At 66.8% G+C, this 56,021-nt stretch carries 55 protein-coding genes, 1 tRNA gene, 1 other RNA gene, 1 pseudogene and 1 riboswitch (2 of these 59 cut by a window edge); of the genes and pseudogenes, 32 read left to right on the forward strand and 26 right to left on the reverse strand.

Annotated elements, in window-relative coordinates:
- Positions 1–330: the final stretch of a hypothetical protein gene (locus AK36_RS16975; RefSeq protein ID WP_045578853.1), read on the forward strand. The gene continues 1,011 nt to the left of window position 1, outside the view; the window shows 330 of its 1,341 coding nt (coding positions 1,012–1,341); its start codon lies off the left edge, out of view; the stop codon is at positions 328–330.
- A 51-nt stretch (positions 331–381) separates the two neighbouring features.
- Entirely contained in the window at positions 382–1,002 is a 621-nt protein-coding gene (locus tag AK36_RS16980; protein WP_045578854.1) for a c-type cytochrome, read from the forward strand.
- A 418-nt stretch (positions 1,003–1,420) separates the two neighbouring features.
- Here AK36_RS16980 and AK36_RS16985 read toward each other — a convergent pair whose 3' ends face one another.
- Positions 1,421–2,506 (reverse strand): NAD(P)/FAD-dependent oxidoreductase, encoded by a 1,086-nt coding sequence (locus AK36_RS16985; RefSeq protein WP_045578855.1) that lies wholly within the window; start codon positions 2,504–2,506, stop codon positions 1,421–1,423.
- Between the two features lie 409 nt (positions 2,507–2,915).
- Here AK36_RS16985 and AK36_RS16990 point away from each other — a divergent pair, with 409 nt between their 5' ends.
- Together AK36_RS16990 and AK36_RS16995 are read left to right on the forward strand one after the other, a co-directional pair.
- The gene (locus AK36_RS16990) at positions 2,916–3,623 is read left to right on the forward strand and encodes a succinate dehydrogenase iron-sulfur subunit (RefSeq protein ID WP_080938682.1); all 708 of its coding nucleotides are present in this window, start codon (positions 2,916–2,918) and stop codon (positions 3,621–3,623) included.
- 377 nt (positions 3,624–4,000) lie between these two features.
- A complete protein-coding gene (locus AK36_RS16995; RefSeq protein ID WP_052691559.1) occupies positions 4,001–4,525 on the forward strand; it encodes a hypothetical protein in 525 nt (174 codons plus the stop codon).
- 231 nt (positions 4,526–4,756) lie between these two features.
- Here the strand turns inward: AK36_RS16995 and AK36_RS17000 are convergent, their stop codons facing one another.
- The 4 genes from AK36_RS17000 to AK36_RS33010 form a co-directional block, all read right to left on the reverse strand.
- Positions 4,757–5,332, reverse strand: coding sequence for a recombinase family protein (locus tag AK36_RS17000; RefSeq protein ID WP_045578857.1), 576 nt, complete (start codon positions 5,330–5,332; stop codon positions 4,757–4,759).
- Positions 5,333–5,739: 407 nt separating this feature from the next.
- Positions 5,740–6,627, reverse strand: coding sequence for a hypothetical protein (locus AK36_RS17005; protein ID WP_045578858.1), 888 nt, complete (start codon positions 6,625–6,627; stop codon positions 5,740–5,742).
- Between the two features lie 298 nt (positions 6,628–6,925).
- Entirely contained in the window at positions 6,926–7,942 is a 1,017-nt protein-coding gene (locus AK36_RS17010; protein ID WP_045578859.1) for a hypothetical protein, read from the reverse strand.
- Positions 7,943–8,299: 357 nt separating this feature from the next.
- Positions 8,300–9,517: a hypothetical protein gene (locus tag AK36_RS33010; protein WP_126220412.1), complete on the reverse strand. Its 1,218-nt coding sequence runs from the start codon at positions 9,515–9,517 to the stop codon at positions 8,300–8,302.
- A gap of 529 nt (positions 9,518–10,046) precedes the next feature.
- On the opposite strand from AK36_RS33010, the gene AK36_RS31240 reads away from it, so the two are divergent.
- From AK36_RS31240 to AK36_RS17045, 7 genes are all read left to right on the forward strand, one after another.
- A complete protein-coding gene (locus tag AK36_RS31240; protein ID WP_224383365.1) occupies positions 10,047–10,322 on the forward strand; it encodes a helix-turn-helix transcriptional regulator in 276 nt (91 codons plus the stop codon).
- On the forward strand, positions 10,319–10,843 hold the full coding sequence (locus AK36_RS17020; protein ID WP_045578860.1) for a hypothetical protein: 525 nt from the start codon (positions 10,319–10,321) through the stop codon (positions 10,841–10,843). The genes AK36_RS31240 and AK36_RS17020 overlap by 4 nt, the downstream gene beginning before the upstream one ends.
- Before the next feature lie 496 nt (positions 10,844–11,339).
- On the forward strand, positions 11,340–11,642 hold the full coding sequence (locus AK36_RS17025; protein ID WP_045578861.1) for a hypothetical protein: 303 nt from the start codon (positions 11,340–11,342) through the stop codon (positions 11,640–11,642).
- A complete protein-coding gene (locus AK36_RS17030) occupies positions 11,635–11,847 on the forward strand; it encodes a hypothetical protein (RefSeq protein WP_045578862.1) in 213 nt (70 codons plus the stop codon). Before AK36_RS17025 ends, AK36_RS17030 begins: the two co-directional genes overlap by 8 nt.
- Positions 11,840–12,187: a hypothetical protein gene (locus AK36_RS17035; protein ID WP_014722320.1), complete on the forward strand. Its 348-nt coding sequence runs from the start codon at positions 11,840–11,842 to the stop codon at positions 12,185–12,187. Before AK36_RS17030 ends, AK36_RS17035 begins: the two co-directional genes overlap by 8 nt.
- A 9-nt stretch (positions 12,188–12,196) precedes the next feature.
- Positions 12,197–12,523, forward strand: coding sequence for a hypothetical protein (locus AK36_RS17040; protein WP_004556769.1), 327 nt, complete (start codon positions 12,197–12,199; stop codon positions 12,521–12,523).
- A gap of 126 nt (positions 12,524–12,649) precedes the next feature.
- Positions 12,650–15,514 carry a DUF927 domain-containing protein gene (locus AK36_RS17045; RefSeq protein ID WP_045578863.1) on the forward strand — a complete coding sequence of 955 codons (2,865 nt, stop codon included), beginning with the start codon at positions 12,650–12,652 and terminating at the stop codon, positions 15,512–15,514.
- A 621-nt stretch (positions 15,515–16,135) separates the two neighbouring features.
- On the opposite strand, the gene AK36_RS17050 is transcribed toward AK36_RS17045, so the two are convergent.
- The 4 genes from AK36_RS17050 to AK36_RS17065 all read right to left on the reverse strand — a co-directional run bounded on the left by AK36_RS17050 (position 16,136) and on the right by AK36_RS17065 (position 19,881).
- Entirely contained in the window at positions 16,136–17,350 is a 1,215-nt protein-coding gene (locus AK36_RS17050; RefSeq protein ID WP_045578864.1) for a tyrosine-type recombinase/integrase, read from the reverse strand.
- Positions 17,351–17,522: 172 nt separating this feature from the next.
- Positions 17,523–17,607: transfer RNA gene (locus AK36_RS17055), tRNA-Leu, on the reverse strand.
- A 97-nt stretch (positions 17,608–17,704) separates the two neighbouring features.
- Complete coding sequence (locus AK36_RS17060; RefSeq protein ID WP_045578865.1) at positions 17,705–18,862, reverse strand: ABC transporter substrate-binding protein; 1,158 nt, start codon at positions 18,860–18,862, stop codon at positions 17,705–17,707.
- Positions 18,863–18,939: 77 nt separating this feature from the next.
- On the reverse strand, positions 18,940–19,881 hold the full coding sequence (locus tag AK36_RS17065; protein WP_014723479.1) for a CysB family HTH-type transcriptional regulator: 942 nt from the start codon (positions 19,879–19,881) through the stop codon (positions 18,940–18,942).
- A 216-nt stretch (positions 19,882–20,097) separates the two neighbouring features.
- Between AK36_RS17065 and AK36_RS17070 the strand changes: the two genes are divergently transcribed.
- The 6 genes from AK36_RS17070 to cobA all read left to right on the forward strand — a co-directional run bounded on the left by AK36_RS17070 (position 20,098) and on the right by cobA (position 26,291).
- A complete protein-coding gene (locus tag AK36_RS17070; protein WP_011885745.1) occupies positions 20,098–21,777 on the forward strand; it encodes a nitrite/sulfite reductase in 1,680 nt (559 codons plus the stop codon).
- A 25-nt stretch (positions 21,778–21,802) separates the two neighbouring features.
- Entirely contained in the window at positions 21,803–22,345 is a 543-nt protein-coding gene (locus AK36_RS17075) for a DUF934 domain-containing protein (RefSeq protein WP_011885744.1), read from the forward strand.
- Entirely contained in the window at positions 22,342–23,088 is a 747-nt protein-coding gene (locus AK36_RS17080; protein WP_011885743.1) for a phosphoadenylyl-sulfate reductase, read from the forward strand. Before AK36_RS17075 ends, AK36_RS17080 begins: the two co-directional genes overlap by 4 nt.
- Positions 23,089–23,163: 75 nt before the next feature.
- A complete protein-coding gene (cysD, locus tag AK36_RS17085) occupies positions 23,164–24,126 on the forward strand; it encodes a sulfate adenylyltransferase subunit CysD (RefSeq protein ID WP_011885742.1) in 963 nt (320 codons plus the stop codon).
- Between the two features lie 22 nt (positions 24,127–24,148).
- The gene (locus AK36_RS17090; protein WP_045578866.1) at positions 24,149–25,465 is read left to right on the forward strand and encodes a sulfate adenylyltransferase subunit 1; all 1,317 of its coding nucleotides are present in this window, start codon (positions 24,149–24,151) and stop codon (positions 25,463–25,465) included.
- 76 nt (positions 25,466–25,541) lie between these two features.
- The gene (cobA, locus tag AK36_RS17095; protein ID WP_045578867.1) at positions 25,542–26,291 is read left to right on the forward strand and encodes a uroporphyrinogen-III C-methyltransferase; all 750 of its coding nucleotides are present in this window, start codon (positions 25,542–25,544) and stop codon (positions 26,289–26,291) included.
- A 79-nt stretch (positions 26,292–26,370) separates the two neighbouring features.
- On the opposite strand, the gene AK36_RS17100 is transcribed toward cobA, so the two are convergent.
- From AK36_RS17100 to lptF, 3 genes are read right to left on the reverse strand one after another with little or no spacing between them, the layout of a single operon-like run.
- Entirely contained in the window at positions 26,371–26,754 is a 384-nt protein-coding gene (locus AK36_RS17100; protein ID WP_011885739.1) for a sirohydrochlorin chelatase, read from the reverse strand.
- A 25-nt stretch (positions 26,755–26,779) separates the two neighbouring features.
- Entirely contained in the window at positions 26,780–27,928 is a 1,149-nt protein-coding gene (lptG, locus tag AK36_RS17105) for an LPS export ABC transporter permease LptG (protein WP_045578868.1), read from the reverse strand.
- Positions 27,929–27,931: 3 nt separating this feature from the next.
- On the reverse strand, positions 27,932–29,023 hold the full coding sequence (gene lptF, locus AK36_RS17110; RefSeq protein WP_011885737.1) for an LPS export ABC transporter permease LptF: 1,092 nt from the start codon (positions 29,021–29,023) through the stop codon (positions 27,932–27,934).
- Positions 29,024–29,145: 122 nt separating this feature from the next.
- Between lptF and AK36_RS17115 the strand changes: the two genes are divergently transcribed.
- From AK36_RS17115 to AK36_RS17125, 3 genes are read left to right on the forward strand one after another with little or no spacing between them, the layout of a single operon-like run.
- Positions 29,146–30,657 carry a leucyl aminopeptidase gene (locus AK36_RS17115; RefSeq protein ID WP_011885736.1) on the forward strand — a complete coding sequence of 504 codons (1,512 nt, stop codon included), beginning with the start codon at positions 29,146–29,148 and terminating at the stop codon, positions 30,655–30,657.
- A 34-nt stretch (positions 30,658–30,691) separates the two neighbouring features.
- Entirely contained in the window at positions 30,692–31,108 is a 417-nt protein-coding gene (locus AK36_RS17120; RefSeq protein WP_011885735.1) for a DNA polymerase III subunit chi, read from the forward strand.
- Positions 31,109–31,133: 25 nt separating this feature from the next.
- Entirely contained in the window at positions 31,134–31,883 is a 750-nt protein-coding gene (locus AK36_RS17125; protein ID WP_045578869.1) for a DUF2486 family protein, read from the forward strand.
- Between the two features lie 145 nt (positions 31,884–32,028).
- Here the strand turns inward: AK36_RS17125 and AK36_RS17130 are convergent, their stop codons facing one another.
- On the reverse strand, positions 32,029–32,358 hold the full coding sequence (locus AK36_RS17130) for a c-type cytochrome (RefSeq protein WP_011885733.1): 330 nt from the start codon (positions 32,356–32,358) through the stop codon (positions 32,029–32,031).
- A 158-nt stretch (positions 32,359–32,516) separates the two neighbouring features.
- Here AK36_RS17130 and AK36_RS34320 point away from each other — a divergent pair.
- Both AK36_RS34320 and lgt read left to right on the forward strand, forming a co-directional pair.
- Positions 32,517–32,917, forward strand: a pseudogene (locus AK36_RS34320) (type 2 periplasmic-binding domain-containing protein); the annotation flags it as partial.
- 88 nt (positions 32,918–33,005) lie between these two features.
- Positions 33,006–33,896, forward strand: coding sequence for a prolipoprotein diacylglyceryl transferase (gene lgt / locus AK36_RS17135; RefSeq protein ID WP_034192612.1), 891 nt, complete (start codon positions 33,006–33,008; stop codon positions 33,894–33,896).
- Positions 33,897–34,034: 138 nt separating this feature from the next.
- On the opposite strand, the gene AK36_RS17140 is transcribed toward lgt, so the two are convergent.
- The 5 genes from AK36_RS17140 to AK36_RS17155 all read right to left on the reverse strand — a co-directional run bounded on the left by AK36_RS17140 (position 34,035) and on the right by AK36_RS17155 (position 36,423).
- Positions 34,035–34,775 (reverse strand): SIMPL domain-containing protein, encoded by a 741-nt coding sequence (locus tag AK36_RS17140; protein ID WP_011885732.1) that lies wholly within the window; start codon positions 34,773–34,775, stop codon positions 34,035–34,037.
- Between the two features lie 180 nt (positions 34,776–34,955).
- On the reverse strand, positions 34,956–35,417 hold the full coding sequence (locus AK36_RS17145; RefSeq protein WP_011885731.1) for an EVE domain-containing protein: 462 nt from the start codon (positions 35,415–35,417) through the stop codon (positions 34,956–34,958).
- A gap of 70 nt (positions 35,418–35,487) precedes the next feature.
- A non-coding RNA gene (gene ssrS, locus AK36_RS31260) (6S RNA) lies at positions 35,488–35,669 on the reverse strand.
- A gap of 92 nt (positions 35,670–35,761) precedes the next feature.
- A complete protein-coding gene (locus AK36_RS17150) occupies positions 35,762–36,076 on the reverse strand; it encodes a cell division protein ZapA (protein ID WP_011885730.1) in 315 nt (104 codons plus the stop codon).
- Positions 36,073–36,423 carry a hypothetical protein gene (locus AK36_RS17155; protein WP_011885729.1) on the reverse strand — a complete coding sequence of 117 codons (351 nt, stop codon included), beginning with the start codon at positions 36,421–36,423 and terminating at the stop codon, positions 36,073–36,075. Before AK36_RS17155 ends, AK36_RS17150 begins: the two co-directional genes overlap by 4 nt.
- Positions 36,424–36,588: 165 nt before the next feature.
- A riboswitch (cobalamin riboswitch) is annotated at positions 36,589–36,843 on the forward strand.
- 471 nt (positions 36,844–37,314) lie between these two features.
- Between AK36_RS17155 and AK36_RS17160 the strand changes: the two genes are divergently transcribed.
- The 5 genes from AK36_RS17160 to cobC are packed head-to-tail and all read left to right on the forward strand — an operon-like array spanning position 37,315 to position 41,562.
- A complete protein-coding gene (locus AK36_RS17160) occupies positions 37,315–38,322 on the forward strand; it encodes a FecCD family ABC transporter permease (protein WP_224383364.1) in 1,008 nt (335 codons plus the stop codon).
- The gene (locus AK36_RS17165; protein WP_011885727.1) at positions 38,319–39,116 is read left to right on the forward strand and encodes an ABC transporter ATP-binding protein; all 798 of its coding nucleotides are present in this window, start codon (positions 38,319–38,321) and stop codon (positions 39,114–39,116) included. The genes AK36_RS17160 and AK36_RS17165 overlap by 4 nt, the downstream gene beginning before the upstream one ends.
- A gap of 55 nt (positions 39,117–39,171) precedes the next feature.
- Positions 39,172–40,227 (forward strand): nicotinate-nucleotide--dimethylbenzimidazole phosphoribosyltransferase, encoded by a 1,056-nt coding sequence (gene cobT, locus AK36_RS17170; protein WP_011885726.1) that lies wholly within the window; start codon positions 39,172–39,174, stop codon positions 40,225–40,227.
- Positions 40,220–40,993 carry an adenosylcobinamide-GDP ribazoletransferase gene (locus AK36_RS17175; protein ID WP_045578870.1) on the forward strand — a complete coding sequence of 258 codons (774 nt, stop codon included), beginning with the start codon at positions 40,220–40,222 and terminating at the stop codon, positions 40,991–40,993. The genes cobT and AK36_RS17175 overlap by 8 nt, the downstream gene beginning before the upstream one ends.
- Positions 40,978–41,562, forward strand: a complete 585-nt coding sequence (cobC, locus tag AK36_RS17180; protein ID WP_045578871.1) for an alpha-ribazole phosphatase — start codon at positions 40,978–40,980, stop codon at positions 41,560–41,562. The genes AK36_RS17175 and cobC overlap by 16 nt, the downstream gene beginning before the upstream one ends.
- A gap of 45 nt (positions 41,563–41,607) precedes the next feature.
- On the opposite strand, the gene AK36_RS17185 is transcribed toward cobC, so the two are convergent.
- Genes AK36_RS17185 through cobU form a run of 4 tightly spaced genes read right to left on the reverse strand, consistent with a single transcriptional unit; the run spans position 41,608 to position 45,026 of the window.
- On the reverse strand, positions 41,608–42,519 hold the full coding sequence (locus AK36_RS17185; protein WP_011885723.1) for a cobalamin-binding protein: 912 nt from the start codon (positions 42,517–42,519) through the stop codon (positions 41,608–41,610).
- A complete protein-coding gene (gene cobD, locus AK36_RS17190; protein ID WP_011885722.1) occupies positions 42,516–43,535 on the reverse strand; it encodes a threonine-phosphate decarboxylase CobD in 1,020 nt (339 codons plus the stop codon). The genes AK36_RS17185 and cobD overlap by 4 nt, the downstream gene beginning before the upstream one ends.
- On the reverse strand, positions 43,528–44,472 hold the full coding sequence (gene cbiB, locus AK36_RS17195; protein ID WP_045578872.1) for an adenosylcobinamide-phosphate synthase CbiB: 945 nt from the start codon (positions 44,470–44,472) through the stop codon (positions 43,528–43,530). Before cbiB ends, cobD begins: the two co-directional genes overlap by 8 nt.
- On the reverse strand, positions 44,466–45,026 hold the full coding sequence (gene cobU, locus AK36_RS17200; protein ID WP_045578873.1) for a bifunctional adenosylcobinamide kinase/adenosylcobinamide-phosphate guanylyltransferase: 561 nt from the start codon (positions 45,024–45,026) through the stop codon (positions 44,466–44,468). The genes cbiB and cobU overlap by 7 nt, the downstream gene beginning before the upstream one ends.
- Before the next feature lie 94 nt (positions 45,027–45,120).
- Here cobU and AK36_RS17205 point away from each other — a divergent pair, with 94 nt between their 5' ends.
- The 3 genes from AK36_RS17205 to AK36_RS17215 all read left to right on the forward strand — a co-directional run bounded on the left by AK36_RS17205 (position 45,121) and on the right by AK36_RS17215 (position 48,110).
- Positions 45,121–46,620, forward strand: a complete 1,500-nt coding sequence (locus AK36_RS17205) for a cobyric acid synthase (protein ID WP_045578874.1) — start codon at positions 45,121–45,123, stop codon at positions 46,618–46,620.
- A gap of 282 nt (positions 46,621–46,902) precedes the next feature.
- Complete coding sequence (locus AK36_RS17210; RefSeq protein WP_014723466.1) at positions 46,903–47,304, forward strand: DoxX family protein; 402 nt, start codon at positions 46,903–46,905, stop codon at positions 47,302–47,304.
- A 146-nt stretch (positions 47,305–47,450) separates the two neighbouring features.
- Positions 47,451–48,110, forward strand: a complete 660-nt coding sequence (locus AK36_RS17215; RefSeq protein WP_011885717.1) for a ParA family protein — start codon at positions 47,451–47,453, stop codon at positions 48,108–48,110.
- 192 nt (positions 48,111–48,302) lie between these two features.
- On the opposite strand, the gene panD is transcribed toward AK36_RS17215, so the two are convergent.
- From panD to AK36_RS17235, 4 genes are all read right to left on the reverse strand, one after another.
- Positions 48,303–48,689 carry an aspartate 1-decarboxylase gene (panD, locus tag AK36_RS17220; RefSeq protein WP_011885716.1) on the reverse strand — a complete coding sequence of 129 codons (387 nt, stop codon included), beginning with the start codon at positions 48,687–48,689 and terminating at the stop codon, positions 48,303–48,305.
- A 39-nt stretch (positions 48,690–48,728) separates the two neighbouring features.
- On the reverse strand, positions 48,729–49,568 hold the full coding sequence (gene panC, locus AK36_RS17225) for a pantoate--beta-alanine ligase (protein ID WP_011885715.1): 840 nt from the start codon (positions 49,566–49,568) through the stop codon (positions 48,729–48,731).
- A gap of 252 nt (positions 49,569–49,820) precedes the next feature.
- A complete protein-coding gene (locus AK36_RS17230; protein WP_011885714.1) occupies positions 49,821–50,693 on the reverse strand; it encodes a segregation and condensation protein A in 873 nt (290 codons plus the stop codon).
- 4 nt (positions 50,694–50,697) lie between these two features.
- Positions 50,698–50,886, reverse strand: a complete 189-nt coding sequence (locus AK36_RS17235; protein WP_011885713.1) for a DUF3460 family protein — start codon at positions 50,884–50,886, stop codon at positions 50,698–50,700.
- Positions 50,887–51,155: 269 nt separating this feature from the next.
- Between AK36_RS17235 and AK36_RS17240 the strand changes: the two genes are divergently transcribed.
- Together AK36_RS17240 and AK36_RS17245 are read left to right on the forward strand one after the other, a co-directional pair.
- On the forward strand, positions 51,156–52,985 hold the full coding sequence (locus tag AK36_RS17240; RefSeq protein WP_045578875.1) for an autotransporter assembly complex protein TamA: 1,830 nt from the start codon (positions 51,156–51,158) through the stop codon (positions 52,983–52,985).
- A gap of 28 nt (positions 52,986–53,013) precedes the next feature.
- Positions 53,014–56,021, forward strand: the 5' portion of a protein-coding gene (locus AK36_RS17245; RefSeq protein ID WP_045578876.1) for a translocation/assembly module TamB domain-containing protein. 1,048 nt of this gene lie beyond the right edge of the window; 3,008 of the gene's 4,056 nt are visible here — the first part of the coding sequence; its start codon is at positions 53,014–53,016; its stop codon lies beyond the right edge, outside the window.

Below are 56,021 nucleotides of genomic sequence, written 5' to 3' on the forward strand. Positions count from 1 at the left end.
AATCCGACTGACCACCTGAATACCCTCAAGCTCAAGGCATCGTATTACTACCAGCGCAAGTACGGCGCTTCGCTGGGGTACTTCTCGACGACAGGAAATGCAGATGCGGGACTGTATGGGGCCGTTCCAGTGACAGGCAGTGCAAATGGCCTGCCCGACACGCGGGGCATCATCCTCGAACTCGACTACCTGCCGCTGCCGCAAGTGAAGCTGTCCGTGCAGTACACGTGGTTCCTCAAGTTCAATGGCGCACGCTTCAACTACGACGGAAGTGGACGGAACGCCAGCGATAACAACACGTTGTACCTGCTCGCCTGGTTTGTCTTCTGACCCGCGAGGTAACTCATGCGCACTATTTCCTGCCGGTCCGGAGCAGCCCTGATGAAGTTGCTTCGCTTGCCGATGCCGCTGGCTCCGGTCGTTGGCGTCCTGGCGACTCTTGTCGGAATGCCATCAACCACGCGCGCCGAAGATGGCGCGCGCCTCGCGGCCCAGCTTTGCGCTGCTTGCCACGGCGTACACGGGCATAGCGAATCGCCGATATTTCCGCGTCTGAGCGCTCAGACGCCGGAGTACCTGACCGCGCAGCTCAAGGGATTCCGTGAACATGCGCGCGGCGAAACGGATGCCCGGTCTTACATGTGGGCAATCGCGTCGCAACTCGACGATGCCACGATCGCTTCGCTCGCCGACTATTACTCGCACCAGGAGCCGGTGCGCGGCGCACCGGGCGATGCTGCGTTGATGTCGAAGGGACAGGAAATCTTCGAACATGGCGTGCCGGATCGCGGAACCCCGGCTTGCTCGTCATGCCACGGTGCAGAGGGCCAGGGAGCCGGCCCGTTCCCGCGCCTTGCCGGCCAGCACAAGGAGTATCTGCTTCGCCAGATCGAAGTCTTCAGGAACGGGACGCGCGCAAATGCGCCAGTCATGAGTACTGTCGCGCACACTCTGGACGCCGATGGGGCGAAAGCCGTTGCCGAGTGGCTCGAGTCCCGCTAGCCGTCGAGGCTCGTCGTTGTCGGGCAAAAGTGCACGGACAGCCAAAGCAACTTTTCCCGGTCACATGAGCACGCAACCCGCAGCAGCACCTGCAACCGTCACCCCAATGATGCAGCAGTACCTGCGTCTTGTCTGAAACGGCTCGGCGAACAAACCTACGCCAAGACCTACGCTCAAACTTTTCAGGATCGGCCGCTGACGACCCATTTCAGCCCCTCGACCCGGCGAAACCTCAACGGCAGCTTCCAAGGTACTCCGGCCTCTCGCTCAACCAAGCAAAATAGCTGCGGCGGCTTCGCACTGTTGTTGTCATTCGAGGCCTATCGTCCTGCATTGGACGAGTGACGACGCGTTTAACACCGCCGACACGATGCTTTATTCGTCGCCTTCCCCGTCGCGCCTAGGTCGATCCATGTCTCTAAAGCGCGGTGAAATCCCGGGCGCCCCGCGAGGGATGAACGGCGGCCACACGCTCGGCGAGCTTTACATCGTAACTCGAGTGCACATGCACACGCTTCTTGTCGGGAAACGCATAGACGTATGCTTTGCGCAGCGCGAGCGATGCCTCATGAAACCCGGACAGGATCAACTTCTGCTTGTTCGGGTAGCTCGCGATGTCGCCTGCCGCGAAGATGCCTGGCCGTGAGCTTTCGTAGTACGACGTATCAACGACGATCCGTCCGGCCTGTACGGCGATCCCCCAGTTCGCGATCGGACCGAGATCCGCGACAAGTCCGTAGAGCACGAGCAATTGATCTGCGTCGAGGCACACCGAGCCACCAATCTTGCGAACCTCGATCGATTCGAGTGTCCCCCCTGGCGCATTCAGCCCAGCAATCGTGCCAACCACGAAATCCATCTCGCCCGCCGCGACCGCCTGCTGTAACCGGGCGATGCTCGAGTCCGTCGCGCTGAAGCCGTTCCGTCGATGAACGAGCGTGACGCGCCGCGCGACCGAGCGCAGCGCCAGCGCCCAGTCGAGCGCCGAGTCGCCACCGCCCGCGACCACGACGGTTTTTCCGGCAAAGCCGTTCACGTCGGAAACGCTGTAATGGATGTACCGGCCTTCAAGGAACACCGCCTCAGCGAGTGCCAACCGTTGCGGCACAAACGCTCCGTTGCCTGCAGCGATCAAGATCGCCGCGGTGTCAAACGCATCCCCTTTGTCGGTGCGAGCAAGCCATCGACCGCCCTCGAGCGGATCCAGCGTCTCAATACGCTGACCGAGATGCATCGGAGGATCGAAGGGCCGGCATTGCTCGACGAGGCGATCGACAAGATCGCGTGCAGTGCACGATGGTATGCCGGGAATATCGTAGATCGGCTTGTCCGGATATAGTGCGATGCACTGGCCACCGGGGCGCTCGATCCCGTCAACGATCCGGCACGTGAGGCCGATCACGCCTGCCTCGAACGCGGCGAAAAGGCCCACGGGACCTGCACCGACAATCAGCACGTCGGTTCTTAAAGGACTCGCAAGCGAGGAATTTTCCGGTGATGTCACGTGTCCTCCTCGTGAATGTCATGCGGGACGGCACTGCCGGCTCCAAGCCATCATCGCAAGTATCTATTTATATCATGACGTGATATATAGAAGTATGTCGACGTGGAGCAAACCCCTCCGATTTCCTCTCGATACAGCGAGAGCGAATGATCTATGACGCGATGTGACTGCCGCAGCACCTCCGGCGAAACAGATCCGACCCGTTTTCCACATTGCGCCCAATTTTTCGCAGAACGGCCATGGTTGCTAGTGTTGGGGGCGCCCGACCACGACGAACAATGAATGGGGCGCGCGGGTGACCGGATGCTCCGTCTGGAATGCCGTAGGTCTTCAATCGACAGGAACGAAGTGACGGGGAGATAGCGAGCGCGCGCCGGATACGCGATCCGTTCCACAAAGGAGGAACATCGTGAGTGAAACAAGGACGTTTGAAATATTCCGCTACGATCCAGACCGGGATCCCAAGCCGTACATGCAAACGTACGAGATCGAGGTGCCCTCTACTGACAAGATGTTGCTGGATGTCCTTGTCCGGCTCAAGGCACGGGACGAGACGCTCAGCTTTCGGCGTTCGTGCCGTGAAGGCGTGTGCGGCTCGGATGCAATGAACATTAACCGCAAGAACGGGCTCGCCTGCATCGCCAATCTCAACGACCTTCCCCGTCACACGGTCCTGCGTCCGCTGCCCGGGTTGCCGGTCGTTCGCGACCTGATCGTGGACATGACCGCGTTCTTCAAGCAATACCACTCGATCAAGCCCTACCTGATCAACGACACGCCCCCGCCGGAGCGGGAAAGGCGCCAGACGCACGAGGAACGCGATCAGTTGGACGGTCTGTACGAGTGCATCTTGTGCGCGTGCTGTTCCAGCGCATGTCCCTCGTACTGGTGGAATCCCGATAAATATGTCGGTCCTGCCGGGCTCCTGCAGGCCTATCGCTTTCTGGTCGATTCCCGCGACGAGGGTACGGGTGAGCGGCTGGACAATCTTGACGATCCGTATCGCCTCTTCCGGTGTCGGACGATACTGAACTGTACGGACGTCTGCCCCAAAGGACTGAATCCGGCCAAGGCAATCGGGGAGATTCGCACCATGCTCGCGCGCCGGATGATCTGAGTGACGCAACCTGACACTGGAATACAGTTATGGCACTGCCACGGGCGACACCGGGGGAATTGATCGACGTTCGACTGCATTCCATCACGCTGTTGCGTTGACCGGTTGAATCTGCAGCCAGACTCGGCAAGCCACGGTCCCTGCGGCCCGTGACCGGCTCAACCCGACCCACTATGGTCCTTTACCCATCGACTACCGATATTGCAGATCATGGGGCGGAGCAGACGTTCCAGCGTCTGTGTGCGAATGAGCAACGATCGCAGACTATGGGTTTCGATCCGGGAGCCTCTGGACATACGAATTGACCAGGGTGATCCACCCACTGACGTACGGGAAACTTGCGTCAGCTTTCACGGTTTCCAGGGAGGCGCGAAGCAATGAAAAAAATCATGACAGCGGCGGCAGGCGCGCTGATCGGTGTATCGATCGCGGTTGCTGGGGAGCCGGAGCAGACCACGTCGCACGAGGACATGATGTCGAACCACGACATGACGTCGCGCCAAGCTGAGGTGGCCCGCAAGGGTGCGGTTGTGATGCCATTTGATCTGGCACGGACCAGCCATTTTTTCGACGATACCGGAAGCGGCGGGATTGAGACAATCACGGCGAACGACAAACACGACACCAAACAGGTCGCGCTTATTCGTTCTCATCTGACAATCGAAGCTCAACGTTTCCGCCGCGGCGACTTCGCCGATCCTGCGGCGATTCACGGTCACGATATGGCAGGGCTCGCCACCCTGACAAGGGCGGGTAAGAAGCTTCACGTTGAATACAGGAGCCTGCCCTCCGGAGCAAGCCTGACATATGCAAGCAGCGACCCGGACGTGATTGCCGCTGTTCATGCGTGGTTCGCGGCCCAGCGTTCCGACCACGCCGCGCACTCCCATCTTCCCAAATAGCTCGGGCGCACTGTAGGCAACGAGCGTCGGCTGCGCGGGGACGTCGGTAACGCGAACGACATGCGCCAAGGACAAAGGTCCGTTGTCTGGGCGAAGCCGACGTTCGAACGTCCACGTGAAGGTGTGAGCCAACGTCTGTTGCTGGCCGAACTGAGCCAGACAACCTGACACTGTCTGCTTGGTCCGGTGAGCCGGGCTCTAGCAGGGCGTGAGTTGAACGGCGCGCGCAGCTTAGACTGCGTCGCGTACCCGCATGATCGTCTGGCGGCTCGTGCCAAATTGCCGAGCAAGCGCGGCCACGCTTGCCCCCGCGTCCAACTCGCGCAGCACGTCCGCCCGCTGCTCGTCCGACAGGGCGGACGGCCGCCCCATCACCTTGCCTTCCGCCTTCGCGCGAGCGATACCAGCGTGTGTGCGCTCAATCAACAGATCCCGCTCGAATTCGGCCACCGCGTTCAACACCTGCATCGTCATCCGGCCGGCCGCGCTCGTTAGATCTACGCCGCCCAGGGCGAGACAATGAACCCGGATACCGCGTTCGGCCAATCCCTCGACCGTGGCCCGCACGTCCATCGCATTGCGGCCGAGTCGATCGAGCTTCGTCACGATCAACACGTCGCCTTCTTCCATCTTGACGAGCAACTGCGCAAACCCCGGCCGCTGATCGGCGCTTACGCTCCCCGAAATGCTTTCCGACACAACGCGGCGCTTGTCGACCGAGAAGCCGGCCGCCTCGATCTCTCGTAACTGGTTCGCGGTGGTCTGGTCGGACGTACTGACGCGGGCATAGGCAAAGGTTCGGGACATATCGGGCACTCAATCTGTACGAAATAGATGTCCGAATGTAAGGCAATGTCCAAAACATTTCAACCCTTATTTGCGGACAGGGCAAAATGCCCCTGCCCGTAAGGGATCGGTTTTGGACAGGCGCATTTGATTGGAGGCCGATTGCCTTCTGGTCGGTCGCTGGGACAAACAGGACGGTGCCACTATTCGAATGCCCAAAGCGGTCAAGCTATCACGCAGTGCGGACTCTGAGCTGAGGCGCTTACACTTCTCGCTGGGTGGTGCCCCGGCCTCGGGAACTGACGTGGCGGGGGAAAATTTGCCCATCGCCGTGTTTTCAGCTTGGAGGCTAGGCATGTAGTCGCAGACCAGTTCATCAGTTGCTGCGCCGCGTTATGCGGTCGACATATCGAGCTACGCCCGGCTGGTCAGACCCTAGGCAAGCTCTGTACCAGCGCTCCGGCCAACGTCCGCAAATGTGCCACCAAGGTTCGCACATCAGCGTCGGTGATCGAGACCTTTCGGCCAAGCAGAGACTGGGCGCTGCCAGTCTTCCTGATGTATTCGGCATCGATGATGCCCAGCTTATGCGCCAGCAGGTGTCGCTTCTGGAACTGCGTGGTTACAAAATTCCAGGCAGCCGCGTCGAGCAAGGCGGCCAGGTCGAAGCCGGTTTCGCGGAGCAGCTTGTCCTTGGCGGCGTCGATGCTTTGAAATGAGATATTGAAGGGCTGCGCGGCACAATGTTCGCGGCCGAAGCCATCGAAGCAGGAGATGGCATCCTCCAGAGCGTTGTCGATCAGTTTTGTCGCGAGATCCGCCGGTGCGACCTGCGCCAAGTCGAGCGACTTTAGCACCAGGTCAAAGTTCGCATTGGCGATTTGCAGGGAGTTATGGGCCCCGCAGTCGGGACAGAAGCCGAACGCGCCATAGATCGTATACTCCATTGTGCAGGCGCAGCAGGTCACCCGTTCTTCCAGCTCTTCTTCCCGGTAATACACAATCGGTGTCGGGCTACCCTTGACCGAGATGCCAATCGACACGAAGGCGCGCGGATCGGGCCGGCGCTCGAGCTTCTTTAACTCCGTCAGGAGTTGCCCGGACAGCTGATTCATGGCGACCGACTGCGCGTATTCGATCTGCTGCTTGGTCCAGAATTCCTTCTGCGGACCAGTGTGGTTGCAGTACGGGCAATGGCAGTCAGGATCGCCCGGCAGGCCAGTGCCAAACTTGATTTTGAAGTACTTCTCGCACGCTGGACACTCGCGTCCGGTGTAGCCGTCAGCGTCGGGGGCGATCTTCACAGAGATTTCCATGTCGGCATCTTACGGATGTGGACTTAGACAAAAAACAGTTCGTCGGCCCTGGCTTCAAAGTGCCCGGCGATTGCGAGCTAAGATCGCAATCGCAATCGCAATCGCAATCGCAGTCGTCCCAGGCCCGTTGTTCGCTCAGGCACGCGAACTCAGTGTTAGCCGTCTCCTTGCCACGCGCATTCAATTCCGCGAAGACCGCGATGATTTCGTTTTCGATGGACGCCACGTAGGTCGCGATGTAAATGTCAGCGCTTGAAACGGCGGACGAGATAGCGTCCAGGCCCCGGCATCGCGTCGCCTACACTTGTCCGCTAGCCTGCGGTGTTTCGACCGGTGGTGCGTCGCGCCACCATGAACACTCACGAAGAATCCGCTCGTTCGCCAACAGAGGTTCGACAAAGTCGCTGCGCACGAAGAACCTGAGCCCCGGGCATATTGGCGGCGGAAACCCGATGATCTGCTGAATCGTCGTCGCGTAGTCCTCGCAGGCGCGCAGCGTCTCGGTGACAAGATAGGCTAAGGCCGGGCGCAGCGAGCAAAGGTCATTGGGCAGCCGGTGTTCCTGACTCCACACGTTAAAACTGTTGAACGGCGCGGCAGCGCCGCGCACCGCGAAGCCGCGCGCGGTCACGAAGACCAGATCAGGCGAGTTGCCGCCATGCACGTACTTGTCACGGAAAGTCCGCAGCATCAGGAAAAATGCGCCCGCGCGACCATAAAACTCTGCTAGCGACTGCGGAATGCGGAACTTACTGGCGATCTCTTCGACGGGACGCAGTTGATTGGCGGTCAGAACCATGTCACCGAAACTCTGCGGCAGCTCGCGCTTCTTCGTCGCGGCGTCGAGAAGTTGAACACTGTTCCACTGCGCCGCGATCACCTCTTGAAGCAGGTCGAACACGCTGCGGCATAGACTGAACAGGTACTCAAGTTCGGTCAGTACCAGACGGCTCGCGCCACTCCGCCCGCCCTCCGCGTAGTCCAACAGGATGTCAAACTTCTTCAGGCAGGCACCAAGGTTGAAGACATCGTCCATGATCCCTTCGAGCGGTCGCGCCACGCCGCGTAAGTTGCCACGCTGGGCGATGAAATCCAGGAAGCGCAGGTAGCCATCGCGATCAGACTGCGGCTCGGCAGCGAAGTAGAAGCCTTCGCCCGGCCACGCTTTGATGCGGAGCAGGCCAGCCTCGGTCTTCAGCCACAGATGCCAGTCCCCGTCAGCGAAAAAGCTTAGCGACGCAATGGCCCGCCCTGCGAGGTTGGGCACATCGAGATAAGGGATCTTGGCGAGTTCGGAGAGCGGGATCTGGTCCATAATTTACTCTGCCAGCATGGGTGCAAATACACAAGCCACTTTCGGTGCTGCATACCACCAATTTTACAGTCGAATTGTCAACTCACCTGGCTCCGGTCGGCACGGATCGCACGATCTTACGGTGGGCTCTATGTGTGCGAGATATGAAGGTATCTTGACGTGGCTTGCCCAAAGCGGACAGTGACGAGTGACCGCTTCTGGTCGAACGCGGCCGGTCGCTGCCCTGTCACGCTCGACCGGCGCAGATCAACCCTGAGCAGCAGCTCGTGCTGCTGCTTCGTCAATGGCGGCTTCCAAAGCCACTATGGCCGATCACGTCACCGCATTGCATAACGAGCGGAATCGGGGCACCAAGGCTCATGCCTTTGCTTCTGCCGCATTCGACAACATCCAATTCACTATTGCCTGCCTCGTTAATTCGAAGCATCTGTACCGTTGCTGACGGCGAATTTCAGTCTGAGGTGTTGACACAATGTCCATGTGACGCTGTACAGAGAATTCGCCTAGATCAAATTTCCCTGAGTGAAAGTGGGACGATCGGATATCTCCGTAGAGATATTCCAATAGTTGCTCATCACTCGACTCGAGTGACAAATGTTTCCGCATGAATGCACTGAAGCTGCGTGCTTCACTATCGGTAGCGCTGAGAGCTTCAATTGCGCCGACGCGGTAAGCTAGTTCGGCCGACGGAAATCTTCGCCCCAGTGAAAGGCCAATTTGATACATTCTTGCCGCACCGTCAAACGCGTCCTTCACTGGCTCCGGTAAAGCGTCAACACCCCGCAGAATTCGCCGAGCCTCTGGAGGCATCTTCAATGTTCCGGCCACTCGACCATAGTGGCGGATGCCCTTACTAAATGCGCCTGCGGCGCAGATCTCGCCTTTCTTGGGCATGAAATTGCCACCGGTCAACTGACCGATACCGCGTCCAAGGCGTTCAGCCACCGGGGGCGTGCCTGCCATAACCCACACCTGCTCAAACGAATGTTCATATAGATCTATGTCTAGCAATACGGAGAGGCGCGCAGCAAATCGGCGCGAGAACTCTGCAGCAAGGTAGCTCGCGTCGAACATGTCAACAGCTTCGACTTCAAACTCAAGGACCACTGCGCGTTCCGCGTTTATTAGCATCGGAGAATCTATGTCAAGAATTGCCGGCGCAACTCGGACTCCGCGGAACCAATATTCCCCGTCCAACTGCGGTCCGACGTAGAAGAAAACCTGACGTCGATGCTCGGTTCGTCTCGACTCTATGAAAGCGTGTGTCAGGGCGGAATCAATAATTTCCCTCGCGAGTTCTTCCCACGCTTCATTACCTGCTTCGTCGTTCGTCGATGCCGGACAGACTTCCAACTCAGCTAGCGTTCCGTCGGCCGACGTCCGCAGCGACCAGATGAGTTCCGCTTGGCTAACCGCCCCCCCAAACGTGGTCCTGACCACGCTTAGAATGGAGTCAGGTTTCACATTTTCGAAATGTGCCTGCGCTCTATGTGTCCGTTTCGCGAATTCCGCGTTCAGATAGGTGAGGAACAGTTGCTGCTTCGGACCTTTAGGGATCGACAGTCGGCGCTTCATGTGGCATCGGTTCGTGGATTTGTGCAAATTGCGACATTACCATCAATGCAGAATCAAGCTCCGCAACATGAACGGATGGCAGCGTGTGGGATATCCAGCCATCGCGAACGACTGATTATGCGCGCGACAGAATGGCCGATCGAGGCCGAACAGTGACACCATGTATTGCGGTCTTAGATAATCCGAGACAAATCTTTTACGGGGGCAGACCTTTCGATATAATTGCGGTACTTGTTGGTACCTAATCGAACACGGCTCTAGGAATCTGTGGGCGATGCAAGGGAAAAAGGCGGGGAGTGCTCAATCATTGAGCATATTTCGTCGAGCTGACGAGAGGGTGCCGGGGGTGTGCTACCAACACATCCCACCGGCGATTTTTGGCTTGGCTGCCTGTTCCATAATTGGAGGAACCACAAGAGCCACCGCGCCTAGGAAACGCTTAGCTCTTGTTAGGACGGATGATACCGCGCGCGGCGCGCCGTGCAAAGTAACTTTGCAAAGTTACTTTGTGCGTCTCCCGCGAACTTCATTGCGCCCGTACTTTGATAGTACGGCGCGGCTTATTGCCGCCGCTATCCTCCTTCTTGCTGAACAGGCCATTTCTGAACAGAAAATGGCTCTTAAGATTCTTCGACTTATTGGTGTGCTGGATTGTGTCGGCGTCAAGAAAACAACGCTGTATCGCTGGATTCGTGAAGGCAAGTTTCCAGCGCCGGTCCAGTTAGGGGCTCGTAGCGTCGGCTGGCGCGCGACCGACGTCCAGCAATGGGTCGAATCCCGTCAGTCCACACGGGGGCAAGCATGAGCGCGCATGCCCCGCTGATCAGTCGCGGCGGCCCGTATGGTCGCGCGATGGGCGCGGCCGTCACGGCGCGCGACGCCGCGTTCGTGCGTTGCCGCGACGCCCGACTCCGCAAGCTCGCAGGAATCCTCGATGACGTCGAGGGCTGCTTCTGGAACCGTGGCGACGACACCGGGAAGCTCGTAGCGATCGCCGTCACGCTCGCCTCGACGCTCGCGCTCGAAGCCCCGCGCCTGACGACAAAGCAACTTGGCACCGCCTGCGAGAAGTTCGTCCAGGCGATTGCCGCTGCTGAACAGGATTCGGCGAACTATCGTCGTCGGCAGTATCGACAGCTGCGGAAAGCCTATCGTGCGCTTTACAACGACATCGATGCGCAGTGCACGGACGGGACGCGCCGCTTGCAAGTTAGCGCCCTGCTGCGGGGCGTCGCGCTCGGCCAATCACTGGCGCAGGGCAGCTCGCGACTGGACATCGAACAGCTCAAGCTGGCGACCGCCGTGCTCAAGGGGGAGACCGCCTGATGCTCCCCCAAAGTCGCTTTGCACTAGGTAATACACGGCGAGGGGTGTCGCGATTTGCGTCGTCCAGCATCGCGCGGTATTCTGTGCGTGTCGCTGAGACAACAGCGACCCGGTTTGGCGACTGGAGTTTGCAAAAGGCGGACAACCGCCGCTGCGCGGTTTTTTTACGTCCGCACGCTAAGCGCCTTCAATGGTCGGGCCTTGGCGGGGGTGCCTTCGGGCACGCCGGTTTCCTTTTGCGCCGGTTCGCCAACCCTGTCATGTGCCCGGCCACCCCATTTGGCGATGGGGCCGGGTCCCGAACCCAGCAAAAGGAGGTCGCACCCAATGCGCCAGCCCTCGCACGCCCGTACCGGGCAGCAATCCCACCTCATTCAATCCATCGTCCGCGCAGCACTGCGCGACGCAGCAACCGCCAGCACATACCAAGACGCACTCGATGCGACTGGCGCGGCACTCGCCGCAATCGCAGCGCTCGTCCGTGCGGAGGTGCGTCATGGCTGAGCTGCGCTGCAAGATCGGCGATTTGGCGATCGTCACGAGGTGCGATGCGCGCTCGCGTATCGGCATGCTGGTTGAGGTGGCATCGGCTCGGCCGACGCCCGACCACGATTGGCGCGTGCGGATCTTGGGCGGCCCCGTCTCGGGGCGTAGCGTCTGCGGTCGCCGGTCTGGCGACTTCACGCACGCGGCCGTCTACGACTGGAACCTCACGCCGATTCGCGGTGAAGCGGAGCTGGATTGCACGATCGATGTCCGGCAACTCCTCGCGTCGATTCTGGAGGTGCGCCATGTCTAAATACCGCCTGCCGAACGAAGTCACGATGATCGCCATGTGTGCGGCCCATCAGTTCGCCCAGCTCGAAGCCCTGTTCGATGCTGTCCGGTCGCATCTTGCGGAGGGCACCTACGAGCGAGCGCTCGTCGACATGGGGCAAAGCGTCGCGAGCCGGTATTCGGCCGACATGCGTCGCACTGCGCAGCCGGAGGTGTGCCATGACTGATCAGCGCATCCGAACCGCGGTTATCAATGGCTTCGACAACGCACCGCCACTCGATACAGGCGCTCCGATCGAGCTGCAATTCGCCGTCGACCTGGGCGCGATCTGCGCCGACGCATGGCTTGACCTGAAAGGCGACGTGCGGCTGCACGACTACGCGGCACATCAAGCCGCCGCGTTCGCACGCGGCATGGAAGCCGCCATGCAGGACGCTGGCGACGTCGACGCGCACCGCGTGACGATCAGCCGCCAAGCGTTTGCAGCCGGCCTCATGGGGCGCGTGCAGCAGCACCTGTTTGCGGCGCTCGGCCTCGTCACGCGCGAACCGCGCACGACGCACTGAGGGGCGGCCATGGCAAAGACGAACAAGAATGCCGTGCAACCGCTCGCGTCGCACTTCGTGGCCGAGGTGAACCGCCCCGACCGTAACCGCATCGGCACGCGGATCAGTGACGCCATGGAGCTGCTGGACAGCCTGCATTGGGCGGCCGACAAGGCCATGTCGGATGACGACTACTGGCTTGTGCTGAGCCTGTTCCGCGCGTCCCTGCCGTCGATCGGCGCGGCGCTGGAGGCGGCCAACGACGCCCTTGGCGAGTCGCGGCTCGGCCGCTACGTCTACAGCAACGACGTCACGGCCGGCGGGGCCGTTCTGTCGGTGCCTCGCGCGGCCGGCTAACACCCGCCGCTAGGCATCGTCGCTTCAATCAATTCTTCGCGCGTCGGGTAGCTGCTTGCCCGATATGGACTACTAATCGGAAGCCGACCGACGCGCGTCCAGTGGGAACCTATGAGTAACGCACCCATGTCCGAATTCGAGCGGGCGAGAGTCGCGCTCGGCTATGTTCCGCCCGACGACCGCGACACGTGGAGTCAGGTGGGGATGGCGCTCAAGGCCGAGTTTGGCGAGGAGGGCTTCGCCCTCTGGAACGAATGGAGCCAAGGCGCGCAGAACTACAACGGCAAGGACGCGCGCGATGTGTGGAAGTCGTTCAAGGGCGGCAAGATCACCATCAACACGCTGTTTCATCTCGCCAAGCAAGGCGGCTTCGATCCGCGTGCGCATCGGGCGAAGCCGGTCGATCCAGCGGAGCGCGAGCGGCAGAAAGCCGAGCGCGCGGCCCGCGAAGCGGCCGAGCTGGCCGAACTGACCGAGAAGCAGCAAGCCGCGTCGGCCCTCGCTGAATCGATCTGGTCGGTGGCCGAGCCTGCGCCGGCCGATCACCCGTATCTCGTTCGCAAGCGCATCCCGGTCGACGCGCTGCGCGTCTATCGCGGCGGCTTGTGCATCGGCACGGCCGCATGCGACGGCGCACTCGTCATTCCGGCGCGTGACGCGAACGGCAAGCTGTGGACGCTGGAATTCATCCTGACGGATGGCCAGAAACGTTATCTGCCGAACGGCCGCAAGGCGGGCTGCTTCTCGCTGATCGGCGGTCCGCTATCTTCCGCGCCGTCCACGCTGCTGATTGGCGAGGGCTACGCGACGTGCGCGACGCTCGCGGCCGCGACCGGCTATCCGGCCGCCGTCGCGTTCGATGCCGGCAACCTGCACGCGGTCGCGACAGGACTGCGCGGCCAGTATCCGGACGCGCGCATCGTCGTATGCGCCGATGACGATCACACGACGAAGGGCAATCCGGGCGTGACGAAGGCCCGCGCGGCGGCCGAGGCCGTTGCCGGCATCGTCGCCGTGCCCGACTTCGGTTCGAACCGACCGGCGAATGGGACCGACTTCAACGACCTGGCTGCGCACCTCGGCCCGGATGCGGTGGCCGCCGCCGTGCGCGCTGCGCTTGCGTCGGCCGGCTCGGCGGATGCCGGCAAGGCCAAGGCTGCACCGCCCGCCGCGAAGCCCGCCAAGCGCCCCAAAACGGCCCGCGCGCAGGACGGCAAGTCGCGGTTCGTCGTCGACGATAAGGGCGTGTGGTTTCACGGCTTCAACAATCAGGGCGATCCGCTGCCGCCGCATTGGGTCAGCACGCGAATCGATGTGATCGCGGAGACGCGAAACGAGATGAACAGCGAGTGGGGTTACCTGCTCGAATTCACGGACCGCGACGGCATCCTGAAACGGTGGGCGGTGCCGGCCGGCTTGTTTGCCGGCGACGGTACGGAGCTGCGGCGCATGCTGCTCGATATGGGCGTAAAGCTTGGCGTGACGCAGATCGCCCGCACGCAGATCGCGAACTATGTGCAGATGGCGCAGCCGGACGAGCGCGTGCGCTGCGTGCCGCGCGTCGGCTGGCATCACGGTGCGTTCGTGCTGCCCGATCGCGTCATCGGCACCGGCAAAGAGGCGTTGATCTATCAGGCCGACACGCCCATCCAGAGCCAGTTCAAGGAACGCGGCACGCTGGTCGACTGGCAACGCGAGGTTGCGGCCTACTGCGTCGGCAATAGCCGGTTGCTGTTCTGCGTCGCTACCGCCTTCGCTGGTCCGCTGCTGCACTTCTCCGGGCTCCAGTCGGGCGGCTTTCACCTGCTCGGCACAACGTCCAAGGGTAAGTCGACGGGCGGCGTCATCGCCGCGTCCGTGTTCGGCTCGCCGGACTATGTGCGGAGCTGGAAGGCGACCGACAACGCGCTCGAAGCCGTCGCCACGCAGCATAGCGACGCGCTGCTGATCCTCGATGAAATCGGGCAGGTCGAGCCGCGCTTGGTCGGCGATGTGATCTATATGCTTGCGAACGAGTCGGGCAAGGCCCGCGCGTCGCGTAGCGGCTCAGCAAAGCCCGTACTCACGTGGCGGCTGCTGTTCCTGTCGAACGGTGAGAAGAGCGTGTCCGCGCTGATGGCCGAGGGCAACAAGCCCATGAAAGGCGGTATCGAGGTGCGCTTGCCCGCGATCCCGGCTGAGGTCGGCGAAATGGGCGTCGTGGAGAAGCTGCACGGCTTCCCGACGCCGGCCGCACTGATCGAGCATCTAGAGCGGCACGCCGGCAGGCACTACGGCACGGCGGGGCCGGCCTTTATCGAATGGGCATCGTCGCAGGCCGATGAGCTGGCCGAGCATCTGCGCATGCGCGTCGACGAGCTGGTCGGGCAATGGGTGCCGGACGGATCGCATTCGCAGGTTGCCCGCGTCGCCAAGCGGTTCTGCCTCGTTGCGGTGGCCGGCGAGCTGGCCACGGCGCACGGGCTGACCGGCTGGCCGCAGGGCGAAGCGGTCGAGGCCGCGCGTCGTTGCTTCGAAGGCTGGCTCGAACTACGCGGCGGCACCGGCAATTCGGACGAAGCGGATGCGGTGCGACAGGTGCTGCACTTCCTCGTCGCACACGGCGACAACCGTTTCGTGTGGATGAACCGGGCGCAGGACGACCATCGACCGAACGCGCCGCACCGTGCGGGCTGGAAACGACTCGTGAAACACGACAAGAGCAGCATCGCCATCGAGTCGGATCAAGCGTATTACGCTGAGTTCGGCGAGAAGATGAGCGCCGAAGACGCGGAAAGCGTCGAGACGGAATACCTGATCGAGTCAACCGTGTTTCGCAAGGAAGTATGCGCCGGCTACGACCATAGGATCGTCGAAAAGGCTTTGATGAAGCGGGGTGTGCTGATGCTGCGTAGCGATGGGCGTCCGTATCGACAAGAACATATTCCCGGCATGACAAAGAAACTCATGGTCTATCGCGTCCTGCCGTCCATCTTCTCACTCGAAATCTAAGCTGCACCGCCGCCGTCCGGGAGGGCGGTGGCGGGCATCCCTTTGCGCGGCACTTTTGGCCCGTGCGTCAAAGTTACTTTGAGCGATACGCTCCAGATGGAACCGGGTCGGCGGTTGCCTCGACTCTTGCTGAGGATGTAACAATCCAGCCTGGTTTATCTCCAGTATCTCCAGCGTTCTCCAAATCGTTTGGAGACACACGAAGCCTTACCCCACAAGGCTTTGCGGCCGATTCGGGCGTTTATCTCCAACTCTCCAACTCGTTTTGCACTGAGCGGGCAGACGTCGACCGTCTGCGTCTACCGCGAAGCTAGATGGGGCGCGGCTTTCCGGGATTCGACGGGCATCAGAAGCGCGTTTTCGAGGGGGGTGTCCGAGATACGCCCCGATCGGGCATTGTTGCGCCGGCCGCAAGTGTCGGGGCGGCCAGAAAGCGGGGGACCCTGCGTCTAGGGCAAAGACGCGGGGGCTCACACCCGCGTCTTTTCTCTACTGACGGCAAACATAGGGGGGGCACATAATAATAAGGGGCCAAATCATCGGTTTACCCTATGCCTACGCCGTTTCCGTTTTGCTGGTGGGAAACGCCCGAGAGGGGGTCATACGCGTCGCGGCACGGGTCTATCTTGCCGCCGCGATCGGGATGATTTCCGCCCCGGCTTTGAGCTTGTCGAGGTAGTCCGCCCACTGTTGCATCATCGAGCGTCGTGCCTTGATGAACTTTGTTCGGTTGTACGCCCGCCCAAGGCTGTCAGGGACCGTATGCGCTAGTTGGTGCTCGATCACTTCCGGCTTTTCCTCCAACTCTTCATGCAGGATCGTCCGTGCCATTGCCCGGAAGCCGTGACCGGTAATCTCGGTGCGAGTGTCGTAGCCGAGCCGACGAAGGGCTGCATTGATAGCGGCCTCGCTCATCGGCCGATTTCGGTCGCGAGCACCGGGGAACACGTAGACGCCTTCGCCAGTCAGGGCGTGAAGCTCGCGCAAAATCGTGACAGCCTGCGCGGCCAGCGGAACAAGGTGATCCGTTTTCGTTTTGTTGACGAAATAGCGCCATTCGCCTTTGTCGAGGTCGAATTGCGCCCATTCTGCCTTCCGCAACTCGCCCGGCCTAACGAACAGCATGGGGGCTAGCTTGAGCGCGCAGAGAACCGGGAACGTGCCTGTGAAGCCGTCGAACGCGCGAAGCATCTCGCCCACTTTCTCCGGCTCAGTGATTGAGGCAAAGTGTGTTGTCTGCGCGGGCGGGATTGCATCTACCAGATCGCGGGCCGGATCGGCCTTGCAGTGCCCCTCTTTGATGCCGTAGCGGAATACCCGGCTAATCTCGCTGCGGATGCGATGGGCGGTAAATCTGGCTCCACGCCCGTCTACGCGCTTCAGCACGACCAGTATCTCCGGGGCGTCGATTTCAGCGATAGGGCGCTTGCCGAGCCATGGGAATACATCGTTCTCCATGCGGGCGAGCGTCTTGGCATGCTGCGCTGGCTCCACGGTCGTCTTGCGCTCGGCCATCCAGCCACGGGCGACAACCTCAAACGAATGGGCGGCCGCGAGCAGGCTGGCTCTTTTTTCCGCCTTCTTCGCTTCACTCGGATCGATGCCGGCAGCGAGCTTTTCACGGGCTTCGTCGCGCTTCTTCCGTGCGGTCGCCAATGTAACTTCCGGGTAGACGCCGAGCGAGTAGCGCTTTTCCTTGCCCCCAAATCGGTATTTGAGGCGCCACCACTTGCCCCCGCTCGGGGCGATTTCCAGATAGAGGCCGCCTCCGTCGAACAGGCGCACGGGCTTGTCGGCAGGCTTGGCGTTCCGGATGGCTGTATCGGTTAATGGCACGGGGGCAACTCCTGACAGGTAAGGCAATTTCGGATGGGTTGCCCCCAATGTTGCCCCCGCTTGCCCCCGGCTGTCTACGCACCACACGGCACTTTGCCGGAATGAAAAAACCCGCGAAGCCTTGTGCTGTCGCGGGTTTTGGGACTTCCGGGAATCTCCCGGAACTATGTCATGGTGCCCAGGGCCGGAATCGAACCGGCACGCCTTGCGGCGGGGGATTTTGAGTCCCCTGCGTCTACCAATTTCACCACCTGGGCTTGTGACCGTTGCCGCACCAGCGATGCTGCGCGGCGAAACGCGGATTATGGCGGAAAATGGGGCGCCGGGCAAGCCATCGGCGCGCCGCGCCGCCCGTTACCGGCTCAGGTAGACGAACCGGCCCTGTTTCACGATCCCCATCACGCTCGCGCGCTGATCGAGTCCGACGTGGTCCTTGTCGCTCGTGTTGACGACGCCGTTCGGCACGACCAGCTCGTGCGCCCGTTCGAGTTCGCGCCGCAGCGCCGTCCGGAACGCCGGCGTGCCCGGCTGCGCCGCCTTCAGCGCGCGGCCGACCGCGTCCGCGAGGCGCGGATACACGCCGGCCGCGTCGCCCGCGAACTGCGTGACCGTGCCCGCGCCGTAGCGCGCTTCATATGCATCGACGAACGCCAGCGCCGCCTTGCGCGCCGGGTCGTCGGCCGGCAACGTGCGGGCGACGACGACCGGCTGCGTCGGGAACAGCGTGCCTTCCACGTCCTTGCCGCCGAGCCGGATGAATTCCGGCGTCGCGATTCCGTGCGTCTGGTAGATCGCGCCCTTGTAGCCGCGCTCGATCAGCGTGCGCTGCGGCAGCACGGCCGGCGTGCCCGAGCCCGCGATCAGGACGGCATCGGGCTTCGCCGCGATCAGCTTCAGCGCCTGCCCGGTCACGCTCGCGTCGGTCCGGTTGAAGCGCTCGGTCGCGATCACGCGGATCTTGCGGATCTCGGCGAAGCGCGTGAACTCGTTCAGCCAGCTGTCGCCATAGCTGTCCGCGAAGCCGATGAAGCCGACCGTCTTCACGCCGTGATTGGCCATGTAGCGCGTCATCACGTCGGCCATCGCGCTGTCGCTCTGCGCCATCTTGAACGCCCAGGTGCGCGCGCCTTCCTGCGGCTCGACGACCGCGCCCGAGCCGACCAGCGTGATCATCGGCGTTTGCGACGCGGCCACCGCGTCCAGCGCCGCAAGCGCGGCCGGTGTGATGTTCGGCCCGACCACGACGTCGACGTGATCCTCGTCGACCAGCTTGCGAATATTGCGCACGGCCGCGCCCGGATCGGACGCATCGTCGAGCACCGTCAGCTGCACCGGCTGGCCGGCGATCGTCTTCGGCCACATCAGGATCGCGTTCTTGCTGGTGATGCCGATCGCGGCGGCCGGGCCGGTCGACGACAGGTCGACGCCGACCTTCAGGTCGGCATGCGCGGCCGCGCAGCCGAGCAACAGGGCGCCGGCAGCGGCGCGGCGCAACAGGGCGGGAAGCGTCATGCGGAAGTCTCCATCTGCATCGGGCAACCAAAAGGGGCGCGATATCGAACCGCGCCCCCGCGTTCATACCTCGTGCGTCAAAGCTCGTACGATTCGGCTTCGCCCTTGAGCGCCTGCTCGATCAGCTTGCGGTTCAGCGTCGGCGACAGCAGCTCGACGAGCGTATACACATAGCTGCGCAGGTACGCGCCCTGCTTGAGCGCGACGCGCGTCACGTTGCTGCCGAACAGATGGCCGACCGGAATCAGCCGCAGGTTGCGGTCGCGCTCCGGATTGAACGCGATGTCGGCCATGATCCCGACGCCCAGCCCGAGCTCGACGTAGGTCTTGATCACGTCGGCGTCGATCGCCTCGAGCACGATGTCCGGCGATAGCCCGCGCAGCGCGAACGCATGGTTGATCTTCTTGCGGCCGGCGAACGCGTTGTCATACGTGATCAGCGGATACTGCGCGAGGTCGTCGAGCGTGATCGGCTTGCGCTCGAGCAGCGGATGGTCGGCCGGCACCACGGCCGCGTGATGCCACTGGAAGCACGGCAGCGACACGAGCTCCTTGTAGTCGGAGATCGCCTCGGTCGCGATCGCGAGGTCGGCCTGGTCGTGGATGACCATCTCGGCGACCTGCGTCGGGCTGCCCTGCAGGATCGACAGATGCACCTTCGGGAAGCGCTTCTTGAATTCGGCGATCGCGGCCGGCAGCGAATAGCGCGCCTGCGTGTGCGTGGCGGCGATGGTCAGGTTGCCCTGGTCCTGCGCGGCGTAGTCCTTTCCGACCCTTTTGAGGCTCTCGACTTCCTGCAGGATCCGCTCGACCGACGCGAGTATGATTCTGCCCGGCTCGGTGAGCGAGCGAACCCGCTTGCCGTGGCGGGTGAAGATCTCGACGCCGAGCTCGTCCTCCAGCTCGATGATCGCCTTCGACACCCCCGGCTGCGACGTATAGAGCGCCTTGGCGGCCTCGGTGAGGTTGAAATTCTGCCGGACGGCCTCGCGCACGAAGCGAAATTGGTGCAGGTTCATTTATAACCCTTCCGCATATCAACAGAATTTTTTAGTCGTTTGAAATATAAGGCGAGTTTATTACGATTCACCGGAGTTTTTCAAATATGGATATCTGTTTTCGTCATTAGCAATCCAGCCGGGCAGCGGAAGGCCGGCCGGAGCGGCGAAACAGAGATTCGGGCGCGACGTGGCTAGGACGTCGCGCGGTCACCACGAACACCCTGGGGTCCCCGAATGTATCAGTACGACCAGTACGACCAGACGATCGTCGACGAGCGTGTCGCACAGTACCGCGATCAGGTGCGCCGCCGCCTGTCGGGCGAGTTGAGCGAAGACGAGTTCCGTCCGCTGCGCCTGCAGAACGGCCTGTACATGCAGCGCCACGCGTACATGCACCGCATCGCTATTCCGTACGGCAACCTGCGCAGCAACCAGCTCCGCATGCTGGCGCGCATCGCCCGCGAGCACGACCGCGGCTACGGTCACTTCTCGACCCGCTCGAACATCCAGTTCAACTGGGTCGAGCTCGAAGACACGCCCGAGATCCTCGCGAAGCTCGCCTCGGTGCAGATGCACGCGATCCAGACGTCGGGCAACTGCATCCGCAACATCACGGCCGACCAGTTCGCCGGCGTCGCGCAGGACGAGGAGATCGATCCGCGTCCGTGGGCCGAGATCCTGCGTCAGTGGTCGACGTTCCATCCCGAATTCGCGTGGTTGCCGCGCAAGTTCAAGATCGCGGTGTCCGGCTCGCACGACGACCGCGCGGCCGTGCAGATCCACGACCTCGGCGTCTATCTGAAGAAGAACGCGCAGGGCGAGGTGGTCGCGAGCATCCTCGCGGGCGGCGGCCTCGGCCGCACGCCGATCGTCGGCGCGGTGATCAAGGAAGATCTGCCGTGGCAGCATCTGCTGACGTACTGCGAAGCCGTGCTGCGCGTGTACAACCGCTACGGCCGCCGCGACAACCTGTACAAGGCGCGGATCAAGATCCTCGTGAAGGCGCTGTCACCGGCGAAGTTCGCGCAGCAGGTCGAAGAAGAGTGGCAGCACCTGAAGGACGGCCCGTCCACGCTGACGCAGGCCGAACTCGACCGCGTGTCGCAGTATTTCGCGCCGCCCGTCTACGAGAAGCTGGCCGACACCGACGCGTCGTTCGAACAGCATCTGCTCGAGAACAAGGCGTTCGCGCGCTGGGTCGAGCGCAACGTCGCGCCGCACAAGGTGGCCGGCTACGCGGCGGTCACGCTGTCGCTGAAGGATCACCGCGTCGCGCCGGGCGACGCGAGCGCCGAGCAGATGGATCAAGTGGCCGAATGGGCCGACGCGTACTCGTTCGGCGAAGTGCGCGTATCGCACGAGCAGAACCTGATTCTGGCCAACGTGAAGAAGCGCGACCTGTTCGCGCTGTGGGAAAAGGCGAAGGCGGCCGGCTTCGCGACGCCGAACATCGGGCTGCTGACCGACATCATCGCGTGCCCGGGCGGCGACTTCTGCTCGCTCGCGAACGCGAAGTCGATCCCGATCGCGCTGGCGATCCAGCAGCGTTTCGACGATCTCGACTACGTGTACGACCTCGGCGACCTGTCGCTGAACATCTCCGGTTGCATGAACTCGTGCGGTCACCATCACGTCGGCAACATCGGCATCCTCGGCGTCGACAAGGACGGCGCCGAGTGGTACCAGGTGTCGCTCGGCGGCGAGCAGGGCACGGGCCAGAACGGCGCGCGCCTCGGCCGCGTGATCGGGCCGTCGTTCTCCGCCGACGAAGTGCCCGACGTGATCGCGAAGCTGATCGACACGTTCGTCGATGCGCGCGCCGACGGCGAGCGCTTCATCGATACGTACGACCGCATCGGCATCGCGCCGTTCAAGGAGCGCGTCTATGCGGCGCGCCAGGCAGTGAACGCCTAACCCACCGGCTAGAAGGAATTTGCAGATGGCTTCGATTATCAAGAACCGCGCAGTGATCGACGACGCATGGCAGGTCGTGCGCGCGGCGGAAGACGGCGCGCTGCCCGCGGTCGACGCACTGCCGGCCGGCAAGGTGCTGGTGCCGTTCGCGTTGTGGCAAGCGGAGCGCGCGGCGCTCGTCGCGGCGAAGACGAAGGACGAACTCGGCGTATGGCTCGCGCCGGACAGCGAGCCGGCCGAGCTGGCGGCCGACTTCGGCGCGATCTCGCTGATCGCGGTCGACTTCCCGCGGTTCGCGGACGGCCGCGGCTACAGCATCGCGCGGCTGCTGCGCGAGCGCTACGGCTGGACCGGCGAGCTGCGCGCGATCGGCGACGTGCTGCGCGATCAGTTGCTGTACATGTCGCGCTGCGGCTTCGACGCGTTCGCGGTGCGTGCCGACAAGGACATCCACGACGCGCTCAACGCGTTCGGCGAATTCACGCAGCGTTACCAGGGCGCGTTCGACGAGCCGGCGCCGCTGTTCCGCCGCCGCGCGGCTGCATCCGACGCGAAGGTGAACGCATGAGCGCCGCGACCGCACTCACGCCCGAACTGGCCGCCAAGGTCGAGCGGCTCGACGCGCTGCTCGCGCAGATCGGCGCGCGCCACGACAAGGTCAAGTTCGCGAGCAGCCTCGCCGCGGAAGACATGCTGCTGACGCACGCGATCCTGTCGAAGCAGGTGCCGATCGGCATCTTCTCGCTGAACACCGGCCGCCTGCACGCGGAGACGCTCGGCATGATCGACCGCGTGCGCGAGCGCTACGGCTACGAGATCGAGCAGTTCCATCCGAACCAGGAGGCGGTCGATCAGTACGTCGCCGAGCACGGGGCGAACGCGTTCTACGACAGCGTCGAGCTGCGCAAGTCGTGCTGCCACATCCGCAAGGTGGAGCCGCTGAACCGCGCGCTGGCCGACGTCGGCGCGTGGGTCACGGGCCAGCGTCGCGAGCAGTCGGTCACGCGCGCGGAGCTGCACGAGGAAGAAAGGGACGAATCGCGCGGGATCGCGAAGTACAACCCGCTCGCCGACTGGACGGAAGCCGACGTGTGGGCGTACCTTAACGCGTTCGAAGTGCCGGTCAATCCGCTGCACGCGCGCGGTTACCCGAGCATCGGCTGCGAGCCGTGTACGCGTGCGATTCGCCCCGGCGAGGACAGCCGCGCGGGCCGTTGGTGGTGGGAGTCGCGCGACACCAAGGAATGCGGTCTGCACATCACGACGATCACGCCGATTCCCGCGAGCGCCGAAGCCGGCGCCGCGCACTGAACGCCGACCAGAACCCGAATATTGCGCGGCCCGCGACAACGGGCCGCACGAACCCAGAAGAGAAGGACCGAAATCATGAGCACGACGCTCGAGCAATCCGCCTTTGCCCCGCCCGCCGGTGCCGACAACCGCATGGGCCACCTCGACTGGCTCGAAGCCGAGTCGATCCACATCCTGCGCGAACTGGTCGCCGAATGCAGCAAGCCGGCGCTGTTGTTCTCGGGCGGCAAGGATTCGGTCGTCGTGCTGCACCTCGCGCTGAAGGCGTTCGGCCTCGGCGCGAACCGCAAGACGACGCTGCCGTTCCCGCTCGTGCACATCGACACGGGCCACAACTACGAGGAAGTGATCGACTTCCGCGACCGCCGTGCACAACAGCTCGGCGCCGAGCTGGTGGTCGGCCACGTCGAGGATTCGATCAAGCGCGGCACGGTCGTGCTGCGCCGCGAAACCGATTCGCGCAACGCCGCGCAGGCCGTCACGCTGCTCGAGACGATCGAGCAGCACGGCTACACGGCGCTGATCGGCGGCGCGCGCCGCGACGAAGAGAAGGCGCGGGCGAAGGAGCGGATCTTCTCGTTCCGCGACGAATTTGGCCAGTGGGACCCGAAGGCGCAGCGCCCCGAGCTGTGGAGCCTGTACAACGCGCGTCTGCACAAGGGCGAACACCTGCGCGTGTTCCCGATCTCGAACTGGACCGAGCTCGACGTGTGGCAGTACATCGCCCGCGAAAACCTCGAACTGCCGTCGATCTACTACGCGCACCAGCGCGAGATCGTGCGCCGCAACGGGCTGCTCGTGCCGGTCACGCCGCTCACGCCGATGCGTGACGGCGAGACGAGCGAGCTCGCGCAGGTGCGCTTCCGCACGGTCGGCGACATCAGCTGCACGTGCCCAGTCGAGAGCGATGCGGACGACGTCGAGAAGATCATCGCCGAGACGGCCGTGACCGAGATCACCGAACGCGGCGCGACGCGGATGGACGATCAGGCGTCGGAAGCTGCGATGGAGCAGCGCAAGAAGCAAGGCTATTTCTGAAGCACACGAGGACATTCACATCATGAGCATCATCGAGAACACCGAAGACCTCGGCGTGCTGCGTTTCATCACCGCGGGCAGCGTCGACGACGGCAAGAGCACGCTGATCGGCCGCCTGCTGTACGACAGCAAGGCCGTGCTGTCGGACCAGCTGTCCGCGCTGTCGCGCGCGAAGAACAAGCGCACGGTCGGCGACGAGCTCGACCTCGCGCTGCTGACCGACGGGCTCGAGGCCGAGCGCGAGCAGGGCATCACGATCGACGTCGCGTACCGCTATTTCGCGACCGCGAAGCGCAAGTTCATCATCGCCGACACGCCGGGCCACGAGCAGTACACGCGCAACATGGTGACGGGCGCGTCGACCGCACACGCGGCGATCATCCTGGTCGACGCGACGCGCGTGACGATCGAGAACGGCGTCGCGCAGCTGCTGCCGCAGACGAAACGCCACAGCGCGATCGTCAAGCTGCTGGCGCTGCAGCACGTGATCGTCGCGATCAACAAGATGGACCTGGTCGACTACAGCGAAGCGCGCTTCAACGAGATCCGCGACGCGTACGTCGCGCTCGCGCAGCAGCTCGGCCTGACCGACGTGCGCTTCGTGCCGGTGTCGGCGCTCAAGGGCGACAACATCGTCGGCGCGAGCGAGCGCATGCCGTGGTACGCGGGCGAGCCGCTGCTCGACGTGCTCGAATCGCTGCCGGTCGAGACGCAGGCGCATGACGCGCTGCGCTTCCCGGTGCAGTGGGTCGCGCGCCAGGACGGCAGCTCGGCCGACGATTTCCGCGGCTACATGGGCCGGATCGAATCGGGCGAGGTGAAGGTCGGCGACGAGATCGTCGTGCTGCCGTCGAACCGCACCGCGACGATCGCCGAGATCATCGCGCCGGTGCCGGGCGGCACCGCGGCAGTCCCGCACGCGTTCGCGGGCCAGACGGTCACGATCCGCCTTGGCGAAGACATCGACGTGTCGCGCGGCGACATGTTCGTGACGGCGGCGGAGCCGGTCGTACCGGCGAAGAAGCTCGACGCGGACCTGTGCTGGTTCGACGAGACGCCGCTGTCGCCGCAGCGCAAGTACCTGCTGAAGCAGACCACCAGCACGGTGTTCGCGAAGATCGGCGCGGTCAACGAGGTGCTCGACGTGCATACGCTGTCGCACGCGACCGACCGTCAGGAACTGAAGATGAACGACATCGGCCGCGTCGCGCTGACGCTGCAGAAGCCGATCGTCTGCGACACCTACGACGCGCATCCGGGCACGGGCGCGTTCGTGCTGATCGACGAGGCGACGCATCACACGGTCGCCGCCGGCATGATCCGCGCCTTCTCGGCGTAACGGGCACTGCGGGGCACCGCGCGCCGCCTTCGCGGGGCGCGCGAGCCGCCATGGCACGACTAGCGAAGCGACAAACATGGGCAAGGTGTATCTGATCGGAGCAGGGCCGGGCGCCGCGGACCTCATCACGGTGCGCGGCGCACGGCTGCTCGAGCAAGCCGACGTCGTGCTGCACGACGCGCTCGTCGAGCCGGCGATGCTCGACTACGCGCCGAACGCGCGCCGCATCGCGGTGGGCAAGCGCTGCGGCCAGCGTTCGACCGCGCAGCACTTCATCAACAAGCAGATCGTCGATGCGGCGCGCGAGCATGCGTGCGTGGTGCGTCTGAAGGGCGGCGACCCGATGCTGTTCGGTCGCGCCGAGGAAGAATTGCGCGCGCTCGAGGCAGCCGGCATCGACTACGAGGTCGTGCCGGGCATCACCGCGGCGCTGGCCGGCGCGGCAACGCTGAAGCGCTCGCTGACGCTGCGCGGCGTGTCGCGCAGCGTCGCGTTCGCGACGCACAGCCGCGCGCCCGGCAGCGACGAGATCCGCGAGGCCGCGCGCGCCGATTCGATCGTCTACTACATGGGGCGCGACAGCGCGCCGGGCATCGCGCAGCAACTGATCGACGCGGGCCGCGCCCCGGCGACGCCGGTGGCGATCGTCGAGGCATGCAGCACCGCGCGCGAACGCACGCTGACGCTGACGCTCGCGCAGATGGCCGCGGGCGACGCGCAGTCGTGGCTCGATCCGGCCGAACCGAGCCTGCTGATGATCGGCGACGCGTTCGCCGAACGCGCCGCGCGCGCGAAAGAGGGTGATGCGTTGCGCAACGCCGCGTGAATCGACGTAGCGTCCGGGCAAAAAAAAGCGCTGGCTTCATCGAAGCCAGCGCTTTTTTGTTTGGATGCCGCCGATTCGGCTACGCGTCGCGGCCGATCTGATCGATGCAGTAGCGCGCGATCGCGTCGAGCACGCCGTCGTCCTCGCCGACGGCCGTCGCGCAGCGGATGTCGAGGTGCGGATGCGCGGCGCGGCACGCGTCGATCAGCTGCGGCAGGTCGCGCCGCACGTGGCCGCCCTGGCCGAAGAACACGGGCACCACGGTGATCCGCGTGCATCCCGCCGCGACCTGCGCGGCGACGGCCGCGTCGAGCGACGGCGTCATCAGTTCGAGGAAGGCGAGCGACACGTGAGCGGCCGGTTCGCCGGCGCCGCGCAGCCGCGCGGCGAGCCGTTCGAACGGCTCGGCCCAGCGCGGATCGCGCGCGCCGTGACCGAACAGGACGATGCCGTGCGAACTCATGTCGTGATCTCCCTCGTGGCGGCGCTCAGTGCCGGTCGACCCACTTCAGCGCGAACAGGCCGAGCGCGAGATAGATGAGGCCCGGCGTTGCTGCGGTGAGCGGCGCGGGCCACGTGTTCAGCGTGCCGATGTGCGAGAACAGCGTGTTGAGCAGCTGGAAGCTCATGCCGAGCATGATGCCGCCGAACACCTTCACGCCCACCACGCCGGCGCGCGTATGCAGGTACGCGAACGGCAGCGACAGCACCAGCATCACGAACACTGCGAACGGGTAGAGCAGCTTGCGCCACAACGCGATGTCGTAGCGCTGCGTGTCCTGCTGGTTCTCGCGCAGATGCTGGATGTAGCGGAACAGGTTGGTCAGCGACATCCGTTCGGGCGACACGAGCAGCACCGACAGGATCTGCGGCGTCAGATCGGAGCGCAGCCGGTATTCGGGCAGCGACACCTGCTGCGACCGGTACACCGGGTTCAGCGCGTCGGCCGGCTGGCCGGCGATCGGCTTGATCGGCGTCAGCTCGGTTTCCGTCACGCCCTTGAGCAGCCAGTGGCCGGGCGGCTCGTAGCGGCCGGTCTGCGCGATCCGCACGTTCTGCAGCTGGAATTTCGAATCGAACTCGTAGATGCGCACGTTGCTGATCGTCGAATCGGGCGACAGGCTGCCGACGTTGACGAAGCGCGTGACCTGCTCGCCGTTCTCGCGCGCCGCGAGCGTGTCCTTCACCCACACGCCCGACTGGAAGTTCGACGACACCGATGCGCCGAGCGCCTGCAATCGCACCCGCTCCGACAGCTGGTCGGCGTACGGGCCGACGAATTCGCCGATCAGATAGGTGATGATCACGAGCGGCACGCCGATCTTCAGCAGCGAGCGCAGCGCCTGGTTGGTCGCGAGGCCCGACACGCGGAAGATCGTGAACTCCGAGCTCGCGGCCATCTGCGCGAACACGTAGATCGCGCTGATCAGCGCGGCGACCGGGATGATCTCGTAGAAGCGCGACGGCGTCTGCAGCGCCACGCGCAGCACCGCGTAGCCGAACTTGTAATTGCCGTGGCCGACCGAGTTCAGTTCGCTGATCAGGTCGAAGAAGAAGAACAGCCCCGAGAACGCGAACAGGATGAAGACGAACGTGACGTAGATCTGTCGCGCGAAATACTTTTCATAGAGCCGCATCGATCATGCTCCCGAGCGGCCGAACAGCGCGCGTGTAAACAGCGGGCGATTGCGCACGCGCAACCAGAAGATCACCGCGACGATCGCCGCGACGGCCAGATGCAGCCCGACGAGCCCGACGCCGAACGACATCTTGCCCTGCTCGATCTGCGCCTGCACGACGTTCAGCAGGTTCGAGTAGGTGAGGTAGATCAGCACGGCCATCACGAGGTTGATCGTGCGGCTGCGGCGCGGGTTCTGGTACGACAGCGGAATGCCGAGCACCATCAGGTTGATCGCGATCAGCGGCAGCCCCGCGCGCCATGCGAACTCGGCGAGGTTGTTGCGCGTCGGGTTGCTCAGCAGCTCCGGCGTCGGCGTGCTGTTGGTGGTCGGCACGTTGGTGACCGGCGTGCTCGTGATCTTCACGCCGTAACGCTGGAACTCCATGATCTTGAAGTTCGGCTGGCCCGGCGTGCCGTCGTAGCGGCGGCCGTCCTCCAGCACGACGAAGCGGTCGCCGTCGCGCGTCTCGGTATGGCCCGCGTGCGACACGACGACGTTGACCTTGCCGTTCTCCGTCGACGTGACGAACACGTTCTGGACCTTGCTCTGATCCGGCGACATTTTTTCGATGAAGAACACGCGATGGTTCGACGCCGATTCGCGGAACTGGCCCGGCGCGAGCAGCGAGATTTCGTCGCGCTGCTGGAAGCGCGCCTTGATCATCTTGCTCTGCTGGTTCGACCACGGCCAGCCGACGAACGCGAAGAACGCGATCAGCAGGATGATCGGCGTCGCGAACACGCCGATCGGCTTGATCAGGCGCGTGAGGCTGACGCCCGACGCGAGCCAGACGACCATTTCGGAGTCCCGGTACCACCGGGTCAGCACGAACAGGATCGACACGAACAGCGTGACGACGAGCATCACCGCGAGATAGCCGATCACGGTCAGGCCGATCAGCACGAGCACGTCCCGCGGATCGATTTCGCCGGACGCGGCGTAGCCGACGATGCGGATCATCATCGTCGTGAGCATGATCGTGAGCAGCACCATGAACACGGCGCCAGCCGTATACGCAAGCTCGCGCTGGAGGGAGCGTTCGAAGATCATTCTTGATGAGAAGAGGGCGGGAGGCTGCGCACGCGTGGTGGAGCGCTCGCGCCGCCACGGGAAAAATAGCGGATAATTGCGGCTTTCATCCTTAGCCCAGATTTTATCCGAGGACAAGCGCGATGGACTTTAGCATAAAAGGCTGTGATTGGAGCAAAGGCGAGGCCAAGGGGTTCCTGACCGGGAAGTCCGATTGCATCGTACTCGGCATCTTCGAGGCGCAAACTCTTTCGGGCGCGGCGCTCGACATCGACACGGCCACCAAGGGGCTGATCTCGCGCGTGGTGAAGGCCGGCGACATGGACGGCAAGCGCGGCAAGACGCTGTTCCTGCCGGAGGTCTCGGGGATCGGCGCATCGCGCGTGCTGCTGGTCGGTCTCGGCAAGCAGGATGCTTTCAATCAGAAAGCCTATAACGATGCGGCCACCGCCGCGTGGCGCGCGCTGCTGGCGACCAAGGTCGGGCAGGTCACGTTCACGCTCGCGCAGCTGCCGGTCGACGAGCGCGGCTCCGACTGGGGCGTGCGCGCCGCGATTCTCGCGCTGCGCAACGAAACGTACCGCTTCACGCAGATGAAGAGCAAGCCGGAGCCGGCGTCGCACGCGCTCAAGCGCGTCGTGTTCAGCGTCGATCCGTCCGACGAAAAGGCGGCGAAGCTCGCGGCGAAGCAGGCCGTCGCGCTGGCCAACGGGATGGACCTCACGCGCGATCTGGGCAATCTGCCGGGCAACGTGTGCACGCCGACCTATCTCGGCAACACCGCGAAGAAGCTCGCGAAGGATTGGGGCCTGAAGGCCGAGGTGCTCGGGCTCAAGCAGATCCAGGCGCTGAAGATGGGCTCGTTCCTGTCGGTCGCGCGCGCATCCGTCGAGCCGCCGCAGTTCATCGTGCTGCACTACCAGGGCGCCGCGGCGAAGGCCGCGCCGGTCGTGCTGGTGGGCAAGGGCATCACGTTCGACACCGGCGGCATCTCGCTGAAGCCGGGCGAAGGCATGGACGAGATGAAGTACGACATGTGCGGCGCCGGTTCGGTGCTCGGCACGATGCGTGCGGTCGCCGAAATGGGCCTGAAGATCAACGTCGTCGCGATCGTGCCGACCTGCGAGAACATGCCGGGCGGCAACGCGACGAAGCCGGGCGACATCGTCACGAGCATGAAGGGCCTGACGATCGAAGTGCTGAACACCGACGCCGAAGGCCGTCTGATCCTGTGCGACGCGCTCACCTATGCGGAGCGCTTCAAGCCGGCCGCGGTGATCGACGTGGCGACCCTCACGGGCGCGTGCGTGATCGCGCTCGGCGGCCACAACAGCGGCCTGTTCTCGAAGGACGATGCGCTTGCGGGCGAACTGCTCGACGCATCGCGCGAAGCGAACGATGCGGCGTGGCGCATGCCGCTCGACGACGAGTACCAGGATCAGCTGAAGTCGAATTTCGCCGATATCGCGAACATCGGCGGCCGGCCGGCCGGCGCCGTGACGGCGGCGTGCTTCCTGTCGCGCTTTACCGAAAGCTACCCGTGGGCGCACCTGGACATCGCCGGCACCGCATGGAAGAGCGGCGCGGCGAAGGGCGCGACGGGCCGTCCGGTGCCGTTGCTCGCGCAATTCCTGATCGACCGCGCCGGGCAGTGATGGCCGGTCACACGACGATGCGGGCGAGCGGGCAATGACGCGAATCGATTTCCATTCGAACGTCGGCGATTCGCTCGCGTATGCATGCCGGCTGCTGCGCAAGGCCTATCAGGCCGGGCAGCCGGTCGTCGTGCTCGCCGAAGCCGCGCGCCTGCGCGCGCTCGACGAGCGGTTGTGGACCTTTTCGCCGCTCGACTTCATCCCGCACTGCAGCGTGGACAGCCCGCACGCGGCCGCCACGCCGATTCTGCTCACCGCCGATCTCGACCAGGCGCCGCATCATCAGGTGCTGCTGAACCTCGGCGCGACGGTGCCCGCGCAGTTCGCGCGCTTCGAGCGCCTGCTCGAAGTGGTCGGCAACGCGCCCGACGAGCTGGCTGCGGGCCGCGACCGCTACCGCTTCTACCGCGATCGCGGATACGCGCTGAACAATTACAAGCAGGGCAGCTAGCCGAAACCGGCGACGGAGCGTTCCCGTGACACAAGCCGAACCATTCTCGATCCCGACGCTGACCGACGTGCTGGTGCCCGGCAAGCCGGTGCCGGCCGCGCCGTCAGTGGGCGACGCACGATCGCGCGACGATGCCGACATTCCGGTGCTGAACGACATGATTGCGCGCGGCCGAACGGCAGCGTTCGACGCGCTCGATCACGACACGGTGGGCACCGAGGCGGTGATCGTCGAGCCGGTGCCGACGCCGTATCTGCCGACCGTCGAGCTGCCCGGCGACAGCGATGCGCCGGCGCAACCGGCCGCGGCCGGGCACGTGGTGGCCGAGGAAGCGGCCGCCACGCCGGCGCCGCTGCGCTCGGTCCTGGCGGACGATGCGCCGTCGCAGCCCGAGCTCGCCGCGGCGCCGCTCGACGACGCGACACTGCCGCAGGCACTCGTGCCGGCTGCGGCCGCTGCCGCGGCGCTCGCGGATCGACCGGCCGACACGTCGCCGCCGCCGCTGGGCGCGCCCGCCGCCGCGGCGGCGCTGACGCCCGAGGACGCGCAGCATATCGCCGAGCGTTTGCGCGACCGGCTCACGAACTATTTGACCGGTGCCGGGCGCGACGCGATCGAGGCGCGCTGTCGCGACGCGCTGCACGACCACACGGCCTGGCTGGTCGGCCAGATCACGCGCGAAGTCGCGCTTGCGTTGGAAACCGAAGTGATGGAATGGGTGCGTGACGCGGTCGACGAAGAGATCGATCGTCGCCGCGCCGGTCATTCGGGCTGAGCGGCCGGCACGCGGCGTGTGTAGTCGTTTCGGGTAACGCGCTGCGCGGCTAGGATGACGCGCGCGGCCTGCTGCGCGGCGGCGTGCCGGAGCGGCCCGCGTCGCACGACGCCGCCGCGCGCGCCGGGTTGTGCCCGGAATTGCGTTAACGCAGCGACAGCACCCATTGCGCGAGCGTGTGCGCTTCGGCGCTCGTGAGCTGCGTATTGGCGGGCATCGGCACGCCGCTCCACACACCGACGCTGCCCTTCACGATCGACTGCGCGAGGTAGTCGGCCGCATCGGCGCGCGCCGCGTACTTGCCGGCGATGTCGCGGAATGACGGACCCATCAGTGGCTTGTTGACCGCGTGGCACGCCATGCAGTTCTTGCGTTGCGCGAGTGCGAGCCCGTCGCCGGCCGGCTCGGCGTGCGCCGCCGCTGCGCCGGCCGCCAACAGCGCCGCGAGCAGCGCGGCGGATATCGTCTGTTTCATGCAGTCCTCCGCCGGCGCGAACGGCCGGCTTCACGGTCCGCGCATTATAAGAGCAAAGGGAACGCGCGTTTTGCGCGTTTCCCGAGTCGGGGCGCGCTACGCGGTCGCAGGTGCGGTGCGCTGTATCGTGACGGTAGTCGCGCTGCGGTATGGCGGGCGAGGTGGCCGTGATGGCGAGGTCGGTGGGCGCGGCGCCTGCCGCTGACGCTGATGAAGCCGAAGCCGAAGGGCCAGTGCGCTCGACCGACCTCGCCGCGTCGCGACGCGTGATCTCCCGGCTTCGTTTGGCACCCGGCTTTTATGACATCATTACGGCCTGCTACGGTGCAGCCGGGCAAACCCGCCGATCGACCCGCAGGCGATTCAGATGCAGACGATCGTCAGCCTCGTGTCGGCCGGCCTGGATGTCGCACGGATGCCGCAGTCGCTGCGTAACCTGCGGCGCACCGGCGTGCTCGACGCGCCGGTCGTCGACGCGCGGCTCGTGTGGTGCACCGGTGACGTCGGCGCGGTGCTCGCCCGCTTCGTCGATGTCACGCGTGCACGGAGTCGCCGCGCGATGCGAACGATGGCGCGTCGGCGCCGTCCAACGCGCGGTGCGTGCCCTGTGCGAGCCGTACCGCATTCGAAAACTTCATCGCGAACTCATGATCATTCACCCGAATTTCGACCCCGTAGCGATCCATCTCGGCCCGCTGGCCGTGCGCTGGTACGGCCTCATGTATCTCGTCGGCTTCATCGCGGCGATCGTCGTCGGCCGGGTCCGCCTGAAGCTGCCGCACGTCGCGGCGCAGGGCTGGACCGCGAAGGACATCGACGACATGATGTTCTACGGCGTGCTCGGCACCGTGCTCGGCGGCCGGCTCGGCTACGTGCTGTTCTACAAGGCCGACTTCTACCTGTCGCACCCGCTCGACATATTCAAGGTATGGGAAGGCGGGATGTCGTTTCACGGCGGCTTTCTCGGCGTGACGCTCGCGATGATCCTGTTCGCATGGCAGCGCAAGCGGCACTGGCTGCAAGTGACCGACTTCGTCGCGCCGATGGTGCCGACCGGGCTTGCGGCCGGGCGGCTCGGCAACTTCATCAACGGCGAGCTGTGGGGCCGCGTGACCGATCCGAGCGCGCCGTGGGCGATGCTGTTCCCGGGCGCGATGCGCGACGACGCCGCATGGCTGCCGAAGCACCCGGCGCTCGTCGAGAAGTGGCATCTCGCCGACGTGTTCATGCAGTACCAGATGCTGCCGCGCCATCCTTCGCAGCTCTATGAAATCGCGCTCGAAGGCGTCGTGCTGTTCTTCGTGCTGTTCTTCTTCTCGCGCAAGCCACGGCCGATGGGGGCGGTGTCGGCGCTGTTCCTGATCGGTTACGGCCTCGCGCGCTTCACCGTCGAGTTCGCCCGCGAGCCCGACGATTTCCTCGGCCTGCTCGCGCTCGGCCTGTCGATGGGGCAATGGCTGTCGCTGCCGATGATCGTCGCCGGCATCGCGATGCTGGTGTGGGCGTATCGTCGCCGTGGAGCGAATGCGGCTGCGTGACATGCATGCCGCGTGACGCCACGCCGACGGGCTCGCCACACGTGCTCGTCGCATGCAGATGCTCGAACGAAAAACGCCGGCCCGAGGGCCGGCGTTTTCGCATCTGCGCGGCGTTGCGCGCCGCGCGTTGCTTCGTGCTTACTTCATCTGCACCGAGCCGTTGACCGTGACCGACACGGTGGCCTTGCCGCCTTCGACGGAAATCGGTGCGCTCATCTTCGCGTTGTCCATCGGCGCCGCGGCCATCGCCATCATGCGCGGATACGGCTGCACGTTGCGGCTGCCGCCGACGTTCACGTCGCGGATCGAGTAGCTGCTGTAGCCGAACGCCTTCGCGGCTTCGTCCGCGCGTGTGCGGAACGACTTGATCGCTTCGGTCGTCAGCTTCTGCTCGGCCGCGCGCTGCGCTTCGGGCGACAGCGAGAATTCGACGTTCGCGATCTGCATCTGGTTCGACAGCTGGCCCGCGAGCTTCGACGCGGCCGCGAAGTCGCGCGACTCGAGCACGACTTCCGTGCGGCCGCGCCATGCGGAAATCTTGCCGTCGCGATCGGTGCTCGGATAGACGGAGAACGCACCGGTATGCGCGGTGACGCCCGACACGCCCTTCGCCTGCGCGAGCGCGGCGTCGGCGCGCTGGTTCAGCGTAGCCGTCAGGCTACCGGCGTCCTTGGCCTGCTGTTCGTAGAACAGCGTGATGTGGATGATGTCTTGCGGCACGTCGGCGCTCGCCTGCGACGACAGCGACAGCACGCCGGCCGGCTCCGGAAAATGCGGGTTGGCGGTTTGTGCGTGCGCGGCCGGCGACGCGAGCGTCAGCGCGACGGGCACGGCGGCGGCGAGCGCGAGCGACAGCGCGAGAGCGGATTTCTTGGTCATTGTTGGACTCCTTGTGCGAGAGCGCGCATGCGGATCGCGCGTGCGCGACGCGGGCGTACCGCGCGACGAAAAAACGGCCGTCGGCCCGTTCGGGCGACGGCCGTTGCTTAGGCTGCGCAAGCGCGCCGCGAGTTCCTCGACGGCCGCGCGTTCTGACCGGATTTGACCTTCGATGCGCGACTACTTCATCAGCCTTTCGGTGATGAAGCGCCATTCGGCGCGCGTGACCGGCGTGATCGACAGCCGGTTGCCGCGCGCGAGCACGCGCATGTCGGCGAGCTCGTCGTGTTCGCGCAGCGCGGCGAGCGGCACGAGCGCCGACTTCTTCACGAAGCGCACGTCGACGAGCAGCCAGCGCGGCGTTTCGTGCGTCGACTTCGGGTCGTAATACGGGCTCTTCGGATCGAACTGGGTCGGGTCGGGGTAGGGCGCCGATGCAACTTCGGCGAGGCCCGCGATGCCCGGTTCGGGGCAACTCGAGTGATAGAACAGCACGCCGTCGCCGATCTTCATCGTGTCGCGCATGAAGTTGCGCGCCTGATAGTTGCGCACGCCGGTCCATGGCAGCGAGCGCTGCGGTGCGTGTGCGAGATCGTCGATGCTTGCTTCGTCCGGTTCGGACTTCATCAGCCAGTATTGCATGGATCGTGATCGACGCAGAAAGGGCTGTTGCAAAAGGAAACGGCATCGGGACAAGCCCGATGCCGTTGAATAGGCCCCCGCCTTGGCCGCTAGGCCGGCATCCTGAACCTGGGGTTCAGAATTGGTCGCAGTTAGCAGCACATCGGGTACATCAGACAGAGTGACGCGCGCGCCCGTGCTACAAATTTCCGCAACCGTGCACATGGCATTGGTTCAAGGAATATATGACCTTGGCGAACCAGGCAGGGAAGCTGACTAAACTGTGTTTCGTTGCGCCAATTTGAACACCGTTGATCGCCGAGATCAAGGGGAATCGACACAACAATCAAACGTTACTGCGCTTGTTACTGCGTCTCGTGCTGTGCGAGCACAGCGCCGAGCTGTTCGTTCATCTGGTGCATTGTACGACGGATTTCCTCGGCCGGAAATGCTTCACCGTGCCGCACGCTCGTTTGCAGCCGCAGCAATTCGGACGCGAGCGACAGCGCGGCCATCACCGCGATGCGATCGGTGCCGCGCACCGAGCTGTTCGCGCGGATCTTCGACATTTCGGCATCGACGCGCGCGACGGCCTCGAGCAGCGCCGCTTCGGTCTCGGCCGAACAAGCGAGCCGATACGGCTGACCGAGAATCGAGACTTCGATCTGCTTGGTGCTCATGCATGTTCTCCGTGGCTGGCCGCGTCGTCGCTATCGGGGCGCGCCTGCCCGTCCAGCAGGTCGAGCTGGTTGTCGGCTTGCTCCACGCTCTTCGTGCGCGGCAGCTTCTCGAGGATCGCGTTCAGTTTGACCTGGGCGTCGTCGATCTTTGCCGACAGCGTGTCGCGCTCGGCCGCAAGCGCATTGCGTTCTTCGCGCAGCTGCGCGAGTTCCGCACGGACCGTGTCCGCGTCCGCGCGCAATTGCGTGACCTGCTCCTCGAGCGCGAGCCGTTCCGAGTGATAGCGCTTGTTCAGCGAAATCAGACGGCCAATATTTTGAGATAAGGTTTCGAGTTCGTTGAGCATCTGCTGCGTCCTCTAAAGACCCAGCATTTTAGCGCGGAATACCCCGCTTTCCGACATCTGTAACGTTTCCAGTCGTAACACCCCGGCTTCTTGCCGCGAATATGCGCATCCGACGCATGCGCCGCGTGCGTGCCGACGCTTTCTTGACGCTCGCGCGGCCCGCTCCTAAACTGGCGCGGCCTCGGTGCTCGCGCGTGCGTCGCGCGGTTAAACGGGAAGCAGGGCGTGCGCTTCGCCAGGAGCTCGCCAACCTGCGCTGCCCCCGCAACGGTAAGCGGCCGCGTCGTACGACGCAGGCCGGCTCGGGCGCGTTTCGCATGCAGCTTGCGCATGCGGGCGCGGGCCACTGCGCGCGATGCGCGCGGGAAGGCGAGCCGGCACGCCGTCAGCCCGGATACCGGCCGAGACGAGGAGCCCGTCGGGCTTCATGACGCGCGCGCTGCGGGGAAGCAGGGTGCGCAGCGCTTCACGGGAACTGTCTTCGATGCCGACCCCAATCATTCGCACGACGCTGCGCATGCCGCCGCGTGCCGTGTGCCGCCGTCACGTTGCGTGCGGCCAGTGCGGCTGCGCCGGGCTCGGCGAGTTCGGCGAGTGCGGCGGTCTCGCACGCGAGCGCGATGCCGCACGACCGGCAAGCGCGCGAGGCGCGAGCGTGCGCGCGACGCCGTGCGCGCGGACCGGCCGTTCGATGGATCTCGACCGTCACGGGCCGGCGTCGCCGAAGTGCGGCGCAGCAACTCGCCGTACGGGGGCCGGCAACCTGCACATCGGTTCGACACGTCGCAGCGCGACGTCCGTTCGGCGTTCGCCTCGGCGCAACGCAATCTCCGTCATGCGTTCGTCTCACCGCAGCGCCACGCGCGTGCGCCGCTGCTCGACCTTCGTCGGATGCGGCGCATGAATGCCGCGCGTGCCGTCGCGATCTGGACCACGCTCGCCGGCGTGGTGGCGCTGCTGTTCGTCGCGTCGCTGTCGATCGGCAGTGTGCCGATGTCGCCGTGGCAGGCGCTCGCATCGCTCGTGTCGCACGGCGACGACGCGCTGTTCGCCGACATCGTGCGCACGTTGCGCTTGCCGCGCGCGCTCGCGGGTTTCGCGTGCGGCGCGCTGCTCGCGCTGGCCGGCGCGCTGCTGCAGGTGCTGCTGCGCAACCCGCTCGCGGAACCGTACGTGCTCGGCGTGTCCGGCGGCGCGGCCGGCTTCGCGCTCGTCGCGATGATCGCCGGCGCCGCGTGGTGGCTCGTCGATGCGTGCGCGTTCGCGGGCGCGCTCGTGTCGGTCACGCTCGTGCTCGGCCTGGCGCGCCGCGAATTGCGGCGCGGCGACTCGCGCGATGCATCGCCGCGGCTGCTCCTTACCGGCGTCGTGATTGCGGCCGGGTGGGGCGCGCTCGTCACGCTGCTGCTGTCGCTCGCGCCCGACGCGCGGCTGCGCGGCATCATCTTCTGGCTGACCGGCGACCTGAGCGGCGTGAGCGCGCCGTGGTTCGCATGGGGCGCGTTGCTGCTCGCCGCCGCTGCGGCACTGCCGGCCGCGCCGCAGCTGAACGTGATGTTGCGCGGCGACGCGACCGCGCTGGCGCTCGGCGTGCCGGTCGCGCGCGTGCGCGTGCGCATTTACCTGGTCGCGTCACTGGCCGCCGCGGCCGCGGTGACGACGGCCGGCACGATCGGCTTCGTCGGCCTCGTCGTACCGCATGCGCTGCGGCTCGCGTTCGGCAACGACCAGCGCATGCTGCTGCCGGCCGCGATGCTCGCGGGCGGCGGCGGCGTGATGGCGGCCGACCTGCTCGCGCGCACCGCGATCGCGCCCGCGCAATTGCCGGTCGGCGTGATGACCGCATTGATCGGCGTCCCGGTGTTCCTGTGGATGCTGCTGAGGAGGCCGCCGCGATGACGCACGCTGCCGACGCGGATTGCACGGCGCTCGCGCTCACGCTCGAGGCCGGCGAGCGGACGCTGCTCGACGGCTTCACGCAGGCGTTCCGGCCGGGCGAGATCTGGTGCGTCGCCGGGCCGAACGGCGCCGGCAAGACGACGCTGCTCGCGACGCTCGCGGGTTTGCAGCAGCCGGCCGGCGGGCACGTCGAGTACGACGGCCGGCCGCTCGCGGCATGGCAGCCCGAGCAGCTCGCACGCCGCCGCGCGCTGATGCCACAGCAACTGCACGACGCGTTCAGCGCGACGGTGTTCGATACGGTTTTGCTGAACCGTTTCCCCTATCTGGGCGGCTGGGGCTGGGAGCGCGACGGCGACCGCGCCGCGGCGCGCGACGCGCTCGCGACGTTCGGGCTCGCCGCGCTCGCCTCGCGCGACGTGCTGTCGCTGTCGGGCGGCGAGCGCCAGCGCGTCGCGCTGGCTGCGACGCTGTGTCAGGACGCGCCGCTGCTGCTGCTCGACGAACCGCTCGCGCATCTCGACCTGCATCACCAGATCGACGCGCTGACCGCGCTCACCGCGTGGGTCGACGCAGGCCCGCGCACGGTGCTGTTCTCGTGTCACGACCTGAATCTCGCGCGCCGCTTCGCGACTCACGCGCTGTTGCTCGACGGCCGCGGCCATGCGTGGGCGGGCCGCGTGCACGACGTGCTGACGCCTGCGCGCGCGAGCGATGCGTTCGGCTATCCGCTCGTGCTGATTCGCGAGAACGGCCGCGACGCGCTGCTGCCGGCGTGGCCCGAGCGACGATGATCCACCTTCCTTCTTTCGCACGCGGCACCGGCCGCGCCAACGAGGCACTTTCCCGATGACGAACCCGACCGACTTCCCGCCCGCGCTCGCGCCGCTCGACGCTACGCTGCGCGAGCGCCTGCAGCATGTGATCGATCACAAGACCAAGCCGCCCGGCAGTCTCGGCCAGCTCGAGGCGCTCGCGTTGCAGCTCGCGCTGATCCAGCGCACCGAGCGGCCGCAGGTGCAGCGTCCGGTCACGATCGTCTTCGCCGCCGACCACGGGATCGCGGCCGAGGGCGTGAGCCCGTATCCGCAATCGGTCACCGCGCAGATGGTCGCGAACTTCCTGGCCGGCGGCGCCGCGATCAACGCGTTCGCGGGCGTCGCGCAGAGCGTGCTGGAGATCGTCGACGCGGGCGTCGCGTCGCCGCTGCCGGCGTCGGAGCGGCTCGTATCGCTGCCGATCGCGCGCGGCACGCGCAACTTCGCGCTCGAGCCAGCGATGACGCTCGACGAAGCGAACGCGGCGCTCGCCGCCGGCGCCGCGCGGGTCCGCCAGCACGCAGCGCTCGGCACGAACGTGATCGGCTTCGGCGAGATGGGGATCGCGAACACGTCGTCGGCCGCGTGCCTGATGAGCCGCCTGCTCGACGTGCCGATCGATGCGTGCGTCGGGCGCGGCACCGGCCTCGACGACCAGGGGCTCGCCCACAAGCGCGCGGTGCTCGGCCGCGCGCTCGCGCGGCATGCGCATGCGATCGCGCCGCTCGACGTGCTCGCCACGTTCGGCGGCTTCGAAATCGCGATGATGACCGGCGCGTATCTGGCCGCCGCGAGCGAGCGGATGACGATTCTCGTCGACGGGTTCATCGCGACGTCCGCGTTGCTCGTCGCGGAACGCATCGCGCCCGGCGTGCGCGACTACTGCGTGTTCTCGCACGCGTCGCACGAAGCCGGGCATCGGCGCATGCTCGAGCATTTCGGCGCGAAGCCGCTGCTCGCGCTCGACCTGCGGCTCGGCGAGGGCACGGGCGCCGCGCTCGCGCTGCCGCTGGTGCGCGCGGCCGCCGCGTTCCTGACCGAGATGGCGAGCTTCGAATCCGCAGGCGTCGACGATCGTGATGCGTGAGCGGGCACGCGGCATGCGCGCGGAACTGCGCTACTTCTTCGTCGCGCTCGGCTATTTCACGCGCGTGCCGGTGCCGCGCGCGATCGGCTACGCGGCCGGCGATCTCGATCAGGCGGCGCGCTACTTCCCGCTGGTCGGCGCATGCGTCGGCGCATGGGGCGCGCTGGTCTATCTGGCCGCGCTGCGCGTGCTGCCCGCGGCGATCGCGGTCGGGCTGTCGATGGCCGCGACCTTGCTCGCGACCGGCGCGTTCCACGAGGACGGGCTGGCCGACAGCTGCGACGCGTTCGGCGGCGGCTACACGCGCGACGACGTGCTGCGGATCATGCACGATTCGCGGATCGGCACGTTCGGCGCGGCGGCGCTCGTGATCGCGCTCGGCCTGAAATGGCAGGCGCTGGCCGCCATGCCGCCGCTGCGCGCCGCATGGACGATGATCGCCGCGCACGCGGCGAGCCGCGCGGCGGCGGTGAGCCTGCTGATGTCGCTCGACTACGTCCGCCCGGAAGGCAAGGCGAAGCCCGTCGCGCAACGCATGAGCACGCGCGCGGCCTGCGCCGCCGCGGTGTTCGGGCTGCCGTGGCTGTTCTGGCCGGACTGGCGCGCGGGTGTCGCGGCGTTCATCGCGCTGGCGCTCGTGCGCGCGTGGGCCGCGCGCTACTTCGTGAAGCGGATCGGCGGTTATACGGGCGACTGCCTCGGCTTCGCGCAGCAGCTGAACGAACTGGCGATCTATCTCGTGGTGCTCGGATGGACGTCGTCCTGATTCGCCATCCGGCCGTCGGCGTCGAGCGCGGCGTCTGCTACGGGCGCAGCGACGTGCCGCTCGCGGAATCGGCGGACGCCGGTGCGCAGGCGGTGCGTGCGCGTCTCGCGGCGCTGGGCGCGCCGTTGCCGGAGCAGATCTGGACGAGCCCGCTCGCGCGCTGCGCGTCGGTCGCCGAACGGCTCGCACACGCAGTCGACGCGCCGTTGCGGCCGGACCCGCGCTGGCAGGAGATGGACTTCGGCGCGTGGGAGCTGCAGCGTTGGGACGACATCGACCACGCCGCGCTCGATGCGTGGGCGGCCGATCTGCTGCATGCATGCGCGCACGGCGGCGAGAGCGTCGCGCAGTTCGCCGCGCGCGTCGCGCAGGTGGCGGCTGCGGTCGAGCAGGCGGGCGTCGCGCAATGGGCGCTCACGCATGCGGGCGTGATTCGCGCGTTCGCCGCGTACGCGTTGCGCGTGCCGCTCGACACGCTGCTCGCGCGACCGGTGCCGACGGGCGGGGTCGTGTGGCTGCGGATGAGCGAGGCGGCCGGTGCGTGGAAGATCGTCCACTGGGACGCGTAGACGCCGCGTGCCGATCTTGGACCGGCGATCGCTCGCGCGCCGCCCTCAATGCGCGGGCCGCCGTGCGCGCGCCGCGTCGAGATCCGCGCACAGCGCGGCCGCGCCCTGCGCGATCCGTGGCGACGGCCGCGTCAGCAGATCGCCGTCGATCGCGAACAGGTTGTTGCGCGCGACGGCCGTCAGCGCGGGCCAGGCACGCCAGCGCGCGAGGCTCGGCAGCGGCGCGTCCGAGCGCGTCGCGCCGGCGCTCGTCGTCACGATCGCTTCCGGATTCGCGGCGAGCACGGCCTCGTCGGTGACGGTCGGCGCGAGCGGCTCGAGCGCGGCGAACACGTTGCGGCCGCCGCACAGCGCAATGACGTCGTTGAACAGGTGCGCGCCGTTGAGCGTGGTCAGCGGCCGGTCCCATACCTGAAAGAACATCGTGACGGCCGGGCGCGCCGCGTAGCGTGCGCGCAGTGCCGCGATGTCGCGCGAGTACGCGGCCGCGGCCGCATCGGCGGCAGCGTTGGTGCCCAGCAGCGTGCCGAGCCGGTGCAGCGACGTCGCGACGTCGTCGAGATGCTTCGGCTCGCTGAAGAACAGCGGAATGTGCAACGCACGCAGCGCATCGGTCTGCCGCTCGGCGTTGCCGTGCCGCCAGATGACGATCAGGTCGGGTTTGAGCGCGGCGATCCGTTCGAGGTCGAGCGCCTTGTTGTCGCCGACGCGCGGCACCGCGCGCGCGGCGGGCGGATAGTCGCTGTACGTCACGGTGCCGACCAGCTTCGCGCCGCCGCCGGCCGCGTAGATCAGTTCGGTCGCGTGCGGCGCGAGGCTGATCACGCGTTGCGCGGGCGCCGGCAGCGTGACGGTATTGCCGGCGTCGTCGCGGGCCGTGACGTCGGCGCGCGCGATCGGTGCGAACGCAACGATCGCCGCGAGCGCGACTGGGACGCGCCACACGGCGGCGTTCACGCGGACACCCGGTGCAGCATCGGCACGCACTGCGCGAGCGCATGCGCGAGGCGCTGCCATTGCGCGTCGTTGCCCGGCAGGCCGACGCGCACGCTCGGATGCGCGGCAAAGTACCGGGTCCAGATGCCTTGCGCGGCGAGCGCCTCGTGCAAGGCGGCCGCGCGCGGATCGTCGGTCCAGCTGAACAGCGGCGTCGCGCGTACCGCGAAGCCGTGCGCGCGCAGCAGCGCGGCGAGCTGTTCGCCGTCGGCCGTGAGCCGGGCACGCGCGGCGGCCTGCCAGGCGCGATCGGCGAAGGCGGCCGTCACCGCGTGACGGGCCGGGCCGCTGACGGTCCACGCGCCGAGCATGTCGCCGAGCGCGGCGATCCGTTCCGGCTGCGCGAGCACGAAGCCCGCGCGGATCCCGGCGAGCCCGAAGAACTTGCCGACCGAGCGCAGCACCACGAGGCCGGGGCGATCGACGTGCGCGGCGAGCGACGGCGTCGCGCCCGTATCGGCGAACGCCTCGTCGACGATCAGCGTGCCGCCGCGCGCCGACAGCTGCGCATGCCAGCCCAGCAGTCGCTCGACCGGCACCGCGTCGGCGGTCGGATTGTTCGGGTTCCCGACGATCGCGTGCAGCAGCGTCGCGGGCAGGCGGTCGGCTTCGATGTCGAGTGCGACGACGCGATGGCCGTGACGCGCGAACGCGGGCGCATATTCGCCGTACGCGAGCGCCGCGACGGCGGCGTCGCCGGGCGGCAGCAGCGCGGGCAGCGCGCGGATCGCCGCCTGGCTGCCGGCGACCGGCAGCACGTGCGCGGCGTCGGGCGCGTGATAGTAAGCGGCCGCGCGCGCGGCGAGCGCGTCGCCGTCGTCGGGCAGGCGGCGCCATGCGTCGGCGGGCACCGGCGGCACCGGATAGCCGACCGGATTGATGCCGGTCGACAGATCGAGCCACCCGTCGTACGGAATGCGATGGCGACGCGCGGCTTCGTGCAGGTTGCCGCCGTGCGTGATACGTGCGTCAGACATGATGGGTAGCGAGGATGAGCGCGCCGCTCGCGACCAGCAGCGCGAGCCACAGGGCGAGCGTACGCGTGACGAGCGACAGCGCGGCCGCGACGTGGATGGCCGACGCCGGCGCGCCGGTGCCGAGCATCGGGCGCTCCTCGAGCGCGCCGTGATAGACGGCCGGGCCGCCGAGCCGCACGTTCAGGCTGCCGGCGCCGGCAGCCATCACGGGCCCCGCGTTGGGGCTGTCCCAGTGGCGCGCCTGCGTGCGCCAGCAGCGCCATGCGGCGGCCGTGTCGCCGAGCAGCGCATAGCTCGCCGCCGTCAGTCGTGCGGGAATCCAGTTCAGCGCATCGTCGATGCGCGCGGCGGCCCAGCCGAAGGTCAGGAAGCGCGGCGTGCGGTAGCCCCACATCGCGTCGAGCGTGTTCGCGAGCCGGAACAGCAGCGCGCCCGGGCCGCCCGCGACGATGAACCAGAACAGCGCGCCGAAGATCGCGTCGTTGCCGTTCTCCAGCGCCGATTCGACGGCCGCGCGCGACAGCGCGCCTTCGTCGGCGTCGCTCGTGTCGCGCGAGACGATGCGAGCGGTTAGCGCGCGCGCGGCGGCGAGATCGTGCCGCAGCAACGCGGCGGCGATCGGCGCGACGTGCTCGCCGAGGCTCTTCGCGCCGAGCGCGAACCACAGCAGCGCGACGTGCAGCGCGGCCGCGAGCGGCCACGGCAGCACGCTCGCGAGCCACGCGGCGACGGCCACCGGCGGCAGCACGGCCGCGCCCCACGCGGCGACGCCCACGATGCGGCCGCGCCGGCCCGTGTTCAGCGCGGCCTCGATGCGCGCGGCGAGCCGGCCGAACGCCACGAGCGGATGCCAGCCGGCCGGTTCGCCGATCAGCCGATCGACCAAGGCGGCGGCGACCGCGAGCACGGCGACGACCGGCAGCGACAGCATCAGCATGACGACGCTCCGGCCTTGATCGTCAGCGGCAGCCCGGCGACCAGCAGCGTCACGCGCGTGGCGAGCGCGGCGATGCGCTGATTGAGCCGCCCGAGTTCGTCGACGTAGCGGCGGGTGACCGAGCCGAGCGGCACGACGCCGAGCCCGATTTCGTTGCTGACGACGATCACCTTCGTGCGCGTCTCGCACAAGGCGCGCTCGAGCCGCTCGACCTCCGCCGTGTACTGCGCGTCGTCGAGCGGCTCGCCGTCGAGCGGGCACAGCAGATTGGTGAGCCACAGCGTCAGGCAGTCGACGAGCACGCATGCGTGCGGATCGTCGAGCCGCGCGAGCGTGCCGGCGAGATCGACCGGCGCGGCGGCGAAGCCCCAGTCGGCCGGCCGGCGCGCGCGGTGATGGGCGATGCGGCGTTCGAATTCGGCGTCGTCGGCGCTTGGCGTCGCGGTCGCGACATAGGTGACGGGGCGGCCGCTGTCGGCGGCGAGACGCTCGGCGTGCGCGCTCTTGCCCGAACGCGCGCCGCCGAGGACGAAGGTGAGGTCGTGCGGAATCATCGCGTGATTGTAACGGCGCGCGCAGCACGACGCGGGCGATAATGCCCGCTTTGTGTCGCCACGATTTTTCTTCCCGATCCCCACGATTCCCACGATGAACGCACCCGAACCGCCGCGCGGCACGTTGATGATCCAGGGCACGACCTCCGACGCGGGCAAGAGCACGCTGGTCGCGGGCCTGTGCCGTCTCGCGCGGCGCGCGGGCGCGCGCGTCGCGCCATTCAAGCCGCAGAACATGGCGCTGAACAGCGCGGTGACGGCCGACGGCGGCGAGATCGGCCGCGCGCAGGCGCTGCAGGCGCTCGCGGCCGGCGTGGCGCCCCATACCGACTTCAACCCGGTGCTGCTGAAGCCGACCAGCGATCGCGGCGCGCAGGTGATCATCCACGGCGCCGCGCGGATGAACCTCGATGCGCGCGCGTATCACGACTACAAGCCGGTCGCGTTCGACGCGGTGCTCGAGTCGTATGCGCGCCTGCGCGACGGCTACGACACGGTGATCGTCGAAGGCGCCGGCAGCCCGGCCGAGATCAACCTGCGCGACGGCGACATCGCCAACATGGGGTTCGCCGAACGCGTCGATTGCCCGGTGGTGCTGGTGGCCGACATCGACCGCGGCGGCGTGTTCGCGCATCTGGTCGGCACGCTCGCGTGCCTGTCGGACAGCGAGCGTGCGCGCGTGCGCGGCTTCGTGATCAACCGCTTCCGCGGCGACATCGGACTGCTCGAGCCGGGGCTCGACTGGCTGCGCGCGCAGACGGGCAAGCCGGTGTTCGGCGTGCTGCCGTACCTGCACGGACTGCTGCTCGACGCCGAGGACATGCTGCCGCGGCAGGCGCGCAGCGCCGCCACGCGCGACGGCGCGGGCGTGCTGCGGGTGGTGGTGCCGGCGCTGCCGCGCATCAGCAACCATACGGATTTCGATCCGCTGCGCGCGCATCCGCAGGTCGAATTCACGTACTGGAAGAGCGGCCCGGTGCCGGCCGCCGACCTGCTGATCCTGCCCGGCTCGAAGAGCGTGCAGCGCGATCTCCAATGGCTGCGCGACGCGGGGTGGGACACGGTGATCCGCCGGCATCTGCGCTATGGCGGCAAGGTGATCGGCATCTGCGGCGGTATGCAGATGCTCGGCCGCACGCTCGACGATCCGCTCGGCCTGGAAGGCGCGCCGGGCAGCGTGCCGGGCCTCGGGTTGTTCGATTTCGACACGACGCTGCTGCCGCACAAGACGCTGAAGAACGTGACCGGCCAACTGGCGCTGCCCGGCGCGCCCGCCGTGCGCGGCTACGAGATCCACCTGGGCGACACGCGCGGCCCCGCGCTCGCGGCGCCGGCGCTGCAACTGGCGGCGGACGATGCAGCGGGCGGCAGCCGCGCCGACGGCGCGCTGTCCGCCGACGGCCAGCTCCTCGCCACCTACGTGCACGGCCTGTTCGACACGCCCGCTGCGTGCGCGGCGCTGCTCGCATGGGCGGGGCTCGACGGGGTGGAGCGCATCGATTACCCGGCGCTGCGCGAGGCGTCGATCGAGCGGCTCGCCGATTCGTTCGCCGAGCACCTCGACCTGCGCGCGCTGTACGCGGAATTTCGCTGACGGGGCCGAGAGGGCGGGCGCCGCATGGTGCGTGCGTCCGCGTTCGGCTTGGCCGGGCGGGAGTTCGGTGCGGCGGGTGCCGCATGGTGCGACAGCGGCGGCGCGGAGGCCGTCGCGCGGCAGAGGGCACAAGGCATAACCGGCCCACGGCCCACTCATGCCCCTTTTTGCGGGCCAATTCGTTCCTGTCGAGAATCATTCAAAGCCATATCGCGCATTTATCGGTGAAATAGCTTCGAATAGAGTGCGATCCATCGTCATCCACTCACGAAGGAATCCGCCATGAACCCCACCCGTCTGCAAGATCTCGGCGCGACGCTGCTGCGTGTCGCGCTCGGCGTGCTGTATCTCGCGCACGTCGCACAGAAGGTGTTCGTCTTCACGCTGCCCGGCACCGCGCAGTTCTTCGCGTCGATCGGCCTGCCCGGCTGGCTCGCGTATCTGACGACGGCCGTCGAGCTGGCCGGCGGCCTCGCGCTGCTCGCGGGCGTGCGCGTACGGACTGCCGCGCTCGTGCTGCTGCCGTTCATGCTCGGCGCGGTGTGCGCGCATTTGCCGAACGGCTGGAGCTTCGCGTCGCCGCACGGCGGTTGGGAATATCCGGCGTTCTGGGCCGTCACGCTGGCCGTCCAGGCGCTGCTCGGCGGCGGCGCGTTCGCGCTCGGCGCGCCGCGCAGCGCGTAACCGCGTAACCGCGTAACCGCGCGCCGCCCGCGTCGGCTCCACCGGTTTCGGTGATGCCCCGTTTGCCGATATCATCGCTCCCTGTATCCGCAATCGAGCGGCGCCTGCCGGACGGTGGGCGCCGCGCGGCTTTTTCGGGGGAATTCATGACGGTCATCGTGGTGGCGAATCCGAAGGGCGGCGTCGGCAAGAGCACGCTGTCCACCAATCTTGCCGGCTATTTCGCGGCGCAGGGCGCGTGGGTCGCGCTCGCCGATCTCGACCGGCAGCAGTCGGCGCATGCGTGGCTCGATCTGCGGCCGGCCGGGCTGCCGCAGATCGAGGCGTGGAATCTCGACCCCGACGCGCCTTCGAAGCCGCCGCGCGGCCTCGAATATGCGGTCATCGACACGCCGGCCGGGCTGCACGGCAACCGGCTCGACGTCGCGCTGCGGCTGGCCGACAAGGTGATCGTGCCGCTGCAGCCTTCCATGTTTGATATTCTCGCGACCCAGCAGTTTCTGGAGCGCCTCGCCGGCGAGAAGGCCGTGCGCAAGGGCAGCGTCGAGGTCGGGATCGTCGGGATGCGGGTCGACGCGCGCACGCGCTCGTCCGACCAGCTGCACCGTTTCGTCGAAGGGCTCGGGCTGCCGGTGCTCGGCTACGTGCGCGACACGCAGAACTACGTGCAGATCGCCGCGCACGGCCTGACGCTGTGGGACGTCGCCAGGAGCCGCGTCGAGAAGGATCTCGAACAGTGGCGGCCGATCGTCGAATGGGCCGAGCGCCGCGCGCCGAAAGCGGAGAAGGCCGCCCGCGCGTCGTGAGTCGACTGGCCGCTGCCGCGTCGGCGGCAGGCGGGCGTCACCCGCCTGCCGGCTCGTTCAGTGACGCTCAGCGAAGCTCGGCCGAATGACGAAGGGCCTGATCCGGCAGCGTGCCCGATCAGGCCCTTCGTGCCTCGGCGGCGCAGCGGCCGCCTCGGGCAAGCCGCTGCGACGTGCCGGCGGCCGTGCGCATCAGGTCCAGCTCTGTGTCGGGACGTGATCGCGGTGGCCCTTGATCTTGTTGCCTTCGTCGATGAACACGAGCTTGGGCTTCCAGCCGGCCTGCAGCTCGGCTTCATCGACCATCGCGAACGCCGCGATGATCACGAGGTCGCCGAGTTGCGCGCGACGCGCGGCCGAGCCGTTCAGCGAAATCATCCCGCTGCCGCGCTCGCCCTTGATCGCGTAGGTCGAGAAGCGCTCGCCGTTGTTGATGTTCCAGATGTCGATCCGTTCGTTTTCGATCAGGCCCGCCGCTTCGAGCAGGTCTTCGTCGATCGCGCACGAGCCTTCGTAGTGCAGCTCGCAGTGCGTGACGGCCGCGCGGTGGATCTTCGATTTGAGCATGTGGCGCTGCATGGTATCTCCGTGATGCGTGACAGGCGACGGCGCGGCCGGTCAGATTTCGAGGTTGTCGATGAGGCGCGTCGCGCCGAGTTTCGCGGCCGCGAGCACGACGAGCGGCTCGCCCGCCTCGAGCTCGGCGGCGCTCGGCGCGATCAGGTTCGCGCGGCGGCGGATCGCGATGTAGTCGGGCGCCCAGCCGCGTTCGGCCAGATGCGCGCGGGCGTGCTGCTCGAGCTTGCCGAGGTCGCGCTCGCCGCCCAGCACGCTTTCGCGCACGCGCTGCAGCGTTTTCACGAGCTCGGGCGCCTCGGTGCGTTCGTCGGCCGTCAGGTAGCGGTTGCGCGACGACAGCGCGAGGCCGTCTTCGTCGCGCACGGTCTCGGCCGCGATGATCTCGACCGGCAGCGCCAGCTGCTGGCACATGCGGCGCACGATCATCAGCTGCTGGTAGTCCTTCTTGCCGAACACGGCCACGCGCGGCTGCACGCACGACATCAGCTTCGTCACGACCGTGCATACGCCGGCGAAGAAGCCGGGCCGGAACTCGCCCTCGAGAATGCCGCCGAGGTCGTCGGGCGGCAGCACGCGATACTCCTGCGGCTCGGGATACATGTCGCGCTCGGTCGGCGCGAACAGCACGTAGACGTTTTCGTTCTGCAGCTTCTCGATATCGTCCTGCAGCGTGCGCGGATATTTGTCGAAATCCTCGTTCGGGCCGAACTGCAGCCGGTTGACGAAGATGCTCGCCACGACCGGGTCGCCGTGCTGGCGCGCGAGGCGCATCAGCGACAGGTGACCTTCGTGCAGGTTGCCCATCGTCGGCACGAACGCCGTGCGGTTCTGGCCGCGCAGCTGGTCGCGCAGTTCCTGGATCGAGCTGATGACTTTCATGATCGGGTAGCGGGTTCCTCGCGCATGCGCGCGTTGGCGCCGCAGCAGCGGCGTCGGGGTCGAAGCGGAGCACGCCGGTGCGCGGGCGGCGCATCGGGCGTCGGCGGATTGTAGAGGATTTGGCCGCCGCACGCACCGCAAAGAGAACGGTCGTTCACTTTTTATCCGGGCATGGCGCGGCGGGGCGGCGCGGGTGTGAGCGCGCTCGATGCTGCATTGCAGTGGAGGCGGGGCGCCGTGACCGTGCCGGAATCAGGCGGGCAGGTAGGCGAGGCGCACGTAGATCGGCGCGAACGGTTCGGGTTGCGTGATCTCGACGAGCGATTCGCGCGCGAGCTCGAGCATCGCGATGAAGTTCACGACGACCACCGGCACGCCGCGCGACGTGTCGAACAGCTCGGCGAACTCCATGAAGCGCGCATTCTGCAGCCGGCGCAGGATCAGGCTCATGTGCTCGCGCACCGACAGCTCCTCGCGCGAGATCTTGTGATGCTGGACGAGCTTCGCGCGCTTGAGCACGTCGGCCCACGCGGCGCGCAGGTCGTCCGAGTTCACGTCGGGAAAGCGCGGCGTGATGCTCTGCTCGATATAGACCTCGGCGCGCAGGAAGTCGCGGCCGAGCTGCGGCAGTTGATCGAGGCGCTGCGCGGCGAGCTTCATCTGCTCGTATTCGAGCAGCCGGCGCACCAGCTCCGCGCGCGGATCCTCGGCTTCCTCGCCGGTGTCGGCCTTCTTGACCGGCAGCAGCATCCGCGACTTGATCTCGATCAGCATCGCGGCCATCAGCAGATATTCGGCTGCCAGCTCGAGATTCGACGTGCGGATCTGGTCGACATAACCGAGGTATTGCGCGGTGACCTGCGCCATCGGGATGTCGAGCACGTTGAAGTTCTGCTTGCGGATCAGGTACAGCAACAGGTCCAGCGGGCCTTCGAAGGTCTCGAGGAACACCTCGAGCGCATCGGGCGGGATGTACAGATCCTGCGGCAGCTTGAAGAGCGGCTCGCCGTACAGACGTGCGAACGCCGCGACACCGTCGACGGTGTCGGGCGTCGAATCGGCGCCCGCGGGCGCGGCGATCGCGTCGTCCTTGCGGGCGGCGCTGGCCTCGTCGGCGGCGCTCACGTCGTCAGAAGTTCTGGTAGTAGACGTAGGACGTTTGCTTCACGCGCGATTCCTGCTGCTCGGCGCGCTCGTCGAGGTCGATCGGCTGCTTGTCCCACAGCAGGGCACGACCCTTGCGTTGCTCTTCCTCGAGCGTCGGCTTCTGTTGCTTGAGCTGGTTCAGGAACTGCGTGACGTCGGACTGGTACGGCATGGCTTGGCTTTCCGTTTCTGGCGGCGCACGATGCGCCGGATTCGCGATGGCGGGATTTTACCGCATAGCGGGGAACAGCCGGTGTCAATCGCACGTCGAACGCGCTGGCCGCGCTGGCCGCGCTGGCCGCGCTGGCCGCGCTGGCCGGGCTGCCGGCCGCCGGCGTTGCGTGCAAGCATCAAAGCGGCGCCGCTGCGGGCGCGGCCGCGGCCGTGTGGTCAAATACAGGGTTTTCCACGAAATCACGACAACCGAGGGCGAGGTCATATTTGGCGGGTCCGGCGAACCACTACCACGCAGATACGGCGCACGACGCGGCCGCACGTTCGGCCCGCGATTCGCGCCGGCGCTCGCGGCGCGGCGCCGCCGCCGCGGCGCGGGCCGCCGTCGCGGGCTGCGTCGCCGCATTCTTCGCGCTGCCCGCCTATGCCAAATACGACGTCGACATCGACGCGCCGCGCGCGATCCGCAAGCTGCTCGGCGCGCACCTCGACATCGCGCGCTTCGCGAAGCGCGACGACATCAGCGACGATCAATTCGACTTCCTCGTGACGGCCACGCCGCAGCAGGTGCGCGACCTGACCGCGACGGCCGGCTATTTCTCGCCGGTCGTGCGCACCGACGTGCGCAGCCGCGACGGCAAGCGCGACGTGCGCGTCGCCGTCGACCCGGGGCCGCAGACCGTCGTCTCGGCGGTCGACCTGACGTTCAAGGGCCCGGTCGACGCCGAAGACCCGAAGCAGGAGGCCGCGACGCGCTTCGCGTTCTCGCTGAAACCGGGCGACCCGTTCACGCAGTCCGACTGGGACGGCGCGAAGAACGCGGCGCTCAAGCAGTTGCAGTCGCGCCGCTACCTCGGCGCGAAGATCGTGTCGTCCGAGGCGCGCGTCGATCCGCGCACGCAGCGCGCGACGCTGGCCGTCACGTTCGACAGCGGCCCGACCTTCACGATCGGCAAGCTCGATGTCGACGGCGTGCGCCGCTATCCGGAAAAGATCGTCACGAACGTCAATCCGCTGTCGGAAGGCGAGATCTACGACGTGCAGCGCATCGCCGAGCTGCAGCGGCAGCTGCAGAACACGCCGTACTACGCGAGCGTCGCGATCGACGTCGGCGACGACACGTCGAAGCCCGAACGCACGCCCGTACACGTGAAGGTCAGCGAGTTTCCGTACAACAGCATCCGCGGCGGCGTCGGCTACGCGACGGACACGGGCCCGCACGTGCAGGGGTCGTACACGTACCTCGACACGTTCGGCGCCGCGTGGCCGCTCACCGTGTCGGGCCGGCTCGACCAGATCCAGCAGTACGGGCAGGTCCAGCTGTCGATGCCGCCCGGCCAGAAAGGATGGACCAACAGCGTGCTCGCGTCGTACACGAACACCAACGTGTCGGGCACGCGGATCTACAGCGCGCGGGTCGGCGCGCAGCGCACGCGCTCCGGCCAGTTCATCGACTACGCGTACTCGCTGATGTACTACCAGGACCGGCTCGACCAGAACAGCGCCGGCCCGACCACGAGCCGCGCGCTGGTGCCGCAGTGGTCGTGGACGCGCCGCAACGTCGACGATCCGCTGTTCCCGCGTTCGGGCAACCTGATCCACGCGGAAGCCGGCTTCGCGATCAAGGGCGTGCTGACCGACCAGACCTTCATCCGCGGCTACGCGCGCGGCCAGCAATACCTGCCGATCGGCAGGCGCGACCTGTTCGTGTTCCGCGCCGAGCTCGGCGGCGTGTTCACCAGCGGCAGCTCGGCCGGCGTGCCGGCATCGCTGCTGTTCCGCGCGGGCGGCTCGAACTCGGTGCGCGGCTACGGCTATCAGAGCATCGGCAACAACGTCGACGGCTCCGTGCTGCCGACCAAGTACCTCATGACCGGCACCGCCGAATACCAGCATTGGTTCAACCACGACTGGGGCGCCGCGACGTTCTTCGACATCGGCACCGCGACCGATGCGTGGGGCGAGCGCGTGTTCTATCCGGGCGTCGGCATCGGCGCGCGCTGGCGCAGCCCCGTCGGCCCGATCAACGTCGACGTCGCATACGGGCTGCGCAACCGCAGCGTGCGCCCGTACCTGACGCTCGGCATCGCTTTCTGACCTCGCAGCCCGATCCACGACGAACCGCATGACGAAGGACCCGAACGACACGCCGCCGCCTCACGATCCGGACTCGCCCGAGGGTGCGCCCCACGGTGAGCCCGACACGCCGCCGCGTGCGCGGCGGCGCGGCCGCGCGTGGCGCGTCGTCGCGTGGACGCTCGCGACGCTCGTGTTGCTGGTCGTGCTGGCGGTCGCGCTCGTGCTGGCTGCGGCGACCACCGAGCGCGGCACGCGGCTCGCGTGGCAGAGCGCGGTGCGCGTGCTGGGCGGGCGCCTGGCCGGCACGCTCGAGGGCGGGTCGCTCGCGACCGGCGTGCGGCTGCGCGACTTCGCGTGGACCAGCCCGGCCGGCGCGGGCACCGAAGTGCGGATCGATCGGCTCGACGGCCGCTGGGCGCTGACGCGCGCGCCGTGGCGCCTGTCGATCGCATATCTGCGCGCGGGCACCGTCGACGTGCGGATCGTGCCGGGACCGTCGAAGCCGTCGACGCCGCCGCAGGACCTGCGCGTGCCGCTGCAGCTGCGCATCGACGACCTGCGCGTCGATCATCTGGCGATCCACGAAGGCGCATCGACGACCCAGCTCGACCATCTCGCGCTGAACGGCCGCAGCGACGGCCGTCACCACGAGCTCGCGCTCGACGGCGTCGACACGCCGTACGGCGCGCTGACCGCGCGCGCCAAGCTCGACGGCGTGAAGCCGTTCGCGCTGACGGGCACCGCGACGTACGCCGGCAAGCTCTCGGACGAACCGGTCAACGCGAGCGCGAACGTGTCGGGTTCGCTCGAAGCGCTCGTCGCCGACGTGTCCGCGAGCGGGATGAAGCTGAATGGCCGCGCGCACGTCGAGGCCGCGCCGTTCGGCGCGGTGCCGCTCACGCGCGCGTCGCTCGCGTTCGATCACGTGAATCCGCAGGCGCTTGCGCCCGGCGCGCCGGCCGCCAACCTCGCGCTGCGCGCCGAGCTCGCGCCGGTCACCGCCGCGCCGGGCGCCGCAGCCGCGAAGGGCTTCGCCGTGACGGGGCCGGTGTCGATCGTCAACGCGAAGCCGGGCACGCTCGGCGAGCACCTGCTGCCGGTCGTCGACGCGCATGCGACCGTGAAGCTCGACGCGCATGCGCAGCGCATCGACGGCCTCGCGCTGAAGCTGATCCGCGACGGCAGCGTGACGGGCGGCGGCACGCTGACGGGCGGCAAGGGCCGCTTCGATCTGAAGGCCGCGAACCTCGACCTCAATGCGTTCGTCGCCCAGTTGCGGCCGATGCGTCTCGGCGGCCCGCTCGGCGTGACGCTGGCCGGCGGCGTGACGACCGTCGACTTCGACCTGAACGATCCGAAGCTCGCACTGGGCGCGCGCGCGAAGGTCGCGCTGACGTCGCAGCAGACGGTGCTGTCCGACGCGCGCGTGACGGCCGGCAAGGGCCGCATCGACCTGACCGGCGTGTTCCGTCACGACGCGCATGCGAGCTACGACGCGAAGGCGACGCTGACCGCGTTCGATCCGCTGCTGCTCGCGGCGCTGCAGGCGCCGGCCGCAGGCGGCGGCAAGCAGCCGAAAGCGCCGGCGACGGCGCGGCCCAGGCGCGGCGAAACGCGCGTGTCGGGCACGCTGACCGCATCCGGCGCCTTGGCGCCGCAGTTGTCGACCAAGGCGACCTTCAAGCTCGGCGACAGCCTGTACGACGGCGTGCCGCTGACCGGCGCCGGTGTCGTGCAGCTCGCCGGGACGCGCATCCTGCCGAGCAACGCGAACCTGTCGATCGTCGGCAACCACGTCGACCTGCACGGCAGCTTCGGCGCGCCGGGCGACCGGCTCCGCTTCGTCGTCGATGCGCCGGCGCTCGAGCGGCTCGGCTTCGGCTTGCAGGGGCTCGTGCAGGCGCAGGGCGACCTGACCGGCAGCTTCGCGCATCCGAACGTGACGGCCGCCTACAAGGTGCAGCACTTGGTGATCGGCTCGAACCGGATCGGCGCCGCCGATGGGCACGCGGACATCCGCGACGGCGCGAACGGCACGCTGGTGTTCACCGCCGACGCGACCGACGTCGCGCTCGGCTCGCTGCAGCTGAAGTCGCTGCGCGCGAACCTGAACGGCACGCGCGCGAAGCACACGCTGGAGGCATCGGCGACGGGCGCGGCCGGCGGCCGCATGATCGACCTGACGGTCGCGGCCAACGGCGGCGTGGTCGAGAATCGCGACGGGATGCGCTGGGACGGCACCGTCACGCGCCTCGCGAACCGCGGCACGCCGACGCTCGCGCTGCAGGCACCGCTCGCCGTGTCGGCCGGCGCCGGCCGGGTGACGCTCGGCGCCACGCAGCTCACGCTCGAAGGCGCCGCGATCGACCTGAAGTCGTTCGTGTTCGATCACGGCCAGATGCGCTCGGCCGGCGCCGTGCGCGGCGCGTCGGTCGCGCGCTTCCTCGAGATCCGCCAGGCGCTGACGGGGCAGCGCTCGCCGGTGCGAACCGACGTCGTGCTCGACGCCGACTGGGACTTCTCGCTCGGCGCGAACTCGACCGGCTACCTGCAGGTGAAGCGGCGCGGCGGCGACGTGACGATCGAGACGGGGCGCGGCATCGCATCGCTCGGGCTGACCGATCTGTCGGCGCGCGCGAACTTCGTGCCGGGCAACCGCCTCAACGTCGTGGCGCTCGCGAAGGCGAACCGGGTCGGCACGCTCGACGCGAACGTCACGGTGCCGGTGGCGCTGCGCGACGGCGTGTTCGGCGTCGTCGACGACGGCCCGCTGGCCGGCCGCATCGACGCCGACATCCCGTCGCTGCGGGCGACCGGCAACCTGTTCGGGCCGAGCTACCTGCTCGGCGGGCGCGCGGCGCTGAAGCTGACGATCGCCGGCACGCCGGTCAAGCCGAGCGTGTCCGGGATGCTGACGGGCGACGAGCTGTCCGCGACGCTGGTCGATCAGGGCGTGCAGCTGAAGGACGGCATCGTGCGCGTCAAGCTGGCGGAGAACCTCGTCGAATTCCAGCAGGTCGAGTTCCACGGCGGCGACGGCACGCTGCGCGCGAT

Origin of the sequence: Burkholderia vietnamiensis LMG 10929, assembly GCF_000959445.1 — a bacterium.
Taxonomy (GTDB): Bacteria; Pseudomonadota; Gammaproteobacteria; order Burkholderiales; family Burkholderiaceae; genus Burkholderia; species Burkholderia vietnamiensis.

Coding starts and splice junctions, on each gene's coding strand:
- AK36_RS16980 (WP_045578854.1), top strand. CDS start 382: ATGAAGTTGCTTCGCTTGCCGATGCCGCTGGCTCCGGTCGTTGGCGTC.
- AK36_RS16995 (WP_052691559.1), top strand. CDS start 4,001: ATGAAAAAAATCATGACAGCGGCGGCAGGCGCGCTGATCGGTGTATCG.
- AK36_RS17000 (WP_045578857.1), bottom strand. CDS start 5,332: ATGTCCCGAACCTTTGCCTATGCCCGCGTCAGTACGTCCGACCAGACC.
- AK36_RS17005 (WP_045578858.1), bottom strand. CDS start 6,627: ATGGAAATCTCTGTGAAGATCGCCCCCGACGCTGACGGCTACACCGGA.
- AK36_RS17010 (WP_045578859.1), bottom strand. CDS start 7,942: ATGGACCAGATCCCGCTCTCCGAACTCGCCAAGATCCCTTATCTCGAT.
- AK36_RS33010 (WP_126220412.1), bottom strand. CDS start 9,517: ATGAAGCGCCGACTGTCGATCCCTAAAGGTCCGAAGCAGCAACTGTTC.
- AK36_RS17020 (WP_045578860.1), top strand. CDS start 10,319: ATGAGCGCGCATGCCCCGCTGATCAGTCGCGGCGGCCCGTATGGTCGC.
- AK36_RS17025 (WP_045578861.1), top strand. CDS start 11,340: ATGGCTGAGCTGCGCTGCAAGATCGGCGATTTGGCGATCGTCACGAGG.
- AK36_RS17030 (WP_045578862.1), top strand. CDS start 11,635: ATGTCTAAATACCGCCTGCCGAACGAAGTCACGATGATCGCCATGTGT.
- AK36_RS17035 (WP_014722320.1), top strand. CDS start 11,840: ATGACTGATCAGCGCATCCGAACCGCGGTTATCAATGGCTTCGACAAC.
- AK36_RS17040 (WP_004556769.1), top strand. CDS start 12,197: ATGGCAAAGACGAACAAGAATGCCGTGCAACCGCTCGCGTCGCACTTC.
- AK36_RS17045 (WP_045578863.1), top strand. CDS start 12,650: ATGTCCGAATTCGAGCGGGCGAGAGTCGCGCTCGGCTATGTTCCGCCC.
- AK36_RS17060 (WP_045578865.1), bottom strand. CDS start 18,862: ATGACGCTTCCCGCCCTGTTGCGCCGCGCCGCTGCCGGCGCCCTGTTG.
- AK36_RS17065 (WP_014723479.1), bottom strand. CDS start 19,881: ATGAACCTGCACCAATTTCGCTTCGTGCGCGAGGCCGTCCGGCAGAAT.
- AK36_RS17070 (WP_011885745.1), top strand. CDS start 20,098: ATGTATCAGTACGACCAGTACGACCAGACGATCGTCGACGAGCGTGTC.
- AK36_RS17075 (WP_011885744.1), top strand. CDS start 21,803: ATGGCTTCGATTATCAAGAACCGCGCAGTGATCGACGACGCATGGCAG.
- AK36_RS17080 (WP_011885743.1), top strand. CDS start 22,342: ATGAGCGCCGCGACCGCACTCACGCCCGAACTGGCCGCCAAGGTCGAG.
- cysD (WP_011885742.1), top strand. CDS start 23,164: ATGAGCACGACGCTCGAGCAATCCGCCTTTGCCCCGCCCGCCGGTGCC.
- AK36_RS17090 (WP_045578866.1), top strand. CDS start 24,149: ATGAGCATCATCGAGAACACCGAAGACCTCGGCGTGCTGCGTTTCATC.
- cobA (WP_045578867.1), top strand. CDS start 25,542: ATGGGCAAGGTGTATCTGATCGGAGCAGGGCCGGGCGCCGCGGACCTC.
- AK36_RS17100 (WP_011885739.1), bottom strand. CDS start 26,754: ATGAGTTCGCACGGCATCGTCCTGTTCGGTCACGGCGCGCGCGATCCG.
- lptG (WP_045578868.1), bottom strand. CDS start 27,928: ATGCGGCTCTATGAAAAGTATTTCGCGCGACAGATCTACGTCACGTTC.
- lptF (WP_011885737.1), bottom strand. CDS start 29,023: ATGATCTTCGAACGCTCCCTCCAGCGCGAGCTTGCGTATACGGCTGGC.
- AK36_RS17115 (WP_011885736.1), top strand. CDS start 29,146: ATGGACTTTAGCATAAAAGGCTGTGATTGGAGCAAAGGCGAGGCCAAG.
- AK36_RS17120 (WP_011885735.1), top strand. CDS start 30,692: ATGACGCGAATCGATTTCCATTCGAACGTCGGCGATTCGCTCGCGTAT.
- AK36_RS17130 (WP_011885733.1), bottom strand. CDS start 32,358: ATGAAACAGACGATATCCGCCGCGCTGCTCGCGGCGCTGTTGGCGGCC.
- lgt (WP_034192612.1), top strand. CDS start 33,006: ATGATCATTCACCCGAATTTCGACCCCGTAGCGATCCATCTCGGCCCG.
- AK36_RS17140 (WP_011885732.1), bottom strand. CDS start 34,775: ATGACCAAGAAATCCGCTCTCGCGCTGTCGCTCGCGCTCGCCGCCGCC.
- AK36_RS17145 (WP_011885731.1), bottom strand. CDS start 35,417: ATGCAATACTGGCTGATGAAGTCCGAACCGGACGAAGCAAGCATCGAC.
- AK36_RS17150 (WP_011885730.1), bottom strand. CDS start 36,076: ATGAGCACCAAGCAGATCGAAGTCTCGATTCTCGGTCAGCCGTATCGG.
- AK36_RS17155 (WP_011885729.1), bottom strand. CDS start 36,423: ATGCTCAACGAACTCGAAACCTTATCTCAAAATATTGGCCGTCTGATT.
- AK36_RS17160 (WP_224383364.1), top strand. CDS start 37,315: ATGCGGCGCATGAATGCCGCGCGTGCCGTCGCGATCTGGACCACGCTC.
- AK36_RS17165 (WP_011885727.1), top strand. CDS start 38,319: ATGACGCACGCTGCCGACGCGGATTGCACGGCGCTCGCGCTCACGCTC.
- cobT (WP_011885726.1), top strand. CDS start 39,172: ATGACGAACCCGACCGACTTCCCGCCCGCGCTCGCGCCGCTCGACGCT.
- AK36_RS17175 (WP_045578870.1), top strand. CDS start 40,220: ATGCGTGAGCGGGCACGCGGCATGCGCGCGGAACTGCGCTACTTCTTC.
- cobC (WP_045578871.1), top strand. CDS start 40,978: ATGGACGTCGTCCTGATTCGCCATCCGGCCGTCGGCGTCGAGCGCGGC.
- cobD (WP_011885722.1), bottom strand. CDS start 43,535: ATGTCTGACGCACGTATCACGCACGGCGGCAACCTGCACGAAGCCGCG.
- cbiB (WP_045578872.1), bottom strand. CDS start 44,472: ATGCTGATGCTGTCGCTGCCGGTCGTCGCCGTGCTCGCGGTCGCCGCC.
- cobU (WP_045578873.1), bottom strand. CDS start 45,026: ATGATTCCGCACGACCTCACCTTCGTCCTCGGCGGCGCGCGTTCGGGC.
- AK36_RS17205 (WP_045578874.1), top strand. CDS start 45,121: ATGAACGCACCCGAACCGCCGCGCGGCACGTTGATGATCCAGGGCACG.
- AK36_RS17210 (WP_014723466.1), top strand. CDS start 46,903: ATGAACCCCACCCGTCTGCAAGATCTCGGCGCGACGCTGCTGCGTGTC.
- AK36_RS17215 (WP_011885717.1), top strand. CDS start 47,451: ATGACGGTCATCGTGGTGGCGAATCCGAAGGGCGGCGTCGGCAAGAGC.
- panD (WP_011885716.1), bottom strand. CDS start 48,689: ATGCAGCGCCACATGCTCAAATCGAAGATCCACCGCGCGGCCGTCACG.
- panC (WP_011885715.1), bottom strand. CDS start 49,568: ATGAAAGTCATCAGCTCGATCCAGGAACTGCGCGACCAGCTGCGCGGC.
- AK36_RS17235 (WP_011885713.1), bottom strand. CDS start 50,886: ATGCCGTACCAGTCCGACGTCACGCAGTTCCTGAACCAGCTCAAGCAA.